Source organism: Vibrio sinus, assembly GCF_023634645.1.
GTDB lineage: Bacteria > Pseudomonadota > Gammaproteobacteria > Enterobacterales > Vibrionaceae > Vibrio > Vibrio sinus.
Map to the genome: position 1 here is coordinate 1 of NZ_JAMKMR010000026.1, position 46,984 is coordinate 46,984.

Consider the following 46,984-nt stretch of genomic DNA (forward strand, 5'->3'; position numbering starts at 1 on the left):
CAATTTGTCTACTGTAGCTGGTCTCTTTTGATAGCTGCGATGCTCATGTACTAGCGTACACTGCGCTTCTCGCTTCAAAATAGCCTGCACTACAACGACAAATTCCCCATCAAAGCAATAAAATGTAAGACTTTGATGAACAAAATTTAGCTGCGGAGTGGTAGTTCAGTTGGTTAGAATACCGGCCTGTCACGCCGGGGGTCGCGGGTTCGAGTCCCGTCCACTCCGCCATTGAATTTCATATGAAACCTCAGTCGAATGACTGAGGTTTTTTTGCAGCATAAAATTCATAAACGTATAAACATACTTCGAATTTAGGAAGGACTCTGGATTCAGTACAGAGTCGGTATTTCCTAAGCATTTCTAATATTATCAGCGAGTTGTTGACATAATAATTGCGCTGGAATCCGTCTCACACTTTTCTGCAACACACTTATTTTTGCAATAATATTTTGCGATAGATAACTATTGTGAATAATTAGAGTACAGTTAGTGCGCAGTTTATAACTATTAATTAACTTTATTTTGAGATTGGATGTTTGGTGTCTCTATGTTTGACTTGAGAAGAATATTATTCTTTATAGTAGGTGTATTGGTGGTACTTGCGCTTGCTTACGTGTTTAGTGCGAACCGTTCTGGTATTAAAAAGCGCCCTATCGTGCAAATGTTGGTGATTGAGCTGATTTTGGCTTGGGCACTGATGAAAACCACAGTCGGTTTAACCATTGTTGGTGGAATTAACGAGTTTTTCGTTAAGTTGATGGACTATGCGAACCAAGGTACTCAGTTCGTGTTTGGCGATCTGGCAGCAAAAGGCCACTTTGTATTCTACATGAATGTACTGATGCCAATTATCTTTATATCGGTGCTGATTGGGATATTACGTCACTTTAAAATTCTGCCTTTTGTTATCAAATACGTCGGTTTGGGTTTAAGTAAAGTGAACGGTTTAGGCCGATTAGAGTCGTTTAACGCAGTAAGCTCACTACTTGTTGGTCAGTCAGAAAACTTCATTGCGATTAAACAGCTTATTCCACACATGACTAATGAGCGTTTGTTTACCCTTTCTGCTACTGCCATTTCAACAGTATCTATGTCAATCGTGGGTTCTTACATGCAGATGATTGAGCCTCGCTATGTCGTAACGGCTATTTTGTTGAACATGTTCAGTACCTTTATCATTCTTTCTGTTATCAACCCATATGAGTTGAAACAAGGTCAAGATCTTATCAACACTGAAGCTGAAGAGAAAAAGCAGAGCTTTTTTGAAATGCTTGGTGAATACATCATGGATGGCTTTAAAGTAGCCGTTGTTGTGTCAGCTATGTTGATTGGCTTTGTAGCACTTATTACCGCTATTAATAGTGTGTTTGACATGGTGTTTGGTGTGACTTTCCAAGCATTGCTCGGTTACGTATTCTCTCCAATAGCTTACTTGCTCAATATTCCTTGGCACCAAGCTGCTCAAGCAGGAGCAATTATGGCGACTAAAGTCGTGACAAACGAGTTTGTTGCTATGATTGACTTGAAGAAATCCATTGGTCTTGATCACCATACTATTGGCGTGATTTCTATCTTCCTAGTATCTTTCGCTAACTTTAGCTCGATTGGCATCATCTCAGGTGCGGTTAAAGGTCTTTGCTCTGAAAAAGGCGATATCGTAGCGAGTTACGGCTTTAAGCTTGTTTATAGTGGCTTTCTCGTTAGCATGCTATCTGCCATCGTCGCAGGCCTAATGATTGTTTAGTGATTAGAAAATGCTACTTAAGCCCTGCCTAATTTTAGGCGGGGCTTTTTATTTTTTGTGTTGCGGGAATTTGGCTCTTTTCTAAATATTGTTACACGGTTTTGGCTCACGGCTCTGCGCATCATTGAGTAGCCAACAAATAAGTAATAGACCAATAGGGCAAATTTACGCACAATGGCGGCGGTATCCTTGTCATTGCCCATTGTGGTACAGGGTCTTGGATATGCTTGGCCAAAGATAAGCTCATATAATGTATGGCCTTGCGAATAGATGATATAGCCTAGGAGTATCAATAAATGTCCGTTTACGACACGATCAGTGTTATCGCCGCAGTTGCGGTATTTATTTCATTATTTAATCAGAGGTTTGGGCGTTTTCAAACGACAATAGCTATTACTGGCTGGTCCGTTGCTATTTCTGTTCTTGTCCTACTGCTTAGTAAGTTTGGTGTCATTCCCCTACACCAGCAGCAGGATATGATTCACATGCTGAAAAATATTCAGTTTGATGACTTTTTACTTAAAGGTGTGCTAGGGTTCTTGCTCTTTGGTGGGGCACTAAATATTGAATTGACCCACTTAAAAGATCAGAAGTTCGAGATCCCATTTTTAGCGTTAGTCGCAACCTTATTTTCGACCTTCTTTATCGGTGGATTACTGTATTTTATCTTGCAAAAGATCGGTATCCATATCGACTTCATTTATTGCACCCTGTTTGGCGCGCTAATTTCTCCAACTGATCCAATTGCGGTATTGGCTATTGTCAAGAAAATGCGCGCTCCTCAACGTGTATCGACACAAATTGAAGGTGAATCGCTGTTTAATGATGGTGTGGGTTTGGTGGTATTTGTAACGCTATTTGAAGTTGCATTTGGCAAGTCAGCGCCAACGGTCTGGAGCACGGCAGAGCTGTTCTTGCATGAAGCAGTAGGGGGGATTCTATTTGGCCTCGTACTAGGCGTGTTTTTCCATTTCCTTATCAAACGTACACCAGATAGCATGATGCGACTTATCTTAACCATGTTGATCCCCACCGCAGGATACGTTTTGGGTGAGCACTTGGAAGTGTCGGCGCCGTTAGCCATGGTAGTGGCGGGTATCATTATTGGTAATGTCACTCGTAGTGGCATGGACAAGCAAGAGTCCCATCAGATGAGTCACCTTTGGGAATTAGCCGATGAAATATTGAATGCGATTTTGTTCTTGCTAATCGGTCTGATTATGGTGACCTTTAGTTTCCATTATATTGATATTATCGCGGTGGTTATCGCTGTGCCTTTGGTACTCTTGAGTCGTTATACGAGTGTCAAACTGTCATATGTATTGTTTAAGTGTTATCGCAAGTACAACCCAGAGTCGGTGAAGATTCTAACTTGGGGCGGCTTGCGTGGCGGCTTAGCGCTGGCGATGGCGATGGCTATCCCAACGGGAGCGCAAGTCGTTAACGGTGTCGACATTAAAGAAATCATTGTCTTGATGACTTATGCTGTTGTTGTTTTTTCTATTATTGTCCAAGGCTCGACGATTACTCCTATGATCCAAAAAGCCAAAGATTGGGAATCGAAAGGCTACTAATCGCAAAATGTGAACACGCCTCGAATATCGTAAAGACAAGAAAGCCCGCGTTCATGATGAAGCGGGCTTTTTAATTCTCTGAATAGTGACTTAGGCTTGCTTGAGCAACGATTCGGCTTTTTTGGCCACCTCGTTTGAGGCTTGAGTGAGGTTTTGCTTTTCTAACGCCTGCGCCAGGAGAAGATAATCTTGATAGCTAGTACGTATAGAGAGGGCTTTTTCTAGCAGCTGTTGTGCTTTGGACCATTGCTGATTGGTTATTTCAATGCGAGATAATGCGCTGAGGGCTTCAGCTTGATTTGGATCCTTAGTTAATGTTTCTTCTAGTAGCTGCTTTATCGGATGATTGTCCGCCAGTTCGATATTGGGTAGCAATAGCAGCAAACCGTCGATAGTCTGTTTTTTCAACGCTTCTTTAGCAATGGTAAATGCTTCAGAGTAGGCTTGCTTCTGGATGAGTAACTCGGTGACATGGACGATGAGTGTTGAGTCACTTTTCACCTTCCTATTTAACTTATCCCAATAATGGATAAGTTGCTCGGTTCCTTGAGTCGAGGCAATATTGCTCAGCATGCCGCTGTGAGCCTGAACTTGCAAATCTAGCTGTTGCTGATTGTCGATGACCTTAGCTTTGCTGAGTTGAGGAATGATCTCAAGCAGGGCTTGCCATTGCTTTAATCTCAAGTAAACGCTCTTCAAAAGATTGAGCACTAACGGGTTAGTATTGTGATCAGAATACAGATTGGACAAGGTTTCGCGTGCTTGCTTCAACTCGCCTTCTCTGATTTGTTGCCTGGCAAGGGTTAAGGAAACGGCGAGAGAGGAATTATCTTCTTTACGAGCAAGCTGCAAATATCTATCGCGTTTGGTCTTGTCGCCCATTTCAACAGCGGCTTCTGATGCCATTAGGTAACAAAGAAGAGGCATGTCATGGTGAGACACTCGGCGAGTGATTTTTTTCTCTGCTACTTTCCACTGGCCTTCGAGCAATTTGATGATGCCTTCGTTCGCATCTTGTCGAGAGCGTTTCACCTTTCTGATGGTAAACCAACGCCAAGTGGCAGAGCTTGAGCGAAACAGTTTTTTAAGAAGTGTTTCGGCTATGAATAAGATGGCCAGTGTGGCGACCAAAAAAATGACCAAAGTGGTGACGCTCATTTCTATGGTTTTATCTGCGATAGAAATTAACACGTATCCTTGTTGTCCGGCATAGTGGGTGCCTGCGAATATTCCAGCACCCAGTACAACAAAGAGAAAGATTAATCTAAACATTATTTCTCCTCCGAAGTGAGGCTAGTGACATTTCGGCTAAGCTTCTGAGCGATGATTTTGGAGAGAATTTCTTGCGATTGCAGTTTCACTGGGTAATTCACTTGCACATTTTGTTGGCTAAGGTTGTGCAAAGTTTTCTCAAACTGTTTGACAGAAGTATTCTCTTGGTCAAAGAAGGAATCTGACCATTTAGACGCAGTATCTAGTGCGGTAGTGTATATCCCTTCCTTTTCGTCGTAGACGGCCCGAATCGCAAGATCGAGTTTGGCGACGATGTTTTCCCTTAAATAAAAGTCTTGTTTTGGAGAAAGTAGCGGAATGACGTTACCGTCACGAGTTCTAAAGGTGATAAAGTTCTTAGAAAACTCCTTGAGGGATGTCAGCAAGTTGGACTTCCAGTCACTGACGTTAGAGGATACTTGATCTTCCTTATGAACTTTCTCTTTGGGTAAGATAGCATTCGCCAAAGGTAAGGTTGCGACTTGATTTTGTAGCGACATTAAACGCAGTACTAGGCCGTCGCGGTCGATAATTGGTAGCGCTTTTAGTGTGGTGATGTCATCTGCCATCGCCTTGCGTAGAGGGAAAAGGTTGGGGTCATTAAGTGCAGCGATACGCTGGTCTGCACTTTCCATCAGCTGTGTAGCACTAAACACATCATGTTCTAAATACAGTTTACGCGCGGCAAGTTTGACTAAGTAGTCCGCTTCAGCAAGAAGCCAGTCGTTAGGGCTACGCCCTTTCATGTCAGCGATAGCCATTTGTAAGCTTTTAATGCTCTTTTGCTTTTGTGCCAACTCGACTTTGGTTTGCTGGTTTAGTGCCGAGATGTCTTGCGATGCTTGGCTTTGTACTGTGTTTAATTGGCTGCTTAAGTTTGTCTCATTCTGTTTCAGTTGCTGCTTAAGCTGGCTAATTTGCTGCTGATATTGGATGTTGTTATGGTAGATTTCATAACCTAATCCACCACCTACGACTATCGAGATCAATAAAGCGAGAGCGCCTAGCTTCGACCCACGTTTATTGGCACCTTTTGTCTCGGCTGTGGGCGTGGCTTGGGGGTTATTCGTGGTTTTGCTGCGGTCTTTATTAGACGCTGATTGCTGGCTTGCATCGTCTTTTTTTTCAGAGTCAGTATGCTGATTGTTGTTATTTGCCATGTTTAAAGGTCCTGTTTCATTTTGGATATAGCGCGCAAGATATCTTGATTTGATGCACCTTGAGTACACGTGATTTGACGAAAGCCTATCTGCGTCGCTTTTTCTACAAGTCGCGGGCTAGGAAGTAATAAGTTAAGGCCCAATGCCCAATTTAAATGACTCGAGCTGAGTTGAGATAAAAAGTACTCCAATTGGTTGCCACTTGTCATAATGAGACTGTCAATATGCTGCGACTGCCAGAGAGGCACTAGCTTAGCTGAATTAAATGGCAGCATTTTTCGCTGATACACCTCACTGTAGCTGACGTTGGCACCGCGAGCTTTTAATCCTTGATACAAGGTTTCTCTACCACCATTGCCGCGAAGAATGAGAATATGCTGATTTGATAGCTGCTGTAATTCAGACATTGCTAAAAGGTGTTCACTGTCACTTATCAGAGGATGTAAGACAGCTTGTTGTATCGAATTTTCGAGGGCTTGGGCAGTTTTTTTTCCAATAGCAAAGTATTTAGCTTGCGGCCAAGAGAGGTTTATAGCTTGCAGTTGATGATGTGCATGAGTTGCGGCGTGCTGGCTGACAGCAATTAGGATATCAGCGTGTTGAATTTGTGCGCCAAGCTGGGGCAAATCCCTGCCAGGGATGATTTCCATGATTGGATGGCAAACGGCAGGAATTTGATGGTTAGTCAGCAGCCGACAGAGTTCTTGTCCTTGAGCTAGAGGGCGAGTGACCAGTATTGCCATTCGTTAATCGTGCTCAGAGTAGAGTTTTTCAAGAATGCCTTTCGCACCTTGGTCGAGCAACTGTTTTGCTAGGGTTTGGCCCAGTTGCTCAGCATCATCACGGTGGCCACGTATTTCACCGCGCACGATGTGCGAGCCATCAGGCTCACCGACTAAGGCTCGAAGCCACAGCGAGTCATTTTCTAACAGGGCATAGCTACCAATAGGGACTTGGCATCCCCCTTCAAGAAATAGGTTTACAGCTCGCTCACATTTTACTCTATCTGCTGTGTCGGGATGACTTAGCGGAGCCAATAAAGCTTTGACTCTCTCATCGTCGAGTCGACATTCGATCCCTACGGCACCTTGTCCTGCTGCTGGTAAGGACTGTGTCGCTTCTATATAGCTTTGAATACGAGTTTCCAAGCCAAGTCGTTTTAGTCCGGCAGCGGCAAGAATAATGGCGTCAAAGTCTCCGTTATCGAGCTTATTCAGGCGAGTGCCAACATTGCCTCTTAGCTCTTTAATCACCAGATCTGGCCGCGTTGCTTTGAGTTGGCATTGGCGGCGCAAACTGCAAGTCCCGACGGTCGCACCCTTCGGTAGCGCGTCGATGTCCGTATATTGGTTGGAAACAAAGGCATCACGTGGATCTTCACGCTGGCAAATCGTGACCAAGCCTAGGCCGTCTGGGAACTCACCAGGGACATCCTTCATCGAGTGCACCGCTAAATCTGCCCGTCCTTCTAGCATGGCAACCTCAAGCTCTTTCACGAATAATCCTTTTCCCCCCACTTTAGCAAGCGGAGTATCTAGGATTATGTCGCCTTTAGTTACCAGCTCTATCAGTTCGACTTCAAGGCCTGGGTGCTCAAAAATTAAGCGTTGTTTGACAAAGTTGGCTTGCCACAGGGCGAGAGGGCTTTTGCGAGTGGCAATACGAATTGGCTGAGATGTGTTCATGTCTGTTGAGTGCTGAAAGATAGTTAACCGTAATCCTACCATCCACTCGAGAAAAAGTATCAGTATTTGCTGGGGTTGATGAACAGGTGACAACAAAAAGCGAGCGGATTAAAATTAATTATGTGATTTATGTCTCGTTTGTAATATGGGCTATTATTAGAAAAAGGAGATACGTACCACACTATGTTCCAGCGAATACTGATAGGTGACTCTAAGGATGTGAGTTGTGGTGTATCGTTCAATTCTTTACCAATAAAATAAAAAGTGTTACATTGATCACGTTTTGGTGTGTATTTTGAACAAAATATAGTCAGGGCAATCGTTGATACTCAAACCAAGGATAGAACCTTGCAGGCTTATACAGATACGTTAATTCAAAGATTAGATCGGCTGAATCAGCAGCGTATTGATCGTGCGCTGGCCCTTATGAGTCTGCCAAGTCAACGAGTCTTCCACCTCATTCCCGCATTATTTCACTACCATTTACCTTCCATTCCTGGCCACTTTGATGAAAGAGCCCCTTCTGGAGTATTCGATTTCACACCGACAGAGCAGCAGCTTAACCTGCTGGTCGAACTTGGATTAGAAATCAGCATTGATACGGATTTAGTGACAGAGCAGGCGGATATCCTTGCTTTGTATACCATGGGTAGCACTTCTTCTATTGGCCAAAGCACTTCGAGTGATTTGGACGTTTGGGTGTGTGTGTCTAGCGATATGGATACGGATTGCCGCGATCGACTGACACTTAAGTGCGCCTTGATAACGGAATGGGCAAAAACCCAAGGGGTCGAAGCCAATTTTTTCTTGATGGATGAGCAACGCTTTAGAAGCAACAGCTCAGAGGAAATGACAGGTGATAATTGTGGCTCGTCACAGCATTTATTGCTGCTCGATGAATTCTATCGCTCTGCGGTTCGACTAGCAGGAAAAAAATTGTTGTGGCAGATTGTGCCGCCAGACATGGAAGAGTGCTACGACGAATATGTGAGTGAGCTATGTGATGATGGCTCAATCAATTGCGCAGACTGGTTGGATTTTGGACAGCTTAGTCGTATTCCCGCTGAAGAATACTTTGGTGCGAATTTATGGCAGTTGTACAAAAGTATTGATTCTCCCTACAAGTCGGTTTTAAAAGCGATATTACTGGAAGCCTATTCCTGGGCGTACCCAAACACAGAATTATTAAGCATTGATAGTAAAAAGCGCTTCTTCGCTGATGAACCTGATTTATACGGAATGGATTCGTACTATTTAATGCTTGAGAAGGTAACTCAATACTTAGAACACATGGGTGATAGCACACGCTTAGAATTAGTACGTAAGTGCTTTTACTTGAAAACCCATGAAAAGCTTTCCCGTCAGCCAGGGGTAGGGTCGGTGAAATGGCGTCGTGAAGCATTAGCTGATCTCGTGCAGCATTGGGATTGGGATAATGGCTTATTGATGGAGCTAGATGACAGGCGCAACTGGAAAGTCGAGCAAGTGAAATTGGTTCACCATGCTTTGCTAGATGCGCTAATGCAAAGCTATCGTAACCTGATTCAGTTTGCGCGCAAAAATGACATCACTTCTACCATTAGTCCGCAAGATATCAGTATCTTGGCCAGAAAGCTCTACGCGGCATTCGAAGTGCTACCAGGCAAGGTAACGCTACTAAACCCGCAGATCTCTCCTGACTTGCATGAACCCGATTTGACCTTTATTGAGGTGAGAAAGGGTGGCGTGAATAAACCTGGCTGGTATTTATATAAACAGCCTCTCATTCCACACCGTATGATTGGGCAATCTAAGTTAGAGCATAATGAATACTTAAGTAAGCTGGTGGCTTGGGCGTTTTTTAATGGATTAACAACTGAAGCCACGCGGTTACATTCTGTGGTCAAAGACGCCGATATTGATATTGATAAGTTCTACCAGATGGTGAGCGATCTGCGCAATACCTTCTCACTCCATAAACGTCGACCCAGTATGCAAGCTTTGGCCAGTCCATGTGAAATTAGCCAATTGGCTATGTTTATCAATTTTGAGTCCGATCCAACCGCGCACCTTAATGCCAAGTCGCTGAAAATGGATTTGAAAAATATCGATATATTCAGCTTTAGTTGTGATGACTTAAGCTTGGTTGGCAGTGTCGACTTGGTTTATCGCAATTCTTGGCACGAAGTACGTACTCTGCATTTTAAAGGTGCCACAGCGATACTTGATGCGCTAAAGACCATTTTGAGCAAGATGCACCAAGACGCTTTGCCTCCGGAATCAGTAGATGTGTTCTGCTACAGTAAGAATTTGCGCGGAATGATGCGTAATATGGTTTACCAATTGCTGGCTGAGTGCATAGAGCTGCGTCTTAAACCCTTTGAACAAGAAAAAAATCGTAGCTTTAAAGCCATTCGTGTGGCTGGGCAAATGTATGGCCTGTTTTTTGAGCGACGTGGGGTGTCTGTGCAGAAGCTGGAGAATTCAGTGGATTTCTACCGCTGTATCTCAACCAACAAGCTGACCGGTTCTACGTTACTTGTGGTGGATAAGGAAAAAGAATATCAGTTACCACAGGTGGTTGATGGTTTCGCTAGTGAAGGGTTGATCCAGTTCTTTTTTGAAGATACCGAGAAAGGCTTTAATATCTATGTATTAGATGAGGCCAATAAAGTCGAGGTCTATCATCAATTCAGTGGTGAAAAAGATGAGATGATCGCCAGCGTCAATAGCTTCTATACATCGGTAAAAGACGACAGCAAGCTATCACATAAGCTGATAAACTTTAACTTGCCGCAATATTATCAAATTGTACGTTCAAACGACGGTGATGACTACGTGGTTCCGTATCGAAACGATCATTCGATTCAAGTGAAGCCAACGAAGCCCATCACCGCTTAAGCTTTAATCCCACTCAATGTCTTCTTGACTTTGAATGTCACATTCCCGTTTTACCATGGCTTGAAACTCAACCCCGGTTTTGGAGCAAATCCAAGCGTCCTCAATGAGTTTAAAGTGATAACCACCAGATTTTGATGCTAACCAAATCTCATGCATTGGCTCTTGACGGTTGATGATGATTTGGCTTCTGTCTTCAAATTCAAGTGTCATTACATTGCCTGATACTTCATAGTCAATGTCCGCTCCAGAGTTATCAATGGCCTCTTCAATCAGTTGTAATTGTGCATCTACTTTTTGATGAAATTCGGAGTCATTCATCTGTCATTATCCTATTGCATTTCTTGGGTGTGGTGCGATTATAGGGGGCATTGACTTAATAATCACGATATCAACGATGAAAAAATCACTCATAGCTTTGACAATGTTATCGGTATTCGTTTTGGCTGGCTGTGGTCAAACGGGACCACTGTATATGCCGAAAGATAAATCAACCAATGCTGATACTCAAACAAGCAGTACCGCGAGCTCACCGTCGACAGAAACCAGTCAAGCTCAGCAGTAAGTGTGACAATGACAACCAAGAACAAAGGTAACAACAGTGGATTATTTCAACTATCGTGAAGACGGCCAGTTATGTGCCGAAGACGTGGAATTATCAGAGCTTGCCGAGCAATACGGTACGCCGTTATACGTATATTCTAGAGCCACCTTAGAGAGGCATTGGAATGCATTTGATAAATCGGTAGCCGGTCATCCGCATCTTGTGTGCTACGCGGTAAAGGCGAACTCCAACTTGGGCGTGTTAAATGCCTTAGCAAGATTGGGCTCTGGTTTTGATATTGTATCTGGTGGGGAGCTTGAGCGAGTGATAGCCGCAGGCGGCGATCCGGCGAAAGTGGTGTTCTCAGGTGTGGGTAAAACCAGCCAAGAAATGAAACGTGCGCTTGAGCTACAGATTAAGTGCTTCAATGTTGAATCTGAGCCAGAGCTTGAGCGGCTAAATCAAGTCGCGGCAGAGCTGGGTGTTAAGGCTCCGATCTCTTTGCGCATTAACCCAGATGTAGATGCCAATACTCACCCTTATATTTCAACAGGGTTGCGTGATAATAAATTTGGTATTGCATTCGATAGAGCAGCGCAGGTGTATAAATTTGCGCAAAGCTTAGAACACCTCGATGTGCAGGGCATAGATTGTCATATCGGCTCGCAGCTGACTGACCTTGAGCCTTTTATCGATGCCACTGATAGGCTGCTTGCATTAATTGACGACCTTAAAGCGCATGGTGTAAACATTAAACACCTCGATGTCGGTGGTGGGTTAGGCGTTATCTATCGTGATGAAATGCCCCCTCAACCCTCTGAATATGCTCAGGCTTTACTTGAGCGATTACACCAACATCAAGATCTTGAACTGATTTTTGAGCCGGGCCGAGCCATTGCCGCCAATGCAGGCATATTGCTTACCCGAGTCGAGTTTCTAAAACACACTGAACATAAAAACTTTGCCATTATCGACGCTGCGATGAATGACTTGATGCGTCCTGCTCTTTACCAAGCTTGGCAAGATATTGTGCCTGTGTCGCCACGTGATGGAGAGCCTTCTACCTACGATTTGGTTGGTCCAATATGCGAAACTGGGGACTTTTTAGGTAAAGATCGGTCACTGGTCTTAGAATCAGGGGATTTACTTGCTGTGCGTTCTGCTGGTGCCTATGGTTTTGTTATGTCTTCAAATTACAACACTCGAGCACGTGTTGCTGAGGTGATGGTTGATAAAGATCGTACTTACCTTGTTCGTCAACGAGAAGAGCTATCTAGTTTATGGGCGCTTGAAAATATACTTCCGGAGTAAATAACACACTATGCACTTCCATTTTTCAAAAATGCATGGTTTGGGTAACGATTTCATGGTCGTGGATTGTGTGACTCAAAACATCTTTTTTTCTCCAGAACTCATTCGTCGCCTGGCGGACAGAAATACGGGTGTCGGTTTTGATCAATTGTTAGTGGTTGAAGCGCCTTACGACCCTGAAACGGATTTCCACTACCGCATCTTTAACGCTGATGGTAGTGAAGTCGAGCAATGCGGCAATGGCGCTCGGTGCTTTGCTCGTTTTGTGCGAATGAAAGGGTTGACCAATAAGTTCAACATCAGTGTGAGCACTAAAAAAGGCAAGATGGTTCTAAACATCGAAGAGGATGATCAGGTTAAAGTCAATATGGGCTTACCTGAGTTTGAACCAAATAAAATACCTTTCAAAGCAAAGCAAACCGAAAAGACTTACATTATCCGGACTGAAGAGTACACTTTGTTTTGTGGAGCGGTCAGTATGGGGAACCCGCATGTGGTGACTGTTGTTGAGGATATTGAAACGGCTAAGGTAGAACATCTAGGCCCGCTTCTTGAATCACATGAGCGTTTTCCTGAACGAGTGAATGCAGGTTTTATGCAAGTCGTATCGCGTAATGAAGTGAAATTGCGGGTTTACGAAAGAGGCGCTGGAGAAACCCAAGCTTGTGGTAGCGGTGCCTGTGGTGCCGTCGCGATTGGTATTGTTCAAGGTTTACTCGACGAAGATGTGACTGTGCATTTGCCTGGAGGCAAGTTGCAGATCCAATGGAATGGAACAGACAAGCCTCTTTATATGACAGGCCCAGCCACTCATGTCTATGATGGGCAGCTATCATGTTAAATTTAAGGATGAATTTTGTCTCAAACTGAAGCAGACGAGCTGACAGCGCAAGTTGTCACAGAATATTTAAAAGATAATCCTGATTTTTTTCTTCACCGACAGGATTTGGTTGAGCACTTGTCTTTGCCATCACAAGAGCAAGGAGCTGTTTCTCTTGTGCATGTTCAGATGACGCGTCAACGTCAGCGTATTGAAGACTTAGAGGAAGAAATTACTGCGTTAATGTCTTTAGCCGCTGACAACGACAAAACATTTCACGAATTCATGCAGTTGCAAGAACAGATATTAAAATGTCATGATTTATTTAGTGCTATCCAATGTATTGAAAACAAGGCACACAGCTTAGATCTGCAAGCCTATATTCGCCTTATCGATGTAGAAGAGCCACTTTATCAGTTCAGCCAGGTGAGTTATCAAAAATTTGCTAATCAGCACTTGAATGGTAAAGACGCCTTTCTAGGTAGATTGCGTAAAAGTGATCGACAAGCCTTGCTGGGTGAGCTTGGCTCTACACCCGATCTCGGTTCTTACGTCGTGCTTCCTTTGCTGCGCAAACAGGTGCTTGGACTGCTTATTTTCTCCAGTGATGATGGTGGCCACTTTCAACCTAGCATGGATACGTTATTTTTACGCCATTTAGCCTTGGTATTTTCGCATTTAGTGGAAACCTTACCTTGGAACTCTGTCGGAGGCGATAATGACCAACTCTCAAACGGTTCTTCCTAAACAATTGCAACATGCTCTAGAGCGATTTTATGAATATTTGAGGAGTGAAAAAGGGTTGAGTCTACACACTCAACGAAATTACAAGCAGCAATTAGAAACCATGGCTCAACACTTGTACGCGATGGGTGTGAGTGAGTGGCAGCAAGTCGATGCGTCTTGGGTGCGTCAGCTTGTGAGTAAGGGTAAGCGTGATGGCATGAAAGCCAGTAGCATTTCCACGCGCCTGTCGTCCTTGCGTAGTTTTTTTGACTTTCTTATTCGTCAAGGTGAGCTTGAAGCTAATCCCGCCAAAGGCGTCTCTGCACCTAGAAAGCGTCGGCCATTACCAAAGAATCTTGATGTGGATGAAGTTGGCCAACTACTGGAAGTTAATGAGGATGATCCGCTAGCGATCCGTGATCGTGCCATGATGGAACTGATGTATGGAGCTGGTCTGCGATTGGCAGAGCTTATCAGTATCAACGTCAAAGATGTGGGCTTTGGTAGTGGTGAAATTCGAGTGATTGGTAAAGGTGACAAAGAGCGTAAAGTTCCATTTTCTGGGCAGGCTAAAGAGTGGGTGGCACTGTGGTTGCGCGAGCGGCCAGATATGGCGAATGCGGACGAAAGCGCGTTGTTTGTCTCCAAATTAGGCGTGCGGATCTCTCATCGCAGCGTACAAAAGCGCATGGCAGAGTGGGGACAAAAACAATCTGTTGCCAGCCACATTAGCCCACATAAACTTCGCCACTCATTTGCCACTCATATGCTTGAGTCGAGCAACAACCTACGAGCCGTGCAAGAGTTGCTCGGTCATGAAAATATCTCGACCACTCAAATCTATACGCATCTCGATTTTCAACATCTTGCTCAAGTGTATGACCAAGCGCACCCTAGAGCGAAGAAGAAAGGGAAAGACTAGGCCATGTTACTGTATCGCCGACCCACTCAAATCCAAGCCATGACGTTCGATTTGGATGATACCTTGTATGACAACGGGCCGGTGATTCGAAGAGTAGAAACGCAGCTTAACAAATGGATGGCCCAGCACCACCCGCTTTACACTTTTCAGCCTTCGTCATGGTGGTTGGAATTGAAAAAGGAGCTGGTGGCGAGTGATCCCGCTTTGAAACACGACGTTTCGTTGTGGCGTCAGCGGCATTTAAGCCAAGGTCTGATGCGTTTAGGCTATTCGGCTGAGCAAGCTTCCCACGCGGCAGACGATGCTATGCTGCAAGTGATGCGTTGGCGAAGTGACTTCACTGTGCCGTCAATCAGCCATCACACCTTGCAAGAGCTATCCAAACGCTTTCCACTCGTTGCTATTACCAATGGTAACGTCGATGCTGACAAGATTGGCATTGGGCATTACTTTCAAAGTGTCTACAAATCCGGCATTGATGGTCGCGCTAAACCATGGGGTGATTTATTTGGAAAAGCTCAGCGTGATCTATCGGTTCCTCGTCATCGCATATTACATATCGGCGATGACTTAAATTCAGACGTGAACGGCGCGAAGCGTGCAGGCTATCAGGCATGTTGGCTAAATAATGGTCGCTCAAGTTTGTTTGGCGAGCGTAAGGCTCGTTCCTTGCCAGATATAGAAATACGTACCATCGATGAACTTCTTTTATTGCTTTAGAGCATGCCCGCTGCGGTCGGCTTGAAAAACCTTAAGATAGTGAGCAAAAAATGTCAGTAGCTTTTCTGCCTGCTGCGGGTAGTGATGATGTTTCAGTAGTTCACAGCCCACTTCGACGGTACACAAATGGCCCGTTTGTTGATTTCTTCTCAATGAGTAACGTGATTGCGAGAGCGTGGGGAGCGACACGGCTGGGATGTCACGCAGCCACGCACTTTTGTTGAGCATTTTCTTTGCTTCTTGCCACGTTCCATCCAGCACAATATATAAAGGTGTCTGGTTCGACTGGCTAAAATCCATCTCTGTAATTTGCGTGCTATCATCACTGGGAAAGACAAGTAAAGGTTGATAATTGGGCTGGCTTAGCCTCTGAATCAGTGATGCTGCTGGCGTTACTCTATCCCAAACGTATTGGTGGCAATTGGCTAATGAGTTGGCAAGTAGCTGGCCAGTATTGGTCGACCTAGCGACTTCGTTTGGGTGCACAAGCAATGCAATGTGAAGGTTGCTATCGAGCTTGGGCAACTCATGACACAAACACTGGTGGCGGAAGCCACAGCCGGGGCATGGTGTATTAAGTGTAGGGTGAGTCATACTAGGTAGAGTATCTCGATTATTTTTGCACAGGGTAGAGAGTTAGGCCGCCATCTGCAATCGAATAAAGGACATTGGCGACTTTTTCTTGTTTGGCGATGAGCTTGTGGCCATTCCAAGTAAAGATGCGCTGCGAGAGAAGGTTTTGTCGCTGGAGATGTGTCATTATCACTTGAACTTGGCTAGCGTTTAATTGTTGCCAGTATCCGGTTTCCACCCTATCTGCTTGACCATCACTGTATCGGTAAGTGGTTTGTGCAAAATGGTCTTTTCTTAGTTGAAGTGTCACGCTAAAGCTGCGCTTTTTCGTTGAAGAAGCCGCATAGCTGCCCACCCAGCGTGAACTTACATCCGTATTAGCCAATATTGAGCAGCCCTGGTAGGTTTCCTGATTGAGCCTCAGTTTGGCTATCCAGCTGGTTAAAAATTGTTGAGACTGATTGGTGCATGCCTGCTTAGACAAGATAAGCTGGCCATTGTCCAATTGATAAGAGCGGGTCTTTGGTGATATCGATGAACGGATAACTCGGACTTGCTGCGTAGGTTCGCTGGCAATATTGATATTTACCTCATTTGGAGAAAATGACAACGACCAGTTCGGCTGGCTGCCAAAAGCTCGAGTAGGCTTAGTAGGGGCATCACATAAACTGTATTTGAACTTAGATAGATAGTTGATGTTATCGACAACAAATTTAGCCGAATAACCAGCCCCTGAACCTATACTTGCGGGCTCAGTCAAATAGCCGAAGACTTCGGCATACATAGGTTGGTAGGGCCTGGTCTCAATCGTTTCCGCCATCTTTAACTGGGATTGAGACAATTGCAGCCAATATTGTTGAGTGCTGCCGCAGGGTGTCAGTGACCTCACTTCTGCTCCTAACACCACTTGGCCGCGGATGATAAAAGGCTGAGGTTGAATTGAGTTTGAATTGGATAACGTTGCAGGATAATGAGCAGGGCCACTCTTTGGGATAATCGAACAGCTTTGCACCATGAATAATGTCAGCAGTGCGACTGGGCATGTATAAGCCTTCATGCTATATCTCTCATTATCGAATGACTCGGAGTTTATTATGGCATATTGGCTATTTAAAACAGAACCCGATGAGTATTCAATTGATACTTTGAAGGAAGAAAATGTCTCTTGTTGGGAGGGGGTTAGAAATTATCAAGCGAGGAATTTATTGCGAGATCGAGTAAAACGAGGGGATTTGGTGTTTATTTATCACTCTTCGTGCAAAAACGTCGGCATTGCCGGCATCGCAAAGGTGGTGAAAGAGTCTTATCCCGATCATTTTGCTTTTGATGTGGAAAGCCACTACTACGACGCGAAGTCTAATCCTGATAAACCGACCTGGGTGATGGTAGATATCGAGTTTGTGCGTAAGCTGGACAGGTTAATTCCACTGAGTGAGTTAAAAACCATGCCGGAGCTGTCTGATCTACCCTTAGTTAAGCGAGGTAATCGGTTGTCTGTCATGCCAGTCAGTGATGATGAGTGGCAAGCGATAATGAGCCGCCACTGAGCCAATGGGTGACCAATTGGCCGACAGGCTAGCGTGTCGGCCATAGAGGGCTGAGTCTTGTGCTTTTAATCTAAAAGGTTACTTTTTAAGTAATGAGCGACGGCATCTTGGGTGTTGGAGCCAATGACTTCGTTTTCAGGCAGTGCACTAAATACTCTTTGGTGTGATGTGCCCATAACCAGGCCTTTTCCCACCATAGATAACATTTCAACATCGTTCATGCCATCACCAAAGGCAATACAGTTGTCGAGTGTGTATCCTAGTTTGTCCGCTACTACCTCGAGTGCTTCACCCTTAGAAACATCGCCAGCCATTATTTCGAGGCACTCTGGTGTGGAAAACGCCACATTGACCTGATCCCCAAAGCGTTCATTAAACTGTTTTTCAAATTTAGCCAAGTATTCATGACTTTGGTTGGGGTGGGTAAAAAACAGTTTAGAAATGCCAGTCGTCGGTGCGTTGTCGACATCGAAAAGCTGAAAAGAAAATCCTGAGCTGCTATTAAATCGCTTGAGCGCTTCGTCTTTTTTATTGATTAACCAGTCGTCATTACGATACAGATTGATATTGATGTCTGGCTCTTGCTTAACCATATCGATGATCGATTGCACCAAGTGTTCAGGTACATTGTGACTAAAGATTAAATTGTCTTGAGGATCATGCACTCTTGCGCCGTTAGAGGTCACCATATAAGCAGGAATGGCTGCAATTTCACGAATACCCGCTACATCGACATGATGGCGACCAGTGGCGAACACAAAGATATAGCCTGAATCGTGCAGTTGTTTTAGTGTTTGCTGAGTAAATGGGCTCAGCTGATGGTTGGGTTGCAAAAGCGTTCCATCTAAATCAGATGCGACAATATGAATTGGTGTGGTGCGGTTGTTGACCATGTTGCCCTCATGTCAATGACGAGGCGTAGACTCGGCATTTCGTTGTTCTTACGGTCAGTTTACGCCATTTAGGCGCGTAAAAAGAGGGCAAAAGTTGGCGCGAATATTTCCCTTTTTAGTGGCTGTCGAAAAAATCAAGCAAGCGGTTCAATGCCTGATTTCGATAGCGATCTTGTTCAAACAAGATCTCGTGTCTTGCATCGTCAATACAAAGCATTTCACACTGAAAGTTGGTTTTTTTTAGTTTGTTGAAAAACTTGTTTTGACTCCGATTGGAGACAATTTTGTCATTGCCCCCTTGGATGATTAGGACTGGCGCTTGGATATGACGTGACATTTGTAAGCACTGTTTAGCGGCCATTAGGCCTTGCCAAACCCAGCGTACGCTAGGCCCTCCGACTTTTAATTCAGGTTTGGATTCATACAAATCGCGAAACCAGCTATAGCGTAATTCACTTTGTGATAATCGATTGTCTACAAATGGCATTGCATAGTATTTACTGTAACCCGGTGCGTAACTTGGTTTACTCGAAAAAGCGGTAGCGATTTGGGCAGTCGGGATAGCGAAAGGCTGTAGCCAGAGAGGAAATGGAATGCCATACATAGGTGCAATAAGCCCGACGGCATCAAAATCATGATTGGTGTAGGTTTGCAGATAGCGGGTGGAAATCGTAGAGCCCATGGAATGCGCGAGCAAGTATTTTTTATGGTAGTTATCTAATCCAAAGGACTGTAATAACTGCGACATATCTTCGATGTAGTCATTAAAATCATACACATAGCCCATCTCATGATCTTTGACTAACCGATCAGACAGGCCCTGTCCTCTATGGTCAAAAGAATAAATGTCGTAACCGTGCTGGAAGAGCTCATAAAACAGTTCCTGGTACTTCCAGCAGGACTCAATGCGTCCATTCACGACGACGATGGCTTTGCTGTGTTCAGGCGAGCATAATTTACACCAATACAGTTTTGCATTATCGATACGCGAAATAGTAAAGCCTTCCTCCCGCTCATCCCATAACTCGCCGATTGCTTCGTTGACGAGGTAGGTGAAATTATTTTCTTGTGTATAAAGCACTCGATTTTCCATGCAAAGCTAGCTCAATGTCATTGGATTTATGTAAAGAAACCTTAGGATTATGTGCGTGTTAGTTGATGATGTCGAGCATGTCGATGAGAAACCTTAAGCCGTCGCCAATATTGAACATTATATGACAGGGCATATTTTTTATTGACGAGTTGGTGCTTATTATTCAATATATATGGAAATTCATATATGCAAATGTTGTTATGTTACCACATCAATTTTTTAAACTGCTGGCAGATGAAACTCGGGTACGGATTCTGATGCTTATTGTTCGTGAGCAATGTCTGTCTGTCGGAGAGTTAACTGAAGCACTGCAAGTCAGCCAGCCTAAGATTTCTCGACATTTAGCTCAGCTAAGATCGAGCGGGGTGCTGGTGGATTTACGTCAAGGACAGTGGGTATTTTACCGAATCAGTACTGAGCTGCCTGGCTGGATGAATAAGCTCATTCACCAGTTGGTCGACTCCAATTGTTTAAGTTCAGAGTATCAACAAGATATTGAGCGAATTCATGCCATGAAAAATAGGCCAGTGTGTTGTCAGTAATCAACTTGAGGAGAAGTTCACAATGACAATTAAAGTAGGAATTAATGGTTTTGGTCGTATTGGTCGTTTAGCTCTTAGAGCGGCGTTTGATTGGCCTGAGCTTGAATTTATAAAGATTAATGATGTGGCTGGTGATGCATCGACGTTAGCACATTTATTAGAGTTCGACTCGATTCAAGGTCGTTGGCAGCATCAAGTGAAAGCAGCTGGACAATCATTGCAGATTGCCAATACACAAATTGCTGTATTTCAGGAAAAGAACATCAATGATGTGGATTGGTCGGACTGTGATGTAGTCATTGAATCAACGGGCGTTCATCGTAAAACGGCCTACCTTACTCAATATTTGGCGCAAGGCGTAAAAAGGGTCGTGGTCAGTGCGCCAGTAAAAGAGCCCGGCATTGCCAACATTGTCGTTGGTGTTAATGAGCACATATTTAACCCTGAAGAGCACCGTATTGTCACAGCTGCGTCTTGTACAACCAACTGTATTGCTCCTGTGGTTAAGGTGATTCACGAAAAACTAGGTATTGAACAGTCCTCTTTTACTACTATTCATAACCTGACCAATACTCAAAGCATATTGGATGCGCCACACAAAGACTTGCGTCGCGCTAGAGCTTGCGGGGAAAGCTTGATTCCAACTACAACGGGCAGTGCAACGGCGATTGTAGAAATTTTCCCTGAGCTGAAAGGAAAAATTGATGGTCATGCGGTGCGAGTTCCACTGGCGAACGCATCACTGACGGATATTATTTTTGATGTTAAGCGTGATACCAGTGTTGAAGAGGTCAACGCTCTACTCAAAGAAGCATCACAAGGTGAACTACAAGGCATTCTAGGCTATGAAGAGCGTCCTTTGGTATCGATAGATTATAAAGGTGATGATCGTTCGACCGTTGTTGATGCGTTGTCAACCATGGTGGTAGGAACGCGAATGGTGAAAGTCTACGCCTGGTACGATAACGAGATGGGCTACGCAACACGTACCGCCGAGCTGGTTAAAAAAGTGGGCCAAGCCTGATAAGGCTTATCGTTGAGCGAATAAGGAACCAAAGAAAACCATGTTGTCTTCGCTAGATAAAAGTGTTCGCCAGTACATGTTGGTGACGTTTAATTATTGGAATTTCACATTAACCGACGGTGCGCTGCGAATGTTAGTGGTGCTGTATTTCTACGATCTTGGCTACTCAACCTTGGAAATCGCATCACTGTTTCTGTTTTATGAGTTTTTTGGTGTGGTGACAAATTTAATCGGTGGCTGGTTAGGTGCGCGGATGGGGCTCAATCGCACAATGAATATTGGCCTGGCTTTGCAAATTGTCGCTTTGACCATGCTTGCGGTTCCTAGCGCTTGGCTAGCCATCCCTTGGGTTATGGCTGCTCAAGCTATATCTGGTATTGCAAAAGACTTAAATAAAATGAGTGCTAAGAGCGCCATTAAAACTTTGGTTCCAGAAGATAAGCAAGGGGCGTTGTACCATTGGGTGGCCATTTTAACTGGGTCTAAAAACACGTTAAAAGGCGTGGGCTTTTTTCTGGGAGGCCTGCTATTGACCTTGGTAGGCTTTAAGCTGGCTGTCTTGATGATGGCAGCTGTTTTGCTCACTGTTTTAATTGGCAGTTTGGTCTGGTTGGAAAGTGATTTAGGTAAAGCCAAGAGTAAACCAAAATTCACGCAGATTTTTTCCAAATCTGGTCCGGTGAATACCTTATCTGCCGCACGTTTATTTTTATTTGGCGCACGCGATGTGTGGTTTGTGATTGCCTTACCTATCTATTTGGGCACTGTGTTTGGCTGGGATCACTTATTGGTCGGCGGATTTATTGCTATTTGGGTGATGGCTTACGGTATTGTTCAAGGGTTGGCTCCAAAACTGACGGGCAAAGCAAAAGGCCAGGTTCCAGATGGGCGAGCTGTGATCATTTGGGCTATATCGTTGACACTGGTGACTGCTGTGGTCGCCTATCTAGTCCAAATAGGTTGGCAACCAGAAGTGGTGATAGTGATTGGCCTGATGATATTTGGCGCTTTTTTTGCGATTAACTCGTCCCTGCATTCTTATTTAATCGTGAGCTATGCTAAGGGTGATGGCGTGTCACTTGATGTAGGCTTTTATTATATGGCTAACGCTCTAGGGCGCCTGATTGGTACAGTACTGTCTGGTTGGGTATTCCAAGTCGGCGGTATTGTGCCATGCCTGTGGGTTTCTTTCTCATTCCTGTTGGCAGCAAGTCTTATTTCAATCAAATTGCCAAGGCTCAAGTCTTTACAAGTTACTCAGTAAATCGGTCAAGTGAATTCATTGCTACAGATCGAGTTGCCTGTATATGTAGCTTGAGGTTATGGCGGGATAAACCATAATAGAGTTAGGTTTATTGGAAATGGAAGCCAACCATGACTGATATTGAAAAAGTGATCCTGCAAACTCGTAAAATAGAGTCGTTGCTGCGTTTGCAATATCACGCAGAAGGTAAGAGCTTAGATGAGTTAATTACTAGCTGCGAAGAGCGCCTTCCTCATGATGTTATCGATAAATTGCGTTATGTCGCCATGACGTATGACAAAGTTGTACACGAAGATGAATTTCAACCTGAGTTGGGGCGGCAGTTTTTATCAGTTTGTCACGATTGTGAAAAAGAGCTGACACCAAGAAGTGGTCGTTTTATCTGGCGAGTGGCCATTTCTCTAATGGCCTTGATAACCGTCATGGCCATTGCGTTTTACTATGCTCACTGGGATGAATTAACTAAACATATCATAGTCAAACCTTAGGGCTCATAGGAAACCAAAAACAAAAAAGGACGCGAAAGCGTCCTTTTTTGTTTTTAATTTAGGTTAGTAAATCATCGGCAGAGCGGTGACGAAACCGAGTATCAATGCGATTATTACAAGACCTTGTTTTTGTGAAGAAGAAAACATAGCACTGCTCCTATTTATTGATGAATGACTGTATGTTTTACATACTAGCATTGTTTTTGAGGTGAGATCAAACTTTATGGGCTAAAGTTTTCAAAAAAACAAATAAAAGTGTCCTGATAGGCAGTGTTTTTCGGGTTTTTCTATGTTTTTTGTGAGTGTGTTTTATGTGCGATCTACAAAAACTAGCCATTTTTGTCTGATAACTGGATGAAAATTAATGCTTTATTATGTGATCGTTTACTGCTCTATTAAATTATTTGTTTTTTTGGCCTTTAAGTAAATATATTGTCAGTTTTCTGCGTAATTTGATTTTATAATTAAATTTATGCGGCTTTTTCTGTGAAAATCTTTTTATTGGTATGACCACTAGCCAATTTTGGCCTGATTTCTTTCTATGTATCGGTTTGGTGGAGCAAAGGCCTGTATGGGTAGATCTGGTTAACTATTTGAATGTAATATATTGAAAAATAGGATTATATTGGTTTGTTGTTTGTAGTTTACTTATCAAGTTTTACCGTGAAATGGCCTTTCTTGCTAGGTGCTTATTGAAAATATAAAGCCGCAGCATAACTGTGGTGGAAAAGCGTGATTTATAGCGATAAGAACAATGACACACCAGTCAGGCAGCGAATGCGGATGCATTTTTTTGCTAAGAAAAGGGTAAATGGACAATGAGAGCTGGCGAAATGGCCTGTATTGTTGCTATATTCCCCACTATGTATTGTGTCAACTACTAGAGTGATTTGATGGATATCATCTCTGTCTCCGTGATGCTGTTTTTGATCATGGATCCAATGGGAAACCTCCCCATTTTTTCATCCGTGTTACGTCATGTTGAAAAGAAGAGAAGGCGCAAGGTTTTGATGCGAGAGCTGTTAATTGCACTCGCGATCATGCTTTTATTTCTATATTCTGGCGAGCGAATTTTAAGCTTTTTGTCGTTGCAGCAAGAGGCCATTACGATATCTGGCGCCATCATTTTATTCTTGATTTCTTTAAAGATGATATTCCCAAGCAAGGATGGCTCTTTTGGCTTAGCGGCAGGAGAAGAACCATTTATCGTACCACTGGCGATCCCTATGTTGGCCGGGCCTTCTATTTTGGCAACACTGATTCTTATCTCCCATCAAAAGCCAAATCAAGTAGGGGAGTTAGCTATCGCGGTGATCATTGCCTGGGCGGCTTCATCGTTTATTTTGATGCTTGGAGAGGTGTTTGAAAAGATTGTCGGGCCCAAGGGGCTGGCTGCTATCGAGAGGTTGATGGGGATGTTGCTACTGATGATATCGGTGCAAATGTTCCTAAATGGAATTCTGAGCTATATCGAACAGTTACATACCATCGTTAAATAGTGGCGTGTAAAGCAATAGCACATGCGAAAAGAGCTAGGGTGATTGATATGGACCCTAGCTCTTTGTCGTTAAGTGAGGTGTTTTCTGCGGATATCCAGTAGGGAGAAAATGCCGAAAATTAAGATAGACCACTTTTCCCAACTGCTCATATTGATCTTATCGCCGAAAGCGCCAATAAAAATCGCCATTTGTAATCCATGCATAATAAAAAGAAACGCAGTCATGATGTATAACACAACGGCTGATTTGCCTGGAAACGGATGAAATATGTTGGCAATCAGAACCAACCATACAAAGGTGATGGCGGCTTTCGCTAAAAAGATGAGTACTTTCATTTAGGTGTCCTTGTATACAGCCGATAGCAGACTTGACCTGCGGTTTTTTCCCTATGCAACTGCCAGTTATTTGGTAGCTCATGCATCGTTAGCTCTTTCTCTGTCTCAATATAAATCAAAGCATCATCGGTAAGCCAGTTATTTGCCTCTAATAAAGCGACTGTTTCTTCAAGTAAGCCCTGACGAAAAGGAGGATCGATGAATACAATATGTTGCGGCTCTCCTGGTTGGCTAAGAAAGGTGAGTGCATCTTCATTAATAGCGCTGATGGTATTGGTTTTCAATGACTGAATATTGGTTTTAATTTGCTGATATGCTTTTTGGTTGAGTTCAACCAAGGTGACGTGTTCTGCTTGTCGTGATGCAGCTTCAAAGCCAAGGCCACCACTACCAGCAAACAAATCTAAACATCGGGCGTTGGCAATGTCGCAAGCGAGCCAGTTAAAAAGAGTTTCTTTTACTCTGTCTGTTGTGGGCCGAAGTCCTTCAGCGTCATGTACTGGCAGTTTACGCCCTCGCCACAAGCCACTGATGATTCTTACTTGTCCAAGTGGTGTGCTTTTTTTAGATGTGTTTTGTTTACGACGTTTTACCATAGATTCTTTGACCGCAAATAAAGTGATACTATACAGAGCTACCAGATGCTGAGCATTTGGTGAACACCCCAAATTGTACAATGACAAAGCCTATCAATCTAATGCGAAAGTTTTCATGGCTTTGTCATTTATCTTTTCTCAAGGCGTGATAATTCTTTGAGAGAAGAGTCATAGTAAGAATATGTAGATCTAGGATATCTCCAGATGACGGAAAAAAAGAAGCGCGGATTACTTTCATGGCTTGGCTTTGGTGATGAAGAAAAGGCCGCATCACCAGTAGAAGATGCGAAACAAGAGCAGCAAACTGAAGAATCACAAACCGCTCAGTTAGAAGAAGACATTGAATTAAATCAGGCTGAGCCTGAAACTGCCCTAGCAGAAGCAGAAGCAGAAGCAGAAGCAGAAGCAGAAGCAGAAGCAGAAGCAGAAGCAGAAGCAGAAGCAGAAGCAGAAGCAGAAGCAGAAGCAGAAGCAGAAGCAGAAGCAGAAGCAGAAGCAGAAGTCCCAGTAAAAGCCAAAGAGCAAGAGAAACCCACTGAGAGCTTTTTTGCTCGCTTAAAGCGCAGCTTAAGCCGGACAAAAGCGAACATTGGTGCGGGATTCTTTGGGCTGTTTAAAGGTAAACAAATTGATGATGAGTTGTTTGAAGAGTTAGAAGAACAACTGCTTATTGCTGATGTGGGCATGGACACCACAGTTAAAATTATCGATAGCCTAACTGAAAAAGCATCGCGTCAAGATCTAAAAGATGGCGAGGCCCTATATGGTTTGCTTAAAGAAGAGATGGCAGACATCTTGTCTCAAGTGGAACAACCATTGGTGGTAGAGGAAAGCAAAAAGCCTTATGTGATCTTGATGGTTGGCGTAAACGGTGTAGGTAAGACAACGACAATAGGCAAGCTGGCAAAGCAATTCCAATCTCAAGGTAAAAAAGTGATGTTGGCGGCGGGTGACACCTTTAGAGCAGCAGCGGTTGAGCAGCTGCAAGTTTGGGGTGAAAGAAATAACGTTCCTGTGATTGCCCAGCATACTGGCGCTGATAGTGCTTCGGTGATTTACGATGCGATTGAAGCGGCAACGGCCCGTGGCGCGGATGTCGTGATTGCTGATACCGCTGGTCGATTACAAAACAAAAGTAACCTAATGGAAGAACTACGTAAAATCGTACGAGTGATGAAGAAAGTCGATGATTCAGCTCCTCACGAAATTATGCTAACTCTGGATGCAGGTACAGGGCAAAATGCGATAAGCCAAGCAAAACTGTTTAGCGAAGTTGCGCCTTTGACGGGGATAACTCTGACTAAGTTGGATGGGACGGCAAAAGGTGGCGTTATATTCGCTATCGCTGATCAATTCCAAATACCTATTCGCTTTATTGGTGTTGGTGAAGGAATTGATGATCTACGTCCATTTGAGACTCAAGAATTCATAGACGCGCTATTTAGTAGAGAAGAATAAGCACATTGAATCAGTAAGGATAGTCCTAACAAGACTTGAAACACAAAGAGGAAATTTGAGTGATTACATTTCAACAGGTGAGTAAGGCTTATCGAGGAGGAAGGCAAGCTTTACAAAAAGTTGATTTCCAATTGCGCCGAGGTGAGATGGCTTTTTTAGGCGGCCACTCGGGCGCTGGCAAGAGTACCTTATTGAAATTGATTTGTGCCATTGAAAGGCCTACGGCGGGTAAGATTGGTTTCAACGGCCACGATATTACTCAAATTCCTAATAAAGATATTCCTTATTTAAGGCGCAATATAGGTATTGTCTTTCAAGATCATCGACTGTTAATGGATCGCTCTGTGTACGACAATGTTGCCTTACCGATGAGAATTGAATCGATCTCTGAAACGGATATTCGCAAACGGGTATCCGCAGCGCTCGATAAAACGGGCTTACTCGATAAGGTACGTTGCTTACCAAGCCAACTATCTGGTGGTGAACAGCAAAGAGTCGGGATTGCTCGTGCTGTGGTGAATAGGCCGACCTTGCTGCTTGCAGATGAGCCCACTGGAAACTTAGACCCTGAACTGTCTAACCGAGTGCTTAAATTGTTCGAAGAATTTAATCGTGCTGGCGTGACGATTTTGCTTGCCACTCATGATATTGGCTTGGTCAATACTCGTCCTCAATATCGTCATTTGGAGCTAAACCAAGGGTTCTTAAGTGAGGTTGAAGACTATGGGCGTTAATGTAAAAAGAAAAAATGGTGCCAATAGCCGTACCCCAGCCGGGCCTAAAACAGATGGCTTTTTTAAGGTACATATTAAGCAGGCTAAAGCCTCTTTTTCTGAATTGTGGCAGCGGCCTTTAGGTAACATTCTCACTTTGGCTGTCATATCAATGGCACTTGCTATGCCGTCATGCCTGTATTTGATAGGAAAAAATATTGCGCTTGCCGCGAGTAAAGTGGCCAATCCATCTCAGGTCAGTGTTTATTTAAGTGAGCAAGTGACTGACGCGAAGGCCATGGTTTTAAAAGATAAAATCGAAGGCTGGAGTGATGTAAAAACAGTGAAATACATTTCTCCTCAGCAAGGCTTGGCAGATCTCAGTAAGTACTCTGGCTTTGATCAGGCCATCAGCTTACTTGATGACTACTCTCTACCTGGCGTGCTGGAAGTGGTGCCAAACCAAGATACCAAGCAAGCGACGGAGCAGTTAGCCCAAAAAATAAAAGGCGAGCAGGATGTCACCGATGTTCGCCTTGATGAAGACTGGCTTGCTCGGCTAGATGCGATTCGTGCGGTGGTGTTAGCCATTGTCATCACTTTATCTATCCTCATGCTAGGTTCTGTCTTTTTGATCGTGGGTAACACGCTTAGATTTAATGTGTTAGCCAATAAAGAAGAGATTCAGACCATGAAGCTGATAGGGGCGACAGATAGTTATATTTTGCGGCCCTATTTGTACTCCGGCTTATGGTTTGGCTTTCTTGGTGCTTTGATAGCCTGGGTGCTGACATTTATTATTACCATTTTACTTGAAAGCAGTGTGGATCAATTGTCTAAGCTATACGATAGTCAATTTAGTCTTGTTGGGCTGGGATTTGAAGAATCCATCATCTTATTGATGCTTGGTATCTTTTTAGGTGGCCTAGCTGCAAAGGTATCTGCTCAGCGACATTTAAGAGAAATTGAACCTGTTTAGCGCGTGAATGTCATACTTTTGACATGTAAATACGGCAGCATACTTTAGCTCTTGTATAGAGCCAGAGTTTATGCATAATAACTCTCTCCCTGCTTGAATCTTGTTCATGTTCGGTTCAAGATTAACGGGGTATAAACACGATATATCAGTTTGAAATCGAGGATTTGAATGACAAGCCAAGCTTATCCAGTTGCTTTAGTTACCCAAGATAGCCTAGACAGCTATATTCGTTCAGTGAACAGCTACCCAATGCTGACTGCTGAAGAAGAGCGTAGCTTAGCCGAGCGATTACACTACAACGGCGAGATAGAGGCAGCGAAAGGCCTGATTCTGTCCCACCTAAGGTTTGTTGTGCACGTTGCGCGTGGTTACTCTGGCTATGGGCTGCCTATGGCAGATCTCGTTCAGGAAGGTAACATTGGCTTGATGAAAGCTGTTAAGCGCTTTAACCCAGAAGTGGGCGTTCGCTTAGTGTCTTTTGCCGTGCATTGGATCAAAGCTGAAATTCACGAATACGTTTTGCGTAACTGGCGAATTGTTAAGATTGCCACCACCAAAGCACAGCGTAAACTGTTCTTCAACCTGCGTAAGTCTAAAAAGCGTTTAGGTTGGTTCAACAATGGTGAAGTGGAAACCGTGGCTCGTGAATTAGGTGTTGAACCTTCTGAAGTCCGTGAGATGGAATCTCGTTTGGCGGCACAAGATGCCGCGTTTGAAATGCCGTCAGAAGACGATGATTCAAGCGTTTCTTATACGGCACCTATGATGTACCTCGAAGACAAACATTCTGATGTAGCAGATAATGTTGAAGCGGCCAACTGGGAAGCGCATACGAATAATCGCTTAGGTTTGGCGCTGTCCAGCCTAGATGAGCGGAGCCAACATATCGTACGCTCTAGATGGTTGGATGAAGAAAAGTCGACCTTGCAAGATCTTGCAGAAACGTATGGCGTGTCTGCAGAGCGAATTAGGCAACTAGAAAAGAACGCCATGAAAAAGCTTAAGCTTGCGGTTGGAGAAATCTAGTTTAACCATCGTTTTAGACGACTGAAACCGAATCATTGAAAGCCGAGATCGAAGGATCTCGGTTTTGTCGTTTTATGCGCGACTCAATAGGTATACCTATTGCTTTCATTTATCTAAACAAAACCGATTGTTTTGTCCCATTTATTGTTTCTCAGGTGGGAGAGCATCAACATCTTGTGGCGAAAGATCATTGATTTTAGATCTTGATAAGTCTTTTTTCTGTGGGTAAGTCTGTGAGGTTTTTTATCAGAAAATACTCAAATCCTGTACTCATAAAGGCTGATAGCGAGTGTATGATTGGGGATAATCTAAGAATTACTCACATATAAATAAGGATCATTACTATATGTAGTGGTCATTTTGATCTTAAACCACTTTATTCACATAACTCACAGCCTTATCCACAAATGGTGTTAAAACGATCAATGGTGGATAACCTTTGTTTACTAATGTATTTGTCTTGTTCTGGATAGGTTAAACTTGAGCAATGCATATCCACTTCGAATAGATAGGAGTAAAGGTGGACCAATTTAAGCACATAAACGTAACCGACGCGCACGCTTTGATAAGCAAAGGTGAGGCGAAGCTGGTTGATATCCGAGATGCTCAATCCTTTGGCCAAGCTCGATCTGCCTCCTCGTTCCACTTAACCAATGATAGCTTGGTTGAATTTATGAATGACAACGAGTTTTCTACACCAATTCTAGTGATGTGTTATCACGGAATCAGTAGCCAAGGTGCGGCACAGTACTTGGTCAATCAAGGATTTGAGCAAGTGTATAGTATTGATGGTGGCTTCGAGGCTTGGCAACGTGCCAACCTTCCTATCGAACGCAACTAGAGAATAAGTAATGATAAAACTGATTACCTTACGTGACCCTCGTATGGCTCAGGCGTTTATTGACTATATGGCGTCCAGAGATATTGTTATCAACATCATGCCAGAAGGTGAAGGGCAATTTGCTTTATGGTTGTCGGATGCACAACACCAAATTGAGGTTGAGTCAGAACTAAAGCAGTTTATCGCCAATCCAAATGACGCAAAGTATCATGCCGCTTCTTGGGATATGGCAGAAACTCGAAAAAATGTTCTCAGCTATTCTTCTCCTAGCCTCATGACGTTAGTTAAAGCGAAAGCCGGGCCTTTTACTTTAATCATAATGCTGGTCTGCCTGTTAGTCTTTGGGTTGTCATACCTAGGGATGGGGAATGCGCTGTTCAATATGCTGCATTTTCCTGACCGAACCAGTCAGGAGTGGCAACTTTGGCGTTGGGTGACTCACGCGCTGCTGCATTTTTCAATACTGCATATTACCTTTAATTTATTGTGGTGGTGGTATCTGGGTGGAGATATAGAGAAGAAGCTGGGATCAAAAAAGCTGATCCAGTTATTTATTGTCTCGGCGGCGTTATCAGGGATTAGTCAATATTGGGTTGAGGGAGCCAACTTTGGCGGTTTATCGGGGGTAGTTTATGCATGCTTAGGCTATTTGTGGGTCATGAACTATAGGGCGCCACACCTGGGCTTAACCATACAAAAGTCTCTAGTGGTATTTATGCTGGTTTGGTTGGTGCTCGGATTTGTCCAACCCTTTATGGCTATCGCCAACACCGCTCATCTCATTGGTTTGGTATCGGGTGTGCTGCTCGCATTTGTTGACACCAGTAAACGTAAGTATCAACAAGGCTAGAGCATGTCTTATTGATAAAGATATTTGGTAAAAAGAAGATCTGCGATTATAGTTCTCCCCGTTTCGGGTAAAAGAATTTCGTTGAGCTGTTCAACTAAAGTCTTGCGCAGATCTTCACGGCCAGACAGGGTTTTTATGGTGTCTTCTGATTGCTGTCCGAGCAATTCAATGACTGCGTCTCGGATTAAAGGCTGATGCAACTCTATAATGGGTAGGTCCGCCGTACTGGCAACCATAATATCGATTCGGACTTGAATATAGCCGAGCTTATTACCTTGAGTAAAAAAGTTTGTAGTGAGATCAGGCTCCAAAGTAAAATACGCGAGCTTTGGCGCGGCTTCTTCTTCTGCATAAACAGAAAAGCATGTGCTTAAGGCGATAGCCATCAGGACGAAATAACGTTTTAGCATAGATAACTTGTCTTTATAGTCTCGATACTTGAATCACTAGAGTCTTGTTATAGTAGGATGCCAGTCGTGAATTTCATTCAGTGAAGTTATTGCAATCAACATGACAACCGACAATCAAAGCTTAGTCGAATGACGATAGAATTACTTATAGAATACTAGTATGAATCAATCAACTTCTCTTTATCTTAGTGCATTACGCGAAGTAAAATGGCAGTCTGTAGACAGTTTTCGCTTCCCAAACTCCTTAACTGAACGTTGGGTGTTAGAAAATGGCTCTATGTCACATCTGATAAAGAGTAATTGTCAAAATTTGACCGTGAAAGTGTTACATAACAAAGTGGTCAAGGCCGAACGGCTTAATCATCAAGAAATACAACTGCTAGATTATCAACAATGTTTGCTGCGCAAAGTAGCCCTGTGTGGAGATGACGTACCTTGGGTGCTAGGCAGGACGCTTATCCCAGAAAGTTCATTAGATCTAAAAGGCCATGACTTTAGCAAGCAAGGCGATACACCTTTAGGTGTGACTATTTTTGGCTCTGAAGATGTTCAGCGCGACTCGCTGCAAGTGGGCGTTGTCAGTACTGAAACTGGAGATGTTTTTGCAAGGCGCTCTCGACTTTGGGTTAACCAAAAACCTATGTTAGTCGCCGAGCTGTTTCTACCAGAGTGTCCTATGTATAGTGGGGAGACTGATAAATGACAGCGGCGAAAGTAAAAGCCTACTGGCAGCTGATGAGAATGGATAAGCCAATCGGTACTTTGCTGCTGCTTTGGCCCACTTTGTGGGCTTTGATTCTTTCAGCCAAAGGGTTGCCAAACCTTAACGTGCTGGTTGTGTTTGTTATTGGTGTGGTGTTAATGCGCTCAGCAGGGTGCGTGATTAATGATTTCGCCGATCGCCGAGTTGATGGACACGTTGATAGAACCAAGGCAAGGCCAATGCCATCTGGAGCAGTGTCTAGCAAAGAGGCGATAAGCCTATTTATTGTGCTCGGGCTTATCTCTTTTGCCTTAGTGCTGACCATGAATGCCCTGACGATTAAGCTATCATTTGGTGCGCTTGTGTTAGCTTTTATCTATCCATTCATGAAACGCTTCACGAATTTGCCGCAACTGTTTTTAGGGCTGGCATTCAGTTGGTCCATCCCGATGGCTTGGGCTGCTCAAACCAACGAAGTGCCTTGGATGGCTTGGTATGTATTTTTGATCAATGCGCTATGGACGATAGCTTATGATACTCAATATGCCATGGTCGATCGCGACGACGATGTGCGAATTGGCATCAAATCAACCGCGATTCTTTTTGGTCGCTTTGACAAATTGATTATCGGCCTATTGCAGCTGGTAACCATTGGCTTGCTTGTCTTGTTAGGCACATGGTACAGCTTAGGCGCTAGCTATTATTGGAGTTTGCTCGTAGCTGGTGCGTTGTTCGTTTTTCAGCAGCAATTGATTCGTCATCGCCAGCGCGATCTGTGTTTTCGTGCCTTTTTAAACAATAACTACGTGGGAATGTTTATTGCCCTAGGGTTGTTGGTCGCGTTTATATAATTCACTCCCCGTTCAAGGCGGCAGCGCAATACTTGCGCTGCTTTCCATCTACTGATTTTGCGAGTACTGATAGATACTTTCTTGTATCGATAAGCGAACCTCTGAATTGAGTGCTAAGTAGAGTAATTCCGCTAATTCCTGGCTTTTTTCTTGTTCACATTCTCCTTGGCTATCAATATATCCTTCTTGTTTTAGGGTGCTAAACAAGGTTGCAAAGACTTTCTTGTCAAAAAACTCGGGTGCATTGATACCATGCAGACGGCCCAGCCTTTGAGCGATTTCTTGGCTTTTACTTTCTAGTTCAGATTTACTGACCGTTGGGTTGGATATCAACAAATTCATTGCAATGGCGTAACGTTGCAGCGTTTCAGAGACAGTTCGACCCAATAGAGCAAGAGGTTGAGACTTGGCTTTATTGATAGAAATGGTTTCCAGTCTTTGGTTGACGAGATGTTGCTTTTTCAGCTCTGCAATGCAATCGACTAGCCAGCTATCAAGCTCTTGTTCCGAGATGCTGATAAAAAGCTCTTGTTGCAAAAATGGGTAGATGAGCCGAATTTGCTTGAGTAGAGCAGGGATCGAAATCTTTTGATGTTGGACAACAAGCTGCGCGACCAGAGAAGGAAGGGCCAATAAATGAATGATGTTGTTTCTGTAGTAAGTCATCAATACAGATTGACGTCGATCCAGTGACACTATAGTGCCCAATGAGTCCTTTTCCACGACAAACTTATCCAAGGATTCAGCGTGTTTAAGTAACGTTTTTGCATCTTCACTTGGTAGGGTAAAGACGTCAGAATAAGGAACGTGACTTAATAGCGACAAGTAGCACTCTATCTGAGCAATCAAGGTCGTTCTTGATAAGGCTCTCTGACGAGAGGCCAATAATGCTGTCGCACACAGATTAAGGGCGTTAATGGCCGCGGCGTCATTAATACGTGTCATCATTTGCGACGCTAGCTGATTGACTGTGGGGTTGAGCCAGCTAGGCTTGTCCACTTGACTGGGGTTTATGTCTTTAACCCAATCTGGAATATGCTCGTTGAGATACGCATTTAATGCAATCGGCTCACCAAAATTCACATAACCTTGGCCAAAATTACGTAGTTTTTTGATGGTTTTCAGCACAAGACCCACATTCTCTTTTTCTTTGTTCTTTCCTCTTAGCTCTTTAGCATAGCTACTTACTTCCATAACGTGTTCATAGCCAATATAGACGGGAACTAAGGTAACCGGGCGTGGTAGTCCTCTCAGCATGGCTTGAATGGTCATGGCTAGCATACCCGTTTTAGCTTCAAGTAGTCTGCCTGTGCGAGAGCGTCCACCTTCACTGAAAAACTCAACCGAATAGCCTTTCGAAAACAGCTCGGCTAAGTATTCTCTAAAAATGGTTGAATACAGCTTGTTGCCTTTAAATGAGCGACGTAAGAAAAATGCCCCTCCTTTGCGAAAAATTGGGCCAGCGGGAAAGAAATTGAGATTGATGCCTGCTGCGATGTGCGGCGGTACCATGCCTTCCTTATATAAAACATAGGACAGCAGGAGATAGTCCATATGGCTACGATGACAGGGGACATATACGATTTCATGTCCTTCTTGAGCAAGGCGACGCACGGTAGAGGCATTATTAACTTGAATGCCTTGATAGATTCGATTCCACAACCAGCGCAGCAGTCGTTCTCCTTTCTTGACTAACGAATAGGAAAAGTCGGCGGCGATTTCATCGAGGATCTTACGCGCCTCTTTTTCTGATTTTTGAATAGAAAGGTTTTTAGTTTTAGCTTCGTCTTCAATTGCACTGCTAATCGGCTGAGAGCGAATCAGTCGTTCAACGAGCTCTTCTCGATTCGGTAGGCTTGGGCCTGAGGCGGCTAGCTTTTGGCGGGAAAAATGTATACGTGCCACTCTTGCTAATTTTTGTGCAATTTTTTGGTCCGTACCGTGGCTATCTGCCATATATCTCAGCGACACTGGAGAGCTGATCTTTACCAAGCAGTCGCGACCTGCAAAGAATACCGCTTTGGCTTTTTTCGCCGGACTTAGTACTTCTAAATAGGGCTTTGGCCGATGCTCCTTGTCGGGTTTTCGTCCCCACAGTACGGTGATTGGCACCACTTGTACGTCTAGTTCTGGGTCTTGCTTGTGCAATTCAAGTAATTGAGAAAATAGCGATACAGACTCTAATGACAGGTACGGGTTGTCATGATGGCGAAAAGAGGCTGAATCAATCACGCCATAGCGCTGAAACGGTTTACCAAGGATATCTAACGACTCAAATGGACTTGGTAGTCCGATTGAGTGTGATTTTTTGCCGAACGTGAGCACGTCGACATCCGAGTGAAATGGAAAAACGTAAATAATAGGTTTACTGATATCGATGCCTGCATCCTTGATAGGATTGGCTGGCACAACGCTCCCTTTAACCAAAATGGAAAGCGGTAATTTGAGTAACGTTTGAACAAATGTTTGTTTTGAAGCCATAAAAGATGAATCCAAATTGTGTCGTCATCGGTGAATCTGCATATTTACTCCTAATTTGCCTAGTTTGGTCAATTGATCGTTTGATAGGATATTAGAAGTCGGTCAAATAAATTGTATATAAGTTTGAGGAAATGTTCGTGTCAAAAACAGGAGCTACAGGTTTTAAACGCATCAGTAACGCGTTTATCTATTCTTGCCAAGGGCTAAAATCTGCGTTCAAAAACGAGGCGGCTTTTCGTCAAGAGCTGGCGTTAATGGTGATATTGGTCCCCATCGCGTTTATGGTGAATGTGACTCTTGTGGAGCGGCTATTATTGATTTCTTCGGCAGCCTTAGTCATGGTCGTTGAATTACTAAATAGTGCGATTGAAGCGGTAGTGGACAGAATCGGTCATGAGCATCACGAGCTGGCGGGGCGCGCTAAAGATATGGGCTCGGCTGCGGTACTGGTCATGATGCTGATTACAGGGTTTGTTTGGATAGCCATACTGTTCTTCTAACAACCGATTAATTGGCGAAAAAACAGCTAATTGGCTTTCATTTTATCATTCCACTGTATATACTCACAGTTGACTGTATAAAAAAACAGGTGACCTATGAAGCCCTTAACGCCCCGCCAGCAACAAGTATTCGATCTGATAAAAAACAAAATAGATGAAACCGGTATGCCACCCACTCGCGCTGAAATTGCACGAGAGCTAGGTTTTCGCTCTGCCAATGCGGCTGAAGAGCATTTAAAAGCGCTCGCAAAAAAACAGGCTATTGAGATCATTCCTGGCGCATCGCGAGGGATTCGACTTCTATTAGGTCAGTCTGAAGAGGAAGGCCTGCCTCTAATAGGCCAAGTGGCAGCGGGTGAGCCGATTTTAGCGCAGCAACATGTAGAAACGCATTACCAAGTCGATGCCAGCATGTTTAAGCCTCAGGCGGATTTCTTATTGCGCGTCCATGGTGATAGTATGAAAGACATCGGGATCATGGATGGTGATTTGCTTGCTGTGCATAAAACTCAAGATGTACGCGACGGGCAGGTAGTGGTGGCTCGCTTAGAAGATGATGTCACGGTTAAGCGCTTAGAAAGAAAAGGCTCAACGGTACTGCTGCATGCTGAAAACGAATCCTATTCTCCGATTCAAGTGGATCTCACTTCACAATACATGGAGATTGAGGGACTAGCGGTTGGAATTATTCGCAGTTCTGATTGGATGTAGCACAAGTTATTAAGAATTATTCTCATTAACTTGATATTGTAAATACTATTCATTATCATTTGGGTGTGGTTATCAAGGGATCATGATCATGTCCAAATTTCACAACAGTCACACCGATAAACTGAATGTCCCCTCGCGGTTGCTGAAGCCATTGCTGTTTCGCGGTCGCGAAAGCCTAGAAAAGAATGGCATCGTCTATGATCCGATCGCTGCGATAGCCTGTCAGCGTTGTTCACTGGCCAAAGATTGTCTTTCTGGCAACGTTTCTCAAAAACAGCTCCTTCATTCCACTCTAACTTTCTCTATCGATCAGCAAATTTGCCGATTCCTTTCCCATCACCCCACTGCTTGGATCATTAACGTTGGAGCAGGCCTAGATACTCGCTTTTTCCGCGTAGATAACGGTCGCTGCCATTGGGTGGAGCTGGATGCGAATGAAAATCTTATTTGGCGTAAAAAGTTATTCCATTCGAGTGAGCGTTATTTTTATCGTAAAGGTGGATTGAAAAATCTCGATTGGCTAGATGATCTCAGTATTCCTGATCAGTCACCTGTCATGTTTATCTGCGAGAATGCGCTGTTGGAGTGTGATAGGGCTGAAGTCGCTAGGTTTGTGCAAGGTATGGCGCGCCGATTTGAGCAAGCCTATGCTTGCCTCGTGATGGCGGGAGATTTGACCCAAAGTAAGGTCGGTAAAGCGATGGGCTCGGAGTATTACGTTCATGGATATAGTGATATCAGCAAAGAAATGTTGCGGGTACTCCCTTGGGCCAAGAAAGTCAGTGTGATTTCTCCGTTTGATCAACATTGTCACCGCTGGGCGGTATGGCAGCGTATGATTCGATTATTTTCTTCACTCAAGTATCGGTTGACACCAATAATCGTTCAGCTTCGTTGGTAATGCAGTTACACTCTTCTAGCGAAAGAGGGGTGACTGTGATATCAAATATTTTTACAACGCTATCAAATAAACAAATCCACAAACAAGTCTTGCTGCTAGCCATACCTATGGTGTTATCAAACATCACGGTACCTTTGTTGGGGCTGGTCGACTCTGCCGTGATTGGACACTTAAAACACGCTTGGTATTTGGGAGGCGTCTCCTTAGGCAGCACCATGATAAGTGTCACCTTTTGGCTGCTTGGCTTTTTGAGAATGTCGACCACAGGCCTCACGGCTCAGTCATGGGGAGCTCAAGACAAGCACCAGTTAGCACTTACTCTGCTCCAAGGCCTATTGATGGCCGTCGGGTTAGCCGTGGTATTTCTCATATTACATGCTTGGATATCAGAGCTGATTTTTTCTTTTAGTAGCGCGAGTGCTCAAGTTAAGCAATATGGAGCTCAATATTTTTCAATACGCGCTTGGGGTGCCCCGGCAGCGCTAGCCAATTTTGTGCTTTTAGGTTGGTTGTTAGGTACCCAAGATTCCAAATCACCAATGTGGATGGTAATTATTGCTAACGTGACTAACATCTTATTGGATTTTCTGTTTGTTGTTGGGTTCGAGTGGAAAGTTCAAGGTGTTGCGATTGCGTCTGTAATAGCAGAATACGTCAGCTTCTCTTTTGGTTTGCTGTGTGTGACGAACACTTGGCGCAGGCAGCTAATGCCTTCACCACGTTTATTAATATCAAATGCCATGACTGGCATCTCGCGTTTCGTCAAATTGAATCGAGATATTTTCCTGCGCTCATTATTCTTGCAAGCCGCTTTAAGCTTTATGGTGTTTAAAGGCGCGAGCTATGGTGATGATATTGTTGCGGCCAATGCCGTACTGATGAGCTTTGTGATGATCATTTCCTATGGCATGGATGGCTTTGCGTATGCCATGGAAGCGATGGTTGGTAAAGCGATAGGAGGAAAAAATAAAGACCAGTTGGCCGATTCCATGATTGGGATTACCTTTTGGAGCTTGTTAATCTGTCTTGCACTCACGTTGGTTTTCGTCTTTTTTGGTAGTGAGCTGATCAGCCTAATCACTAGTATTGTTAGAGTGCAGCAGGTTGCCGCGGTGTATTTGCCATGGCTGATGGCAATGCCTTTAGTCTCGATGTGGTGTTTTTTGCTAGATGGGATCTTTATTGGTGCAACCAAGGGCAAGCAAATGCGCAATAGCATGTTCTTGGCCATGTGTGGATACTTTATTGTGTATTGGCTTGCAGCTCCTTTACAGAATCATGCTTTGTGGTTGGCACTGTTGTCATTTATGGCATTGCGAGGGTTAACGTTGGCGAAAATATTGTTTACTCAATGGCGGGCCAACACCTTCTTGGCCCACGCTTGATGAATGAATTAGAACAACCGGTTTAGCCCGTTTAGCGCGGCAACGCGATAAGCCTCTGCCATGGTCGGATAGTTAAACGTCGTATTGACAAAGTATTCAATGGTATTGGCTTCGCCTTTTTGCTCCATAATGGCCTGACCGATATGAATAATTTCTGCCGCTCGCTGGCCAAAGCAGTGAATGCCAAGAATTTCTTTGCTATCTCTATGAAAAAGAATTTTCAAGCTGCCGATATCTTTGCCAGCAATTTGTGCTCGTGCTAAGTGTTTAAAAGAGGCGCGCCCCACTTCGTAGGGTATCTTAGCCGCAGTGAGCTCTTGTTCGGTCTTACCTACCGAACTGATTTCTGGAATGGTGTAGATACCGGTAGGTATATCTTCAATTAGGTGCCCTTGAGCTTCACCTTGAGTGATGGCTTGAGCGACAAAACGCCCTTGATCGTATGCAGCACTGGCTAAACTTGGATAACCGATGACATCGCCAACCGCGTATATGTGCTCGACGCTGGTTTGATAATTGCTGTTAACCGCAAGTTGACCACGTGAATCTGGCTCTAGGCCAACGAGGTCGAGACATAGCTTATCGGTATTACCTGTTCTGCCATTGGCATAAAGCAAACAATCCGCACGCATTTTTTTCCCTGATTCCAAATGAACCACGACGCCTTGCTCGGTTCCTTCGATTTTTTCAAAAGTCTCATCATTACGGATAACCACACCGCTGTTCCAAAAGTGATATGAAAGCGCGTCAGAAGTTTCGTTGTCTAAGAAAGACAGCAATCTATCTCGAGTATTGATGAGGTCGGTTTTTACACCAAGGCCACGAAATATAGATGCGTATTCACAGCCAATCACGCCAGCACCATAAATGATGATATGCCGAGGATCGTGCTCAAGGCTCAAAATAGAGTCACTGTCGTAGATACGTTCGTGACTAAAATCGACATTACTGGGTTGATAGGGCCTAGAGCCTGTGGCAATGACAAATTTATCCGCGCTGTATAGCTCGCAGTTGGCATCGTTTTGCGTGACCGATACGGTGTGGCTGTCGACAAATGTTGCTGTGCCAAAGATAAGTGAGCATTGATTCCTATCGTAAAAGCCTTGGCGTAAACGGGTTTGTTTGTCGATGACCGTTTTGGCATGGCTTAAAATATTGGAAAACGTCGAATGAAGTGAGGCACTATTTTGGCGAAATAGTGGGTTGTTATTGAATTCTATAATTCGGCTTACCGCGTGACGCAGTGCTTTAGACGGTATGGTTCCCCAGTGTGTACAACCACCACCGACACTGCTTTCTTTTTCTATAATGGCAACATTGAGACCGGCTTTCGTAAGCCCCATAGCTGCACCTTCACCGCCAGGACCACTCCCGATAACAATGACGTCATAGTGAGTCGTTTGGGCCATATTCATTCCTTATTATTTCTGCTTATCAAGAGGGGAGACTGTAGCGAAATTTTAGCTGATGAGTGCCAGGTGGTAAAAGTCCTACCGCTTATAGCATCGGTGGGATCACGCATACTGGTTGAGAGATAAGCAAACGAGTTGTCAGACCTCTCCAAAGCAAGGTGAAATCATTGCAAAAAATAATTTCCAAGGTTTAATTTGTGTTGCTGCTGAGTCAGTATAAGGTTTGTTGACTAGGATAAGTATGTAGGTCCTAACATTTGCCATTTCAGTTCAAAACATCTTATTAAAAATACTAATTATGGGAATACGAGCACAGCAAAAAGAGAAGACTCGGCGCTCACTCATTGACGCGGCATTTAATCAACTTAGTGCAGATCGAAGTTTTTCTAACCTTAGTTTGCGAGAGGTCTCCCGAGAAGCAGGTATCGCACCGACTTCTTTCTATCGTCACTTCAAAGATATGGACGAGCTTGGGCTTACGATGGTGGATGAGGGTGGGTTGATATTAAGGCAGCTAATGCGTCAAGCGAGACAAAGAATTGTCAAAGGCGGGAGTGTTATTCGCACCTCTGTTGAGACGTTTATGGAGTTCATTGAGGGTCGGCCAAATGTATTTCGCTTGTTGTTGCGTGAGCGCTCAGGCACTACGTTTGCTTTTCGTACCGCTGTTGCTCGTGAGATTCAGCACTTTTCTGCGGAGCTTGCAGAGTATTTAATTCGTTCGGGTATGAGTCGAAGTGAGGCTGTTACTCAGGCGGAGGCGTCGGTGACCTTGGTGTTTAGTTCAGGTGCAGAGGCGTTAGATTTAAATAAGTCAGAACGAGAAGAATTGGCGGATAGGCTTATATTGCAGTTACGGATGATTGCCAAAGGTGCACATTGGTATCGTAAAGAACGGGAACGTAATCGATTAAAGAGGAGCCATAGCTAATGTCGAACGAGAATACCCCAGTTAATCGTGGTTCTGAGAAAAAAACGTTAATACTAGCGGTGATCGCTGGTATATGTGGTGACGCGATATTGTCTTCTATGACAATGAGCGAAGTCTCTTTCTCAATTTTTCCACTTATTGCTTTAGTGTTGGCATTACAAGCACTGTATCAAGAATATCTTCGCAATCCAGTATCAGAAGATATTCCATTGTTAGGTCTGGCTTGTTTTTTGGTTGGGGCTTTCGGCCATGCGGCGTTTATCAAAGCCCAGTATCCAAATGAAGGGTCTAACTTTCTCTCCATCATAGTATCGTTAGTCTTGCTGTTGTGGATAGGCTATAAATTGGGCTTTATGTCTCATAAAACCCCGAAAAAAGAACTGGAGTAGATCTTTTCCCATCATGGTAAACGAGCCAATTAGCGGCTCGTTTTTTATTCGGCTAAGCTTTTTTTTCCAATAAGACGCCAGCTTCAATATGATGAGTGTAGGGGAACTGATCAAACAGGGCGAAGCGGGTGATGTGGTGCGTCTCACCTAAGATTGCCATATTGTCCAGTAAGGTCTCGGGATTACAGGAAATATAGAGGATGCGAGGGTAAGCTTGGACCATTTTGCAGGTGTCTATATCCATTCCTGCCCTTGGGGGATCAACGAAAATGGTCTGACAGTCATAGCTTTTTAAATCGATATTCGCTTGCTTTAAGCGGCGAAATTCGCGTTTACCTTCCATGGCTTCGGTGAACTCTTCTGCGGACATTCTAATAATTTGAACATTGTCTATATTGTTGGCAGCAATGTTAAACTGAGCGGAGTCCACCGATGGCTTGGCCAATTCTGTGGCCAGCACACGGTCAAAGTTCTGGGCAAGAGCCAGTGAAAAGTTTCCGTTGCCACAATAAAGTTCAAGCAAATCACCTTGGCTGTCTTTGGTGCAGTCCACAGCCCATTCAAGCATTTTTTCCGCCACTTTGGCATTTGGTTGAGTAAAGCTATTCTCTACTTGTTGATAAGTGTAATTCTGCCCATGGACACTCAACGACTCAACCACATAGTCTCTTTCAACCACGACTTTCATTTTTCGAGCACGGCCAATGATATTAATATTAAAACCGCGCTGTTCTAATACTACTTTTAATTGTTGAACTTGCTCTTGCCAGTGCTCATCAAGGGGCTTGTGGTACAACAACGAGATAAGCACTTCACCACTTAAGGTAGACAGGAAGTCGACTTGAAATAATTTTCGGCGCAGGGTGTCGTTGGATTTAACTTCCTGTATCAGTAATGGCATGAGTTGATTGATCAGCGAACTGGCTGCTGGAAATTGATCGACACGATATTTTTCACGAGTGTGCTGATTAAACATGATGTAGTAAAGCTCATCACCCTCATGCCAAACGCGAAACTCGGCACGCATGCGATAGTTAAGTTTAGGGGATGGGAAAACTTCGAGGTCGGGTGCGCTAAATGGAACGAACATATCAGTCAATCTTCGTTTTTTTTCTTCTAACTGAATGTCGTAGTTTTCAGGGTTAACATTAAGCGTCGCCATAGAATTCCTCACGTCGGGTAGTGCGCATTGATTAAGAGCGCAGATTTTAGTCAATCTACTCTTGATGTCCAGCTTTGATGCTGAGTTTATTTCACCTGTTTATGCTTTGTTCGTGTACTAATTTGTTACTCAATCTAGACAAAATGTCATCCTCGCCATAATATCTTGCCCCAGCTGGTGACATCTAGCAGTTTAGATGGCTGAAAAGGGAATCTGGTGTAATTCCGGAACTGACGCGCAGCGGTAATTGAGAACGAAGGCTTATCTGACACTGCACTTCAAAGTGCGGGAAGTCTAGCTTTAGGAGGCCAGGTTTGGCCGTGCTCATAAGTCCGAATACCTGCCAGCAGCTAAAGCTTTCGAGCTTTAGTTAGACTAACGCGTTATAGGACTAAACATTCCAATGAACAAATCTAACATAGCGATAGCAGTGGCATCGTTAGTATGCGCTGCGCCTTATGCGCAGGCCGAGGCCAAGCAGACACCTTCATCTAGTCAACCCACTCAAGCCGATCAAACCATGGTGGTGATGGCCAGTCCATTTGAAGACCAAGTGAGTGATTTGATTGCGCCAGTACAAATCATTACCAAGCAAGAAATTGATGCGATTCAAGCCAAATCTTTGACCCAAGTGTTGCAACGCTTGCCAGGAATACAAGTTTCCAATCAAGGTGGAATAGGACAAAACCAATCTGTGTTTATTCGCGGACGGGCTACCAAGAATATATTGGTGCTGATGAATGGCGTGAGAATCGGTAGTGCCACAACAGGACAGACAAATTTAGCCGCAATTCCATTAAGTGGCGTACAACGCATAGAAGTATTGCAAGGCCCTGAGGCTGCGGTGTATGGCTCTGATGCCGTTGCTGGTGTGATCAATATTATCACCACTAGTGGTGTGGATGGAGCAAGCTCGGTCAGTGCTGGCTTGGGAAGCTATGGTCTATATGACGTCAGTGCGAATACATCAGCAACCAGTGAAGACAACCGAGCTTGGTTAAATCTCTCTGCGACCCATCAGGCGGAGCGAGGTTACAATGTCCAACCCAATAGCACCAATCCACAAAATGCCGATGACGATGGATTTAATACTCAATACCTAACCTTAGATATTGGCATCAAACAAACGCCCTATTTAACCTTAAAAGCCAATGGCTATTACCAGCGTCAGCATACCGCCTACGATAGTAGCCCAGGTTATGCGGACAACACCAAAAATAACCTTTATGCGCTTGGCTTAGTTGGTCAATACAAAAAAGATAAGCTAACAAGCACCACAACTTTCTCCACCAACCAAGACAGTGGTGAATCTTATGGTCAGGGCAGCACTCCAGGTACCATCAGCACCAATCGCTATGCTATTGCTTGGCGAAACCTGTATAAAACCAATGATAACTTGTCTTTATTAGGAGGAGTGGAATGGTATCAAGATAGGGTAAACAATACCTCTGCACAGTACACGGAAGATAGACGCAATAATTCTGCCGCCTACACTGGCGCACGTTTCAGTAAAGATAAGTTTGCTTCCGAAGTAAATGTGCGTTTTGACGACAATAGCGCCTATGGCAACTTTACCACTTATCAATTAGCTTCAGGATATTGGTTAACTAAAGTAACACGTATCACTGGAAGCTATGGCACGTCGTTTAAAGCTCCCACATTTAATGATCTGTACTGGCCTGACGACGGCAACGGTTACGTTGGTAACCCTAATTTGGTGCCGGAAAAGACTAAGGGCGGAGAGTTGGCGGTTGAATCAAAATTTTCTTTGCTTGATCTACGGTTATCCGCTTACCAAAGCTCTGTCGAAAATATGATCACTTATAACTATAGTAATGGAACAGGTACTATGGTCAATGTTGGTAGAGCAAGAATTCGTGGCTACGAAATAGTGGGTAAGTTTAACTTAGGTCCTATCTACAACCAGGTATCCTATGATTACTTGGATACTGAAAATGAGACCACCGGAAATGAATTACAACAAAGGGCTAAAAATAGCGCTAAGTGGAACGCCAGTTACTTGCTGGAAAACTGGCGACTTGAGCTAAGTTATTTATACCAAGGAAAACGATATAATGATTCTGCAAACACTCAAGTACTCGATCCATATTCCTTAGTTGATTTTGCCACTACGTACTATGTGAGTGATCACCTTTCCGTCGCGGGTAAAATCGGTAATCTATTTAATACTAATTATGAGACTGAAAAAGGCTACGCTACGCCGGGGCGTAACTACTACATCAGTACAACATACGATTTTTAATCTGGAGGATATTGGGGCATAAATAGAGAGTGAATTGCTTAATTTAATAGAGTCGGTATTATCTCTGTGTTTATAGCCCTAGGTAACCTGTGTGGACATGTCTTCAACCCATAATGTACTTGTTTTCGATTCTGGCGTCGGTGGTTTATCTGTGTTTAAAGAAATGCAGGCGCTGCTACCCAATCTGAACTATTGCTATGTTTTTGACAACGAAGCCTATCCATACGGAGAGCTGTCACCGGAGACACTATTGTCTCGTGTGAGCTCAATTGTTGTGCGCCATGTAGAGTCGCAGAACATTGATTTGGTTGTGATTGCGTGCAATACCGCGAGTACAATTGTGCTACCAGCGTTAAGAGAAATGCTCAATATCCCAGTAGTAGGTGTTGTACCCGCAATAAAGCCTGCGTCATTGCTGGCCAATGAATCCGTCGCACTTATTGCTACGCCAGCGACCATTACACGTCAATACACCCAAGATCTGATCCGCAATTTTGCCACTGGTAAAAAAGTGGAGATGATCGGTTCCACTCGATTGGTTGATATGGCAGAGGCTAAATTACGTGGAGAGGTTGTAGATATTGAGGAGCTTCGCCAAATACTAAAACCAATTAAAGGTGCTGATGTGGCGGTATTAGGTTGCACGCATTTTCCTCTCATAAAAGAAGAAATTCAATTGGCATTAGGCAATGAAGTGACTTTGATTGATTCTGGAGAAGCCATTGCGAGGCGGGTCAATGTGCTTATTCAACAGCTAGAAACGACCAAGCATTCCTCAATTAGGCCGCATCGCATCTTTAGCACTGCGCCTGCTCAGCAAGAAGGCGCGCTAAATGATTCTTTACGCACACTGGGATTTAGTCCAGTGGCGCCATTTCCGATTCAGGATGTTTAGGATCATTGGCAATCCTAACTTTTAGAGTTCGCTGCATATAATCTTGCTCGTTAAGAGCATTGATTGCTGCGTCAACATCTGAGGAGGCCATAACGACAAAGCCGAATCCTCTTCTTTTCCCCGTACGTTTATCTTTCATTAAGCGAACTGCAAACACTTCACCATGTTTGGCAAACAATTCTCTGACGTGAGATTCATTCGCTTTGTAAGGCAGGTTTCCTACGTATAGAGTTTTTGTTGACGCAGATGATGAAGACCCAGAGCCGTTACTAGAACTACAAAGTTTTAAAACAAATGTGGCTGCTATGACACCGATGACGAAAGTAGCCGCGGGAGGCAAGTAAACTTGCCAGAAGATAATGCCGCCAATTATGGCTAATGCAATTATTAATAGAGACGATTTATTAGAGTTCATATTTGAATACTACATGTCAGGTGATAGAAATAAGAAGACTACTTTTAACAAAATAGACACAAGAATCTTACGTACATGCATGAAAATTTTCCAATAGATCGGTGTGATACATCTCAAATGTTGTAATTTTATTCGAATTTAGTGACTTTGATGCATTATTAAGCAAATAAAAAGAAAATTCAAAAAAACACTTGTCATGTTTTTAAGACCCCCTATAATGCCGCCTCACCGACACGGAGTGAGACGAAAGTCACATGAAGACAACGTGTAGGAAAAGAGAAAAGAAACGAAATAAGTTCTTGACTCGATGAAAGATTAGCGTATCATACGCACCCCTAACGACAACACCTTGAGGTGATAAAAAGTCGTAAGGAATTGCTCTTTAACAATATAAACCTATCAATCTGTGTGGGCACTCGTTGATGATAATCACTAGCTTCTTAGGAAGCAAAATGGTTTCAATGAACTGAGTGACCAATTCAAGTCTTCGGACTTG

General features: G+C 43.9%; 46 protein-coding genes, 1 tRNA gene, 1 pseudogene and 1 riboswitch. Of the genes and pseudogenes, 32 read left to right on the forward strand and 16 right to left on the reverse strand.

The window, feature by feature from the left end; genetic code table 11:
* The first annotated feature begins 154 nt into the window (after window positions 1-154).
* The 3 genes from M9194_RS19125 (at window position 155) to M9194_RS19135 (ending at window position 3,321) form a co-directional block, all read left to right on the forward strand.
* Window positions 155-231 (forward strand) — tRNA-Asp (locus M9194_RS19125).
* 319 nt (window positions 232-550) lie between these two features.
* Complete coding sequence (locus M9194_RS19130) at window positions 551-1,747, forward strand: NupC/NupG family nucleoside CNT transporter (RefSeq protein WP_250614300.1); 1,197 nt, start codon at window positions 551-553, stop codon at window positions 1,745-1,747.
* A gap of 296 nt (window positions 1,748-2,043) precedes the next feature.
* Window positions 2,044-3,321 carry a cation:proton antiporter gene (locus M9194_RS19135; protein WP_250614301.1) on the forward strand — a complete coding sequence of 426 codons (1,278 nt, stop codon included), beginning with the start codon at window positions 2,044-2,046 and terminating at the stop codon, window positions 3,319-3,321.
* 90 nt (window positions 3,322-3,411) lie between these two features.
* Here M9194_RS19135 and M9194_RS19140 read toward each other — a convergent pair whose 3' ends face one another.
* From M9194_RS19140 to hemC, 4 genes are read right to left on the reverse strand one after another with little or no spacing between them, the layout of a single operon-like run.
* Entirely contained in the window at window positions 3,412-4,593 is a 1,182-nt protein-coding gene (locus M9194_RS19140; protein ID WP_250614302.1) for a heme biosynthesis HemY N-terminal domain-containing protein, read from the reverse strand.
* Entirely contained in the window at window positions 4,593-5,753 is a 1,161-nt protein-coding gene (locus M9194_RS19145) for a uroporphyrinogen-III C-methyltransferase (RefSeq protein WP_250614303.1), read from the reverse strand. Before M9194_RS19145 ends, M9194_RS19140 begins: the two co-directional genes overlap by 1 nt.
* Window positions 5,754-5,755: 2 nt before the next feature.
* On the reverse strand, window positions 5,756-6,496 hold the full coding sequence (locus M9194_RS19150; protein ID WP_250614304.1) for a uroporphyrinogen-III synthase: 741 nt from the start codon (window positions 6,494-6,496) through the stop codon (window positions 5,756-5,758).
* Window positions 6,497-6,499: 3 nt separating this feature from the next.
* Complete coding sequence (gene hemC, locus M9194_RS19155; protein WP_250614305.1) at window positions 6,500-7,438, reverse strand: hydroxymethylbilane synthase; 939 nt, start codon at window positions 7,436-7,438, stop codon at window positions 6,500-6,502.
* A gap of 288 nt (window positions 7,439-7,726) precedes the next feature.
* On the opposite strand from hemC, the gene M9194_RS19160 reads away from it, so the two are divergent.
* Entirely contained in the window at window positions 7,727-10,318 is a 2,592-nt protein-coding gene (locus M9194_RS19160; RefSeq protein ID WP_431769427.1) for a class I adenylate cyclase, read from the forward strand.
* A 3-nt stretch (window positions 10,319-10,321) separates the two neighbouring features.
* On the opposite strand, the gene cyaY is transcribed toward M9194_RS19160, so the two are convergent.
* On the reverse strand, window positions 10,322-10,636 hold the full coding sequence (cyaY, locus tag M9194_RS19165) for an iron donor protein CyaY (RefSeq protein ID WP_250614307.1): 315 nt from the start codon (window positions 10,634-10,636) through the stop codon (window positions 10,322-10,324).
* 76 nt (window positions 10,637-10,712) lie between these two features.
* On the opposite strand from cyaY, the pseudogene lptM reads away from it, so the two are divergent.
* From lptM to yigB, 6 genes and pseudogenes are all read left to right on the forward strand, one after another.
* Window positions 10,713-10,826: pseudogene (gene lptM, locus M9194_RS21850) on the forward strand (LPS translocon maturation chaperone LptM); the annotation flags it as partial.
* A 90-nt stretch (window positions 10,827-10,916) separates the two neighbouring features.
* Window positions 10,917-12,170, forward strand: a complete 1,254-nt coding sequence (lysA, locus tag M9194_RS19175; protein ID WP_250614308.1) for a diaminopimelate decarboxylase — start codon at window positions 10,917-10,919, stop codon at window positions 12,168-12,170.
* Window positions 12,171-12,180: 10 nt separating this feature from the next.
* Window positions 12,181-13,011, forward strand: coding sequence for a diaminopimelate epimerase (dapF, locus tag M9194_RS19180; protein WP_250614309.1), 831 nt, complete (start codon window positions 12,181-12,183; stop codon window positions 13,009-13,011).
* 15 nt (window positions 13,012-13,026) lie between these two features.
* Entirely contained in the window at window positions 13,027-13,737 is a 711-nt protein-coding gene (locus M9194_RS19185) for a DUF484 family protein (protein WP_250614310.1), read from the forward strand.
* The gene (gene xerC / locus M9194_RS19190) at window positions 13,709-14,638 is read left to right on the forward strand and encodes a tyrosine recombinase XerC (protein ID WP_250614311.1); all 930 of its coding nucleotides are present in this window, start codon (window positions 13,709-13,711) and stop codon (window positions 14,636-14,638) included. The genes M9194_RS19185 and xerC overlap by 29 nt, the downstream gene beginning before the upstream one ends.
* 3 nt (window positions 14,639-14,641) lie before the next feature.
* The gene (gene yigB, locus M9194_RS19195) at window positions 14,642-15,358 is read left to right on the forward strand and encodes a 5-amino-6-(5-phospho-D-ribitylamino)uracil phosphatase YigB (protein ID WP_250614312.1); all 717 of its coding nucleotides are present in this window, start codon (window positions 14,642-14,644) and stop codon (window positions 15,356-15,358) included.
* On the opposite strand, the gene M9194_RS19200 is transcribed toward yigB, so the two are convergent.
* The gene (locus M9194_RS19200; RefSeq protein WP_250614313.1) at window positions 15,347-15,952 is read right to left on the reverse strand and encodes a tRNA-uridine aminocarboxypropyltransferase; all 606 of its coding nucleotides are present in this window, start codon (window positions 15,950-15,952) and stop codon (window positions 15,347-15,349) included. The genes yigB and M9194_RS19200 overlap by 12 nt on opposite strands.
* Before the next feature lie 19 nt (window positions 15,953-15,971).
* A complete protein-coding gene (locus tag M9194_RS19205) occupies window positions 15,972-16,988 on the reverse strand; it encodes a hypothetical protein (protein WP_250614314.1) in 1,017 nt (338 codons plus the stop codon).
* A 37-nt stretch (window positions 16,989-17,025) separates the two neighbouring features.
* Here M9194_RS19205 and M9194_RS19210 point away from each other — a divergent pair, with 37 nt between their 5' ends.
* A complete protein-coding gene (locus M9194_RS19210) occupies window positions 17,026-17,478 on the forward strand; it encodes an EVE domain-containing protein (RefSeq protein ID WP_250614315.1) in 453 nt (150 codons plus the stop codon).
* Between the two features lie 65 nt (window positions 17,479-17,543).
* Here M9194_RS19210 and M9194_RS19215 read toward each other — a convergent pair whose 3' ends face one another.
* Both M9194_RS19215 and M9194_RS19220 read right to left on the reverse strand, forming a co-directional pair.
* Complete coding sequence (locus M9194_RS19215) at window positions 17,544-18,371, reverse strand: Cof-type HAD-IIB family hydrolase (RefSeq protein WP_250614316.1); 828 nt, start codon at window positions 18,369-18,371, stop codon at window positions 17,544-17,546.
* 115 nt (window positions 18,372-18,486) lie between these two features.
* Entirely contained in the window at window positions 18,487-19,452 is a 966-nt protein-coding gene (locus tag M9194_RS19220; RefSeq protein WP_431769428.1) for an alpha/beta fold hydrolase, read from the reverse strand.
* A gap of 212 nt (window positions 19,453-19,664) precedes the next feature.
* Between M9194_RS19220 and M9194_RS19225 the strand changes: the two genes are divergently transcribed.
* The 5 genes from M9194_RS19225 (at window position 19,665) to M9194_RS19245 (ending at window position 24,281) form a co-directional block, all read left to right on the forward strand.
* The gene (locus tag M9194_RS19225; protein ID WP_250614318.1) at window positions 19,665-20,006 is read left to right on the forward strand and encodes a metalloregulator ArsR/SmtB family transcription factor; all 342 of its coding nucleotides are present in this window, start codon (window positions 19,665-19,667) and stop codon (window positions 20,004-20,006) included.
* A 22-nt stretch (window positions 20,007-20,028) separates the two neighbouring features.
* Window positions 20,029-21,030 (forward strand): ArsJ-associated glyceraldehyde-3-phosphate dehydrogenase, encoded by a 1,002-nt coding sequence (locus M9194_RS19230; protein ID WP_250614319.1) that lies wholly within the window; start codon window positions 20,029-20,031, stop codon window positions 21,028-21,030.
* Window positions 21,031-21,070: 40 nt separating this feature from the next.
* Window positions 21,071-22,294, forward strand: coding sequence for an organoarsenical effux MFS transporter ArsJ (gene arsJ / locus M9194_RS19235; RefSeq protein WP_250614320.1), 1,224 nt, complete (start codon window positions 21,071-21,073; stop codon window positions 22,292-22,294).
* A 110-nt stretch (window positions 22,295-22,404) separates the two neighbouring features.
* Window positions 22,405-22,782: a DUF4145 domain-containing protein gene (locus tag M9194_RS19240; RefSeq protein ID WP_250614321.1), complete on the forward strand. Its 378-nt coding sequence runs from the start codon at window positions 22,405-22,407 to the stop codon at window positions 22,780-22,782.
* An 893-nt stretch (window positions 22,783-23,675) separates the two neighbouring features.
* On the forward strand, window positions 23,676-24,281 hold the full coding sequence (locus tag M9194_RS19245) for a YhgN family NAAT transporter (RefSeq protein WP_284676651.1): 606 nt from the start codon (window positions 23,676-23,678) through the stop codon (window positions 24,279-24,281).
* Window positions 24,282-24,349: 68 nt separating this feature from the next.
* Here the strand turns inward: M9194_RS19245 and M9194_RS19250 are convergent, their stop codons facing one another.
* Both M9194_RS19250 and rsmD read right to left on the reverse strand, forming a co-directional pair.
* Window positions 24,350-24,616 carry a DUF1145 domain-containing protein gene (locus M9194_RS19250; protein ID WP_250614323.1) on the reverse strand — a complete coding sequence of 89 codons (267 nt, stop codon included), beginning with the start codon at window positions 24,614-24,616 and terminating at the stop codon, window positions 24,350-24,352.
* The gene (gene rsmD / locus M9194_RS19255) at window positions 24,613-25,212 is read right to left on the reverse strand and encodes a 16S rRNA (guanine(966)-N(2))-methyltransferase RsmD (protein WP_250614324.1); all 600 of its coding nucleotides are present in this window, start codon (window positions 25,210-25,212) and stop codon (window positions 24,613-24,615) included. Before rsmD ends, M9194_RS19250 begins: the two co-directional genes overlap by 4 nt.
* Before the next feature lie 204 nt (window positions 25,213-25,416).
* On the opposite strand from rsmD, the gene ftsY reads away from it, so the two are divergent.
* From ftsY to glpG, 6 genes are all read left to right on the forward strand, one after another.
* Complete coding sequence (gene ftsY, locus M9194_RS19260) at window positions 25,417-26,670, forward strand: signal recognition particle-docking protein FtsY (protein ID WP_250614325.1); 1,254 nt, start codon at window positions 25,417-25,419, stop codon at window positions 26,668-26,670.
* A 59-nt stretch (window positions 26,671-26,729) separates the two neighbouring features.
* Entirely contained in the window at window positions 26,730-27,404 is a 675-nt protein-coding gene (gene ftsE / locus M9194_RS19265; RefSeq protein WP_250614326.1) for a cell division ATP-binding protein FtsE, read from the forward strand.
* On the forward strand, window positions 27,394-28,362 hold the full coding sequence (gene ftsX / locus M9194_RS19270) for a permease-like cell division protein FtsX (RefSeq protein ID WP_250614343.1): 969 nt from the start codon (window positions 27,394-27,396) through the stop codon (window positions 28,360-28,362). The genes ftsE and ftsX overlap by 11 nt, the downstream gene beginning before the upstream one ends.
* 168 nt (window positions 28,363-28,530) lie before the next feature.
* Window positions 28,531-29,388, forward strand: a complete 858-nt coding sequence (gene rpoH / locus M9194_RS19275; RefSeq protein WP_250614327.1) for an RNA polymerase sigma factor RpoH — start codon at window positions 28,531-28,533, stop codon at window positions 29,386-29,388.
* Window positions 29,389-29,908: 520 nt separating this feature from the next.
* A complete protein-coding gene (gene glpE / locus M9194_RS19280) occupies window positions 29,909-30,229 on the forward strand; it encodes a thiosulfate sulfurtransferase GlpE (protein ID WP_250614328.1) in 321 nt (106 codons plus the stop codon).
* A 10-nt stretch (window positions 30,230-30,239) separates the two neighbouring features.
* Window positions 30,240-31,079, forward strand: a complete 840-nt coding sequence (glpG, locus tag M9194_RS19285; RefSeq protein ID WP_250614329.1) for a rhomboid family intramembrane serine protease GlpG — start codon at window positions 30,240-30,242, stop codon at window positions 31,077-31,079.
* An 8-nt stretch (window positions 31,080-31,087) separates the two neighbouring features.
* Here glpG and M9194_RS19290 read toward each other — a convergent pair whose 3' ends face one another.
* Complete coding sequence (locus M9194_RS19290; protein ID WP_250614330.1) at window positions 31,088-31,489, reverse strand: flagellar basal body-associated protein FliL; 402 nt, start codon at window positions 31,487-31,489, stop codon at window positions 31,088-31,090.
* Window positions 31,490-31,649: 160 nt separating this feature from the next.
* Here M9194_RS19290 and M9194_RS19295 point away from each other — a divergent pair, with 160 nt between their 5' ends.
* On the forward strand, window positions 31,650-32,192 hold the full coding sequence (locus M9194_RS19295; RefSeq protein WP_250614331.1) for a chorismate lyase: 543 nt from the start codon (window positions 31,650-31,652) through the stop codon (window positions 32,190-32,192).
* Entirely contained in the window at window positions 32,189-33,043 is an 855-nt protein-coding gene (ubiA, locus tag M9194_RS19300) for a 4-hydroxybenzoate octaprenyltransferase (RefSeq protein WP_250614332.1), read from the forward strand. Before M9194_RS19295 ends, ubiA begins: the two co-directional genes overlap by 4 nt.
* A gap of 48 nt (window positions 33,044-33,091) precedes the next feature.
* On the opposite strand, the gene plsB is transcribed toward ubiA, so the two are convergent.
* Window positions 33,092-35,524, reverse strand: a complete 2,433-nt coding sequence (plsB, locus tag M9194_RS19305) for a glycerol-3-phosphate 1-O-acyltransferase PlsB (protein ID WP_250614333.1) — start codon at window positions 35,522-35,524, stop codon at window positions 33,092-33,094.
* Between the two features lie 137 nt (window positions 35,525-35,661).
* Between plsB and M9194_RS19310 the strand changes: the two genes are divergently transcribed.
* The 4 genes from M9194_RS19310 to dinF all read left to right on the forward strand — a co-directional run bounded on the left by M9194_RS19310 (window position 35,662) and on the right by dinF (window position 39,021).
* Window positions 35,662-36,024, forward strand: coding sequence for a diacylglycerol kinase (locus tag M9194_RS19310; RefSeq protein WP_348772071.1), 363 nt, complete (start codon window positions 35,662-35,664; stop codon window positions 36,022-36,024).
* A 96-nt stretch (window positions 36,025-36,120) separates the two neighbouring features.
* Window positions 36,121-36,735, forward strand: coding sequence for a transcriptional repressor LexA (gene lexA / locus M9194_RS19315; protein WP_250614335.1), 615 nt, complete (start codon window positions 36,121-36,123; stop codon window positions 36,733-36,735).
* Window positions 36,736-36,823: 88 nt separating this feature from the next.
* Entirely contained in the window at window positions 36,824-37,636 is an 813-nt protein-coding gene (locus M9194_RS19320; protein ID WP_250614336.1) for a class I SAM-dependent methyltransferase, read from the forward strand.
* Window positions 37,636-39,021 carry an MATE family efflux transporter DinF gene (gene dinF / locus M9194_RS19325; protein ID WP_284676653.1) on the forward strand — a complete coding sequence of 462 codons (1,386 nt, stop codon included), beginning with the start codon at window positions 37,636-37,638 and terminating at the stop codon, window positions 39,019-39,021. The genes M9194_RS19320 and dinF overlap by 1 nt, the downstream gene beginning before the upstream one ends.
* 8 nt (window positions 39,022-39,029) lie before the next feature.
* Here the strand turns inward: dinF and sthA are convergent, their stop codons facing one another.
* The gene (gene sthA, locus M9194_RS19330) at window positions 39,030-40,430 is read right to left on the reverse strand and encodes a Si-specific NAD(P)(+) transhydrogenase (protein ID WP_250614337.1); all 1,401 of its coding nucleotides are present in this window, start codon (window positions 40,428-40,430) and stop codon (window positions 39,030-39,032) included.
* A gap of 301 nt (window positions 40,431-40,731) precedes the next feature.
* On the opposite strand from sthA, the gene fabR reads away from it, so the two are divergent.
* Both fabR and M9194_RS19340 read left to right on the forward strand, forming a co-directional pair.
* Window positions 40,732-41,364: an HTH-type transcriptional repressor FabR gene (gene fabR, locus M9194_RS19335; protein ID WP_284676652.1), complete on the forward strand. Its 633-nt coding sequence runs from the start codon at window positions 40,732-40,734 to the stop codon at window positions 41,362-41,364.
* Window positions 41,364-41,753: a YijD family membrane protein gene (locus M9194_RS19340; RefSeq protein ID WP_250614338.1), complete on the forward strand. Its 390-nt coding sequence runs from the start codon at window positions 41,364-41,366 to the stop codon at window positions 41,751-41,753. The genes fabR and M9194_RS19340 overlap by 1 nt, the downstream gene beginning before the upstream one ends.
* A gap of 52 nt (window positions 41,754-41,805) precedes the next feature.
* Here the strand turns inward: M9194_RS19340 and trmA are convergent, their stop codons facing one another.
* On the reverse strand, window positions 41,806-42,915 hold the full coding sequence (gene trmA, locus M9194_RS19345) for a tRNA (uridine(54)-C5)-methyltransferase TrmA (protein ID WP_250614339.1): 1,110 nt from the start codon (window positions 42,913-42,915) through the stop codon (window positions 41,806-41,808).
* A gap of 158 nt (window positions 42,916-43,073) precedes the next feature.
* Window positions 43,074-43,277, forward strand: a riboswitch (cobalamin riboswitch).
* Window positions 43,278-43,318: 41 nt separating this feature from the next.
* On the opposite strand from trmA, the gene M9194_RS19350 reads away from it, so the two are divergent.
* Window positions 43,319-45,178, forward strand: coding sequence for a TonB-dependent receptor domain-containing protein (locus M9194_RS19350; RefSeq protein WP_250614340.1), 1,860 nt, complete (start codon window positions 43,319-43,321; stop codon window positions 45,176-45,178).
* Between the two features lie 91 nt (window positions 45,179-45,269).
* Window positions 45,270-46,073, forward strand: a complete 804-nt coding sequence (gene murI, locus M9194_RS19355) for a glutamate racemase (RefSeq protein ID WP_431769429.1) — start codon at window positions 45,270-45,272, stop codon at window positions 46,071-46,073.
* Here the strand turns inward: murI and M9194_RS19360 are convergent.
* Complete coding sequence (locus M9194_RS19360) at window positions 46,036-46,488, reverse strand: RNA recognition motif domain-containing protein (protein WP_250614342.1); 453 nt, start codon at window positions 46,486-46,488, stop codon at window positions 46,036-46,038. The genes murI and M9194_RS19360 overlap by 38 nt on opposite strands.
* Window positions 46,489-46,984 lie beyond the last annotated feature (496 nt).

Coding starts and splice junctions, on each gene's coding strand:
- M9194_RS19130 (WP_250614300.1), top strand. CDS start 551: ATGTTTGACTTGAGAAGAATATTATTCTTTATAGTAGGTGTATTGGTG.
- M9194_RS19135 (WP_250614301.1), top strand. CDS start 2,044: ATGTCCGTTTACGACACGATCAGTGTTATCGCCGCAGTTGCGGTATTT.
- M9194_RS19140 (WP_250614302.1), bottom strand. CDS start 4,593: ATGTTTAGATTAATCTTTCTCTTTGTTGTACTGGGTGCTGGAATATTC.
- M9194_RS19145 (WP_250614303.1), bottom strand. CDS start 5,753: ATGGCAAATAACAACAATCAGCATACTGACTCTGAAAAAAAAGACGAT.
- M9194_RS19150 (WP_250614304.1), bottom strand. CDS start 6,496: ATGGCAATACTGGTCACTCGCCCTCTAGCTCAAGGACAAGAACTCTGT.
- hemC (WP_250614305.1), bottom strand. CDS start 7,438: ATGAACACATCTCAGCCAATTCGTATTGCCACTCGCAAAAGCCCTCTC.
- cyaY (WP_250614307.1), bottom strand. CDS start 10,636: ATGAATGACTCCGAATTTCATCAAAAAGTAGATGCACAATTACAACTG.
- dapF (WP_250614309.1), top strand. CDS start 12,181: ATGCACTTCCATTTTTCAAAAATGCATGGTTTGGGTAACGATTTCATG.
- xerC (WP_250614311.1), top strand. CDS start 13,709: ATGACCAACTCTCAAACGGTTCTTCCTAAACAATTGCAACATGCTCTA.
- yigB (WP_250614312.1), top strand. CDS start 14,642: ATGTTACTGTATCGCCGACCCACTCAAATCCAAGCCATGACGTTCGAT.
- M9194_RS19200 (WP_250614313.1), bottom strand. CDS start 15,952: ATGACTCACCCTACACTTAATACACCATGCCCCGGCTGTGGCTTCCGC.
- M9194_RS19205 (WP_250614314.1), bottom strand. CDS start 16,988: ATGAAGGCTTATACATGCCCAGTCGCACTGCTGACATTATTCATGGTG.
- M9194_RS19210 (WP_250614315.1), top strand. CDS start 17,026: ATGGCATATTGGCTATTTAAAACAGAACCCGATGAGTATTCAATTGAT.
- M9194_RS19215 (WP_250614316.1), bottom strand. CDS start 18,371: ATGGTCAACAACCGCACCACACCAATTCATATTGTCGCATCTGATTTA.
- M9194_RS19225 (WP_250614318.1), top strand. CDS start 19,665: ATGTTACCACATCAATTTTTTAAACTGCTGGCAGATGAAACTCGGGTA.
- M9194_RS19230 (WP_250614319.1), top strand. CDS start 20,029: ATGACAATTAAAGTAGGAATTAATGGTTTTGGTCGTATTGGTCGTTTA.
- arsJ (WP_250614320.1), top strand. CDS start 21,071: ATGTTGTCTTCGCTAGATAAAAGTGTTCGCCAGTACATGTTGGTGACG.
- M9194_RS19240 (WP_250614321.1), top strand. CDS start 22,405: ATGACTGATATTGAAAAAGTGATCCTGCAAACTCGTAAAATAGAGTCG.
- M9194_RS19245 (WP_284676651.1), top strand. CDS start 23,676: ATGGATATCATCTCTGTCTCCGTGATGCTGTTTTTGATCATGGATCCA.
- M9194_RS19250 (WP_250614323.1), bottom strand. CDS start 24,616: ATGAAAGTACTCATCTTTTTAGCGAAAGCCGCCATCACCTTTGTATGG.
- rsmD (WP_250614324.1), bottom strand. CDS start 25,212: ATGGTAAAACGTCGTAAACAAAACACATCTAAAAAAAGCACACCACTT.
- ftsY (WP_250614325.1), top strand. CDS start 25,417: ATGACGGAAAAAAAGAAGCGCGGATTACTTTCATGGCTTGGCTTTGGT.
- ftsX (WP_250614343.1), top strand. CDS start 27,394: ATGGGCGTTAATGTAAAAAGAAAAAATGGTGCCAATAGCCGTACCCCA.
- rpoH (WP_250614327.1), top strand. CDS start 28,531: ATGACAAGCCAAGCTTATCCAGTTGCTTTAGTTACCCAAGATAGCCTA.
- glpG (WP_250614329.1), top strand. CDS start 30,240: ATGATAAAACTGATTACCTTACGTGACCCTCGTATGGCTCAGGCGTTT.
- M9194_RS19290 (WP_250614330.1), bottom strand. CDS start 31,489: ATGCTAAAACGTTATTTCGTCCTGATGGCTATCGCCTTAAGCACATGC.
- M9194_RS19295 (WP_250614331.1), top strand. CDS start 31,650: ATGAATCAATCAACTTCTCTTTATCTTAGTGCATTACGCGAAGTAAAA.
- ubiA (WP_250614332.1), top strand. CDS start 32,189: ATGACAGCGGCGAAAGTAAAAGCCTACTGGCAGCTGATGAGAATGGAT.
- plsB (WP_250614333.1), bottom strand. CDS start 35,524: ATGGCTTCAAAACAAACATTTGTTCAAACGTTACTCAAATTACCGCTT.
- lexA (WP_250614335.1), top strand. CDS start 36,121: ATGAAGCCCTTAACGCCCCGCCAGCAACAAGTATTCGATCTGATAAAA.
- M9194_RS19320 (WP_250614336.1), top strand. CDS start 36,824: ATGTCCAAATTTCACAACAGTCACACCGATAAACTGAATGTCCCCTCG.
- dinF (WP_284676653.1), top strand. CDS start 37,636: ATGCAGTTACACTCTTCTAGCGAAAGAGGGGTGACTGTGATATCAAAT.
- sthA (WP_250614337.1), bottom strand. CDS start 40,430: ATGGCCCAAACGACTCACTATGACGTCATTGTTATCGGGAGTGGTCCT.
- fabR (WP_284676652.1), top strand. CDS start 40,732: ATGGGAATACGAGCACAGCAAAAAGAGAAGACTCGGCGCTCACTCATT.
- M9194_RS19340 (WP_250614338.1), top strand. CDS start 41,364: ATGTCGAACGAGAATACCCCAGTTAATCGTGGTTCTGAGAAAAAAACG.
- trmA (WP_250614339.1), bottom strand. CDS start 42,915: ATGGCGACGCTTAATGTTAACCCTGAAAACTACGACATTCAGTTAGAA.
- M9194_RS19350 (WP_250614340.1), top strand. CDS start 43,319: ATGAACAAATCTAACATAGCGATAGCAGTGGCATCGTTAGTATGCGCT.
- M9194_RS19360 (WP_250614342.1), bottom strand. CDS start 46,488: ATGAACTCTAATAAATCGTCTCTATTAATAATTGCATTAGCCATAATT.